Source organism: Micromonospora sp. NPDC004551 (assembly GCF_040609975.1).
In the GTDB taxonomy this organism is placed as follows: Bacteria; Actinomycetota; Actinomycetes; order Mycobacteriales; family Micromonosporaceae; genus Micromonospora.
Map to the genome: position 1 here is coordinate 1 of NZ_JBEXLM010000015.1, position 55,360 is coordinate 55,360.

The following is a 55,360-nucleotide window of genomic DNA, read 5'->3' on the forward strand; positions in this document are numbered from 1 at the left end:
TTCTGGTTTTCGCGGGTGTGCCTCTCGCGTTGCTCTTGGTGCCCCCCCAGCGGTGGGCGGGCGCCGGCGCGGCCGCCCTCGCCGGCCCGCCCCCGCGTCCGTGATCGATGGCGGGGCGCGACACAGCGGCGTCCCGCCCGGTGGTGCCGGCGGCCACCGGGCGCGGAGCGGCGACCCACCGGCCGGGGGCGGTTGTAACGGTCGGCCACCCCACCCTGGTTACTTGTGTGTTTCGGCCACATAGCCCGTGCGTGACGTCACTTCTAGCGTGAGCCGACAACTGACACTTCCCCCTGTCCCCACCTGGAGTCGCAATGACGATCCGGCACACGCGACGGGTGTTCCTTTCCGCCGCCACGGTGATGGCGGCCGCGCTCGCGGCCACGGCCTGTGGCAGCCCGCAGGACACCGCCTCCGGCGGCGGCGACGCCGCACCGGTCAAGGTCGGCCTCGTGTATTCCCAGTCCGGCCCGCTGGCCAGCTACGGCAAGCAGTACATCGAGGGCTTCAAGGCCGGCCTCGACTTCGCCACCAAGGGAACCGGCAAGGTCGGCGACCGGAAGATCGAGGTGACCGAGGTCGACGACGCGGGCGACCCCGCGAAGGCGGTCTCCGCGGCCAAGGACCTCATCGGCAAGGGCACGAAGATCATCGCCGGCTCCACCTCGTCCGGCGTGGCCCTCCAGGTCGCCCCCATCGCGGCGCAGAACAAGGTGCTGTTCATCTCCGGTCCGGCCGCCACCGACGCGGTGACCGGCGCGAACAAGTACACGTTCCGCTCCGGCCGGCAGTCGTACCAGGACGTGGTGACCGCCAAGTCGTTCATCGGCGACGCCGCCGGCAAGAAGGTGGTCGTCTTCGCCCAGGACGGCGCCTTCGGTGACGCGAACGAGGCCGCCGTCAAGGCCGTCATCGGCGGCGCCGGCGCCACCGTGAGCAGCGTCCGGGCCCCCGCCAGCGCGACCGAGTTCACCCCGTTCGCCAGCCAGATCAAGGCCGCCAAGCCGGACCTGCTCTTCGTCGCCTGGGCCGGCACCACCGCCCCGGCCATGTGGCAGACCCTCGACCAGCAGGGCGTGCTCGCCTCCACCACGGTCGTCACCGGCCTGGACATCCGCGCCTCCTGGCCCACCTTCGGCGCGGCCGGCAGCAAGATCTCCTTCCTGTCGCACTACTTCGACGGGGCCAGCGACACCGAGGCCGCCAAGGCCGCCAAGGCGAAGATCCCGGGCGGCACGCTCGACCTGTTCCACCCGGACGGCTTCGCCGCCGCCCAGATGGTCGTCCGCGCCGTGCAGGAGGGCGGCGACGACGTGGACAAGATGGTCAAGGCGCTGGAGGGCTGGCAGTTCGACGGCGTGAAGGGCAAGATGACCATCCGCGCCGAGGACCACGCGCTGCTCCAGCCGATGTACCAGGCGAAGCTCTCCGGCAGCGGCACCGCCTTCACGGCGACCGCGCAGAAGACCCTGACCGGTGACGAGTCCGCGCCGCCGGTCGCGCAGATGAAGGGCTGACCAAGTGCTCGCCACCCGCGGTCTGACCTGGCGGATCGGTGAGGTCGCCATCGTCGACTCCGTCTACCTCGACCTCGCGCCCGGGGAGTTCCTCGGCGTGATCGGGCCCAACGGCGCCGGCAAGACCTCCCTGTTCAACCTGATCACCGGCCTGCGCCGGCCCACCGAGGGGCGGATCCTGCTGGACGGGGCGGACGTCACCGACCTGCCCCCGCACCGGCGGGCGCGCCTCGGGCTGGGGCGTACCTTCCAGGCGTCCTCGGTCTTCGGGTCGCTGACGGTGCGGGAGAACGTCCGGCTCGCCGTACAGGCGCACCGGGGTGGCTCGATGAAGCTGTGGCGGCGGGCGGCGGCCGACCGGGAGGTGGCCGCCGCCGCCGACGCGGCGCTCGACCGGGTGGGCCTGGCCCACCGGGGTGCGGCGCTGGCCGGCACCCTCGCCCACGGCGAGAAGCGCAAGCTGGAGATCGCCCTGCTGCTCGCCGGCGAGCCGCGCGTCATGCTGCTCGACGAGCCGATGGCCGGGGTGAGCGCCGAGGACGTGCCCGAGCTGGTCAGCGTGATCAAGTCGCTGACCGGCGACAGCGGCCGGTCGGTGCTCATGGTGGAACACCACATGGACGTGATCCTGGAGCTGGCCGACCGCATCGCCGTGATGCACCACGGTGCGCTGCTGGCCTGCGACACCCCGGACACGGTGATGGCCAACGCCACCGTGCAGGAGGCGTACCTGGGGGAGGCGCTGTGACCGAACCAGTCCTGAGCGTCGAGAACCTGTCGGTGCGGATCGCCGGGCTGCACATCCTCCAGGGTGTGTCGTTCGAGGTGGCGCCCACCGGGGTGACCGTGCTGCTCGGCCGCAACGGCGTCGGCAAGACCACCACGCTGCGCGCGATCGTCGGGCTGACCCCGCGCAACGGCGAGGTGCGCGGCACCGTCCGGATGGGCGCGCAGAGCCTGTTGGCCCGCCCCACCCACCGGCTGGTCCGCGGCGGGCTCGGCTACGTGCCGGAGGACCGCTGCGTCTTCGCCGCACTCACCGTCGCGGAGAACCTGCGGCTGGCGGAACGGCGGGGCACGACGCCGGCGTACGACAAGGTCTATGCCCTCTTCCCGGAGCTGGACCGGCGCGGACGGCAACGGGCCGGTTCACTCTCGGGCGGGCAGCAGCAGATGCTCGCGATCGGCCGGGTGCTGCTCAACGACAACCGGCTGCTGCTGGTCGACGAGCCGACCAAGGGGTTGGCGCCGAAGGTGGTGACCGAGGTGGCCGAGGTGCTGGAACGGGTCGCGGAATCCGTGCCGGTGCTGCTGGTCGAGCAGAACCTGGCCGTGGTCCGGCGGCTGGCGCGCGACGCCGTGGTGCTCTCCGCCGGCCGGGTCGCCTGGACCGGCAACGCGCAGGACCTGCTGCTGGAGACCGCGCTGACCAAGTCGCTGCTGGGCGTGGGTTCCGGGGAGGTGCACGCGTGAGCACGGTGATCCTGTTGACGCTGACCGGGCTGGGCCTGGCGGCGCTCTACTTCCTCGTCGCTTCCGGCCTCTCCCTGGTCTTCGGCCTGGCCGACGTGCTCAACTTCGCGCACGGCCTCTTCCTGGGCGTCGGGGCGTACGCGACCTGGTGGGCGGCGGGCAACCTGCCCGGGGCGGGCTCCGACGGACTCGGGTTCGTGGTGGCCGTCGCCTTCGGCGTGCTCGCCGGGTCGGCCGTGGCGGTGCTGGTCGAGCTGGTGCTGATCCGGCCGCTCTACTCCCGCACCATCGAGCAGGTGCTGGTCACCGTCGGCCTGTCGCTGGCCGGGGTGGCGCTGCTCCAGGCCACCTGGGGGGCTGACGCGCGGCCGTTCCCGCGCCCCTCGTGGACCCGGGACGTGACCTCGGTCCTCGGCGCCCAGGTGCCGAACGCCGGGCTCCTGCTGATCGTCGCGGCCGCGGTGGTGCTCGGCGCGCTGCTCGCGTTCCTGCGGTTCACCCGGTACGGCCTGATCATCCGGGCCGGCGTGGAGAACCGGGAGATGGTGACCGCGCTCGGCATCGACGTGCGCAAGGCGTTCACCCTGGTCTTCGCGATCGGCGGGGCGGCCGCCGCGCTGGCGGGCGCCCTCGGCTCGGTCTACTTCGGCACCGTCTCGCCCGGCCAGGGTGGCTCGCTCCTGATCTTCGCGTTCATCGTGGTGGTGATCGGCGGCATGGGCTCGGTGGTCGGGTCCGCGTACGCGGCGGTCGCGGTGGGGCTGCTGCAACAGTTCGTCAACTACTACGGCACGTCCGGGCTGGGTGACCTCTGCGTGGTCGGCCTGCTCGCCGTGGTGCTGCTGCTGCGTCCGCAGGGCCTGGCCGGAAAGGTGGCTCACGCATGACCGAGGTCAAGAGTCCCGAGGTGCCCGCGCCGCCCGCGGCGGTGCCCGACGAGCTGACCCCCGGCCGCTCCCGCTGGCACGGCCTGCGTCCGTACGTGCCGCTGGTCGCCCTGGTCGTGGCGGCGGTCCTGCCCTACTCCACGGTCAACCTGCCGGGCGTCTTCGAGGGGCCGCTCAACTCTCCGGGCACCCTGCAACTGCTCGCCATCTGCCTGGTCTTCGGCGGCCTGGCGGCCGGTTACGACCTGCTCTTCGGGCGGACCGGGATGCTCTCCTTCGGGCACGCCCTCTACTTCGCCGCCGGCGTCTACGGCACCGACGTGCTGGTCACCCGGGCCGGGCTGCCGCTCTGGCAGGCCGCGCTGCTGACCGTCACGGGCGGGACGATCCTCGCCGCGCTGCTCGGCGCCGTGGCGCTGCGCACGGTCGGCATCGCGTTCGCCATGGTGACGCTCGCCTTCGCCCAGGTCGGGGCGATCCTCGTGGCCCGGGACTTCGGCGGGCTGACCGGCGGCGAGGAGGGCCTGCCGCTGGACGTCTCCGGGCTGCCGGACGCGCTGGTCGGGGTCACCAACACGGTGAACCTCTACTGGCTGGCGCTGGCGTACCTGGCCCTGGTGGTCCTCGTGGTGCACCGGGTGAGCGGCTCGCCGACCGGGCGGGTGCTGGCCGGGCTGCGCGACGACGAGCGACGGATCGGCGTGCTCGGGCTCGACCCGTACCGGTTCAAGCTGGTCGCGTTCACCCTGGCCGGCGGCCTGGCCACGGCCGGCGGTGCGGTCTACTGCCTGATCGTCGGCGGCGCCAGCCCACACGTCACGTCGTCGGAGCTGACGCTGTCGCTGCTGGTCATGGTGGTCCTCGGCGGCCCCGGCACCCGTTGGGGCCCGGTGCTCGGCGGCATCCTCTACATGTACCTGGACCACCGCCTCACGGCCTTCGGCACCAGCGACGCGGTGAACAGCCTCCCGGCGTTCCTCAGCCACCCGCTGAGCCAGCCCCTGTTCGTCCTGGGCACGGTGTTCATCCTGGCGGTGTACTTCTTCCCCGGCGGCCTGGCCAGCCTCCGCACCCGCCTGACCCCCGTCCTGACAGCCCTCCGCCGCCGCTGACCCTCCGCGGCCTTCAGCCTCCCCGCCCGACCTCCGCGTTGATCAAGAAGTTCGCGTCGGGAACCCGCCGTAGGATGACGCAAACTTCTTGATCAACTGGGGAGGGGTCATGGGGGAGCGCGGGCTTGCCGTTGTCAGTGGGGGTGGGACCGGGATCGGGGCCGCGGTGGCCTCCGGGCTCGTTTCTGACGGGTTCGACGTGCTGATCGTGGGGCGGCGCGGGGATGTGCTGCGGGGTGCCGCCGAGCGGATCTCCGCCGAGTGCGGGCGGGTGGGCGCTGTTACCGCGGTCGCTGCTGACCTGACCGATCCGGTGCAGGTCTCGGCGGTGGTCGAGGCGGTCGGGGAGCGGACCGTCGACGCGGTCGTCAACAACGCAGGTGGTTACCTGGGCGGACCGACCGACACCCTATGCGACGTGGCGGCCTGGTGGCGGGCCAACCTGGACGCCAACGTACTCACCGCGGTGCTGCTCACCGAGGCGCTGCTGCCCGCCCTGCGCCGCCCAGGCGGCCGGGTGGTGCTGCTCAGTTCGATCGCCGCCCAGCGGGGCGGTGCCGGGCCGTACTCGGCGGCGAAGGCCGCGCTGCACGGCTGGGCGTACGACCTGGCCGCCCAGCTCGGTTCGGAACAGATCACGGTCAACGTGGTCAGCCCCGGCTACGTCGCCGAGACCGAGTTCTTCGGCGACCGGATGACGCCGGAGGGGCACGCCAAGCGGGTGGCCGCCACCCTGGTCGGCCGGGCCGGCGTGCCGGACGACATCGCGGCGGCCGTCCGCTACCTGGTCGGCCCGTCCGCCGGCTACGTCACCGGGCAGGTGCTCGGCGTCAACGGCGGCTCCGTCCTCGGCCGCTGAACGACACGTGAGGAGGGGCGGCGGCCCCCCGTGTGGCCGCCGCCCCTCCTGCGCGTCGTGGCTCAGCCGTTCAGCAGCTCGTACGCCGACGCGGGCGCCTTCTGCACCTGGTCGCCGCTCGGCGCCGTGAGCTTCGGCGCCTTGCCGAAGTCGTAGTAGCGGGTGACCAGCTTCATGGCCTTCTGCTTGCCGGCGGCCGGGATCTCCAGCGTCAGCGTGGTGAGGTTGCCGTCCGGGCCGACCACCGCGGTGAACGGCACCTTCTTCGCCGCCTCACCGAGCGCGGTCACGTCGATCCCGTCGAAGGCGCTCTGCACGTCGGCGTTGGCGGTCAGGTCGGCGACGCCGGTGTACGTCCCGCTGCCCTCGTCCTCCACCGTGTCTGCGGTCCGGATGATCGCAGCGGTGTTCGCCGGATCGGCGTTCTGGTAGACCGGCGCCTCCGACTCGTCGTCGAGCTTCGTCCGGTCCAGCGCCATCCAGCGCTTCGGCAGCTTCATCGCGTCGTGCAGGCCCGGCATGCCGGTCAGCTTGACCCGCATCCAGAGGTCCTCGTCGATCACCCGGAACGTCATGGCCATGGTGAACTCGGGGTCGTCGTTCTTCTGGGTGATCCCCAGGTCCATGGCGTGCGCGGCCGGGTCCACCACGCCGACGAACGTGTCGGTGCCGTCCAGCGTGGAGAACCGGAAGGCCGGGTCCTTGTCGTTCGGCACGGCGGCCAGCAGCACCGCCTTCGGGTCGGCCGACGGGGCCGCGGTGGGTTCGGATCCGGCGCTCCCGCCCGCGCCGCACCCCGCGGACAGGACGGTGGTGGCCAGCACGGCGGTCGCGAGGGCCGCGACCCGCCGGAACGTCACGGCGGTGCCGGTACGCTGCGTCATCTCGTTTGACTCACTTTCCCAGGTGACTGTTGCACCCGGGACTCTGTCGGCCGCCACGGCCGTCCCGCTGCCGTTATGCTGCCGTCCGACTGCCGTGGGCCGCCGCGGCCGGCGGCCGGGGGCACAGGAGCGGAAACTCGCATGTCAGAGGCGTTGCGCTTCGAGATTCTCGGCCCGCAACGGGCCTGGTACGCGGGGCGCCCGCTCGACCTGGGGCCCGGTAAGCAACGTGCCGTGCTGGCCGTGCTGCTGCTCGCCGCGGGCCGTCCCGTGCCGACCGGGCAGATCGTCGACGCGGTCTGGCCCGAGGAACCCCCGGCGAACGGCCCGAACGTGGTGCAGAAGTACGTGGCCGGGCTGCGCCGGGTGCTCGAGCCCGACCGGTCGCCGCGTACGCCCGCGCAGGTGCTCACCCTCACCGACGCCGGGTACCTGCTGCGGGTGCCGCCCGAGGCGGTGGACGCGGTCCGCTTCGAGCGGGAGGTGCGGCGGGCCCGGCAGTGGCACGCGGCGGGGCGTACCGAGGACGCGCTGACCGAGGTGACCGCCGCCCTGGAGCGGTGGCAGGGGGAGCCGTTCACCGGGTTCGCCGGCCCGTACTTCGACGCGGCCCGGCACCGGCTCGTGGAGCTGCGGGCCGTCGCCCTGGAGACGCGTACCGAGCTGGAGCTGGCCAGCGGCCGGCACGGCGAGCTGGTCGGCCGGCTGGTCGAGCTGGTGGCCGAGTTCCCGGTCCGGGAGCGGCTGCGCCACCAGCTCATGCTGACGCTGCACCGCAGCGGCCGGCAGGCCGAGGCGCTGGCCGCCTACCGGGACTTCGCCGACCTGCTCCGCGAGGAGTACGGCATCGAGCCCGGCGAGCCGCTCCAGGACCTGCACCAGCGCATCCTCCGCGCCGACCCGACCCTGCTCCCGCCCGCGCCGCCCGCGCCGGCGGCCGTGCCTGCGCCTGGAGCGGGCGGCATCCCCGACGACACGGGCCTGCCGGACGGGTCGGCGTCCACCGCGCCGGAAGCGTTCGCCGTCCGGTCAACCCCCGCCCGGCCGCCGAGCGCCACCGGACCGGTCACCACTGCCGCCGCCACCTCGGCCCCCGCTCCAGCACCCGTCCCGGACGCCACCGGCTCGGCCGCTGCGTCCGCGCCGACCCCACCGACCCCGCCGGGCTGGGGCGCCGGGCCGGTCGAGTCGGCGGTCCCGGTCCCGCACGCCCTTCTGGTAGCCATGAACCAGCCGGCCGAGGCAGCGGCCGAACGCCGGCCGCCCGGGTGGGTCCGGCTCGCCGCAACGGTCGCCGGCACCGGCGCCGCGCTGCTGTCGTTCGGCTCGCTCACCTGGGCCGTTGTGCTCGGGTACGCGCTGTGGCGGCGGAGCTGGCGGCTCGCGCTGGCCGGCGTCGGCTACTTCCTGCTCGTCCTCAGCGTCTTCGTCATCGCGGTCAGCGCTCCGGAGAACGAGGAGCCGACCGACGGTGAGGCGCTGTACTTCATCGTGGCGCTGGGCATCTGCTGGCTGCTCGGCGCCGTACACGTGGTGCTGCTCAACCCCACGCTCTGGGCCGCCATCGGCGGCCTGTTCTGGACCGGCCGGCAGCGCACCGACGAGCAGCGGCGGCTGCGCCGGGAGCAGGCCCGCTACCTGCTGCACCACTACCCGGCCGCCCGGATCGACCTGCGCATCGGCCGCCCGGACCTGCTTCGCGGTTACGACGACGGCGGCCTTGTCGACGTCAACGCGGTGCCCGACCCGGTGCTGGCGACGCTGCCCGGGCTGGCCGTCGACCAGCGCCGCCAGATCGCGGTCGACCGCTGGCTGCGCGGCCCGTACGGCTCGCTGGAGGAGCTGGCCGCGCGGTGCCACCTGCCGCCCGCGGCGACCGAACCGCTCCGGGACGTGCTGCTCTTCCTGCCCCCCGAACGGCCGCCCGCCCGGCCGTCGTGAGTCGGCCCCGCCCCGGGTCGCCTGGTAGAAATGCCGGATGGGTCAGGATCGGATGGCCGTCCGGGAGCGCGCCGAGGCGGTGCTGCGGCGGCTGGCGGGTGAGCACGCCCGGCTCCGCGAGGACCAGTGGCGGGCCATCGAGGCGCTGGTGGTCGACCGGCGGCGGGTGCTCTGCGTGCAGCGCACCGGCTGGGGCAAGTCGGCCGTCTACTTCGTGGCGACCGCGCTGCTCCGCGAGGGTGGCGACCACGGTCCCACGGTGATCGTCTCGCCGTTGCTGGCACTCATGCGCAACCAGGTCGAGTCGGCGGCGCGGGCCGGCATCCGGGCCCGCACCATCAACTCGGCGAACCTGGACGAGTGGGACGAGATCACCGCCGAGATCCACGCCGGGGCGGTGGACGTGCTGCTGATCAGCCCGGAACGCCTCAACAACCCCGACTTCCGGGACGGGGTGCTGCCCAAGCTTGCCGCCACCACCGGGCTGCTCGTGGTCGACGAGGCGCACTGCGTCTCCGACTGGGGGCACGACTTCCGTCCCGACTACCGCCGGCTGCGCACCTTCCTCGCCAACCTGCCCGAGCGGACCCCGGTGCTCGCCACGACGGCCACCGCCAACGCCCGGGTCACCCAGGACGTGGCGGAGCAGCTGGGCGACGCTCTGGTGCTGCGCGGCACCCTCGACCGGGAGTCGCTGCGGCTCGGCGTACTGGATCTGCCCAGCCCGGCGCACCGGCTGGCCTGGCTCGCCGACCACCTGGACCGGCTCCCCGGCTCGGGGATCATCTACACGCTGACGGTGGCGGCGGCCGGCGAGACCGCCGAGTTCCTGCGCGCCCGGGGCTGGTCGGTGGCCGCCTACACGGGGCAGGCCGAGGACGCCGACCGGCGGGCCGCCGAGCAGGACCTGCTGGACAACAAGATCAAGGCGCTGGTGGCCACCAGCGCGCTCGGCATGGGCTTCGACAAGCCGGACCTCGGCTTCGTGGTGCACCTGGGCGCGCCGCCCTCGCCGATCGCCTACTACCAGCAGGTCGGCCGGGCCGGCCGGGCCGTCGAGCACGCCGAGGTGCTGCTGCTCCCTGGCGTCGAGGACGCGGCGATCTGGCGGTACTTCGCCTCGCTCGCCTTCCCGCCCGAGGAACAGGTCCGGGCCGTGCTCGCCGCCCTGTCCACCGACCGGCCGATCTCCACCCAGGCCCTCGAACCGGTGGTCGACCTGCGCCGGGCCCGCCTGGAGCTGATGCTCAAGGTGCTCGACGTGGACGGCGCCGTCCGCCGGGTGCGCGGTGGCTGGCTCGCCACCGGCGAGCCCTGGGTCTACGACGAGGCCCGGTTGCGCCGCGTCGCCCAGGCGCGCACCGCCGAGCAGCAGGCCATGCGGGAGTACGCGGCCACGCCCGGCTGCCGGATGCGCTACCTGCGGGAGTGCCTGGACGACGCCGGGGCGGGGGACTGCGGCCGGTGCGACAACTGCGCCGCCCCGCTGTTCGGCCCGGAGGTCTCCGACGCCGCGCTCACGGCCGCGCAGACGTTCCTGGGCCGCCCCGGCGTGGCGGTGCCGCCGAAGAAGCTCTGGCCGACCGGGCTGGAGGCGGTCGGCGTACCCCTGAAGGGGCGCATCCCCCCGGCGGAGCAGGCGCTGCCCGGGCGGGCCGTGGGCCGCCTGTCCGACCTGGGCTGGGGCGGGCGGCTGCGCGGCCTGGTCGGGCCGGACGCGGCGGACGGCCCCGTCCCCGACGACGTGGCGGCGGCGGTGGTCGAGGTGCTGAAGGCGTGGGCGCACGGCGACGACCCGTGGCCGCGCCGTCCGGTCGGCGTGGTCGCGGTCGGCTCCCGCACCCGGCCGCTGCTGGTCGGCTCGCTCGCCGAGCGGATCGCCGCGGTGGGCCGGCTGCCACTGCTCGGCCGGGTCGTCCCGACCGGCCCGTCCGGCGCGGGCGGGCCGCGCGGCAACAGCGCCCAGCGGGTACGCGCGCTGCACGACGCCTTCGCGGTGCCCGCCGACCTGGCCGACGCGCTGCCCGGGCTGGACGGGCCCGTGCTGCTCGTCGACGACCTGGTCGACTCGGGCTGGACCATGAGCATGGTGGCCCGGCTCCTGCGCCGGGCCGGCGCGCCCGACGTGCTGCCGCTGGCCCTCGCGGTGGCCGGTTGAACCGTCGCTCCCCGGGGACGGAAAGTTCCCGGCCTGCCCCGAATGCGAGCGTCGCCACCGTCGGTGGACCGTCGGCGGGCCGGCCCCCGACCGGCGGTACCGTGGGCGCATGACCGAGCAGCGATCCGCCGTCCAGACGTACAGCGTCACCGGGATGACCTGCGAACACTGCGTCCGGGCGGTCACCGAGGAGCTGTCCGCCCTGCCGGGCGTCGAGGAGGTCCGCATCGACCTCACCGCCGGCACGGCCACGGTCACCAGTGCCGCCCCGCTGCCCGTCGAGTCCGTCCGCGCCGCCGTCGACGAGGCGGGCTACGAGCTGGCCTCCGGCGTTGGCTGAGTCACCGTCCCTCGCCGGCACCGACGCGCCGCTGCCCGGCCCGGACCTCCCCGGGTCCGGGCTGGAGGCGTCGCCGCCCGACGTGGTGAAGTCCCACGCCGGCCGGCCGGGCCCTGCCGCCGGCACCGGCGTGCCCGCCACGAGCGGGCCCGTCGAGGTGGACCGGGCGACGCTGCGGCTCGCTCTCACCGTGGGTGGGCTGGTGCTGGCCGTGCTGCTCGGCTTCGGCCTCGGCAGGCTGAACCCGCCGCCGAACCCGGCCCGCACCGGTGCCGCGGCGGTGGCCGCGGGCCACACCCACGCCCCCGGCACCGGGGCGCACTCGCACGGCGGGGCCACCGTCACCCAGGGCGGCGACGCCGAGGCCGCCGGCCTGTCGATCAGCTCGGCCGGCTACACGCTCGCCCCGTCGACCGTGGAGTTCACCTCCGGCCGGGCCGGTGAGCTGCGATTCCAGATCAAGGACGAGCGGCGGCGGGCGGTCACCCGGTTCGCCGTCGTGCACGACAAGCCCATGCACCTCATCGTGGTGCGCCGGGACCTCACCGGTTTCCAGCACCTGCACCCGACCATGGCCGCCGACGGCACCTGGTCGGTGCCGCTGACCCTGGCCGAGCCGGGCGCCTGGCGGATGTACGCGGACTTCACCGCCGTCGCCGACGACGGCCGGCAGACCGCCGTGATCCTCGGCGCCGACCTGACCGCGCCGGGCGGGTACGCGCCCCGGCCGCTGCCCGCTCCGGCCACCTCGGCCGCGGTCGACGGGTTCACCGTCGGCTACGCGGGCACCCCGGCGGTGGGCCAGTCGGTGCCGCTGCGGTTCACGGTCACCGGAGCCGACGGCGCGGCCGCGCCGCTGGAGCCCTACCTCGGCGCGTACGGCCACCTGGTCGCGCTCCGCGAGGGCGACCTCGGCTACCTGCATGTGCACCCCGAGCCGTTGCGGGACGGCGACGCGGTGACCTTCTGGCTGACCGCGCCGGGGCCGGGCCGCTACCGGATGTTCCTGGACTTCCAGGTCGGCGGCGTGGTGCGCACGGCCGCGTTCAGCGTGACCGTGGCCTGATCGGCCGGTCAGCCGGCCCGGCGCACCGGGCGGCGGGCCAGGTAGCGCAGCAGGTCGCGGATGTGGTGCTTCTCCTCGGCGGGCACGTTCGGGTCGGCCAGCCGCTCCAGGATCACCCGGACGTCGGCCTCCACCGGGCCGTCCTCGGCGCCGCGCCGGCGGGGCACCGCGCCGGCGTCGGGCAGGCCCAGCGCGCGGAACGCGGCGGCCACCGGCAGGTCGAGGGCGGCGCAGAAGCCACGCACCTTGGCCAGTTCGGGGTAGTCCTGCCAGTCGCCGGCGAGCCAGCGGAACACCGTGGACCGGCCCACGCCGGTGTGCGTGGCGAGGTCGGTCACCGTCCAGCCACGCTCCTCACGGGCGTCATCGATCGCACGTCGCACGAAGCGCGCGAAGGCCATCTGCGGCGATACCTCTGCGGAGCCCATCCCCGGGGTCTGTCCCTTTCCGCCGGAGCACCCGACTCTGGGCACCGAGCCTAGTACGCCCGCTGGGATTAGTAACTGACTGATCGGTCGGAAGGTCCCGTGGGCGGGACCGCCGAGAGGGCATCGACAGTTGTGATGCGTCAACTAAACTCGACGGACCCCCTGAGCAGGAAATCGAAGGAGCAGCATGGCCGAGCCGGACCGTCCCGTGCCCCACCGCCCGGGCGCGATCAGCCTCTTCTTCGTGGTCAAGGCCGGCGTCTTCGCTCTCGGCTTCTGGATCTGGCTCCTGGTGCTGGCGGTGCTCGGCGGTCCGGCGACCGGGGTGCACCTGATCGCCGCGACCGGGGCGGTCACCACCACGCTGGTCGGCGTCGTCCTGGGCGCCCGGATGGCGCTCCAGCGCAACGCGGCCGTCCGGCACGCCGAGCTGAAGCGGCTGCTGGTCGACATCTCGTGGAACGCGTTCGCCGCCGCCGGCAACGCCGACGAGCCGGCGAAGGTGGTGCCGTTCCCGACCACGTCGCCGGAGTCCGACCGGTCCACCAACCGGAGGCCCGGAGAGCGGGCGTCCGCGTTCGAGCGGGGGGAGCGCAACCGGGGCGACCGCCGCCGCTAGGGGCGGTCGGCGAGAAGCGTCTCCAGCCGGGGCGTGACGCTCCACCGGTCGACCAGCTCGCGATATTCGGCGCGCTGGTCGTCGGTCGGCCCGCTACCGGTGCGCCGGGCCCGGATCAGCAGGTTGCGGGGTGTGTGCCGGGAGTCGACGAACTCCACCACCTCGGCGCGGTAGCCGTGCAGCCGGAGCAGGCCGGCGCGCAGCGCGTCGGTCAGCACGTCGGCGAACCGCTCGCGCAGGATGCCCTGCCGGGTGAGCAGCTCGTACGGCTGCGGCGCGGGCCGGGCCCGGAGCTGGGTGGCCAGATCGTGGTGGCAGCAGGGCGCGGCGAGCACCCAGCGGGCCTCCCAGCGCACCGCGCGGGCCAGCGCCTCGTCGGTCGCCGTGTCGCAGGCGTGCAGCGCCAGCACCAGGTCCGGGGCCGGCTCCACCTGCGCGTCGGCGATGGTGCCGGCCACGAAGCTCACCCGGTCGGCCCAGCCCAGCCGCTCGGCCAGCTCGGTGTTGCGCCGGCGCTGGTCCTCCCGGACGTCGACCCCGACCAGGGTCACGTCCAGCCCTCGCTGCGTCAGGTAGCGGTGCGCCGCGAAGGTCAGGTAGGCGTTGCCGCAGCCCAGGTCCACCACGCGCAGCGGCCCGGTGAGGTCGTCGGGCAGGGTGGCCGCCAGCGCCCGGAGGAACGCGTCCACCTGGCGGCGCTTCGCCGCCGAGCCGCCGATCTCGGCGAAGATCGGGTCGCCCGGGTCGAGCAGCCAGTCCTTGGCCCGGTCGTGGCCGCCCGGCTCCGGCGCCGGCCGGCTCGCCGCCGCCCGGTGCACCTGCGCCTCGCCCGACTTGGTCACCCGGAGCTGGAGCGTGCTGTCGGCGGTCTCCACGTGCCAGTTGCCGAAGGGCTCGGCCAGCAGCGCGTCGACCGCGCCGTCGGCCTCCGCGCCCGGGGCCACGTTCCGGGTGTATGGCCGGGCCCCGTCGGAGGTGGCGATCTGGAGCCGGGGGCCGCCCTTGAGGGTGACCGGGCGCAGCTCGGCGCGGACCACCGAGGGACGCTGCCCGCGGCGACGGCCGGCGGCGACCGCCCGGGTCAGGGCGGGGTCGAGCAGCAGCGCCCGCACCTCGCTCAGCGCGGCGTCCAGCGGTTCCGGCATGGCTTCCTCTTCCTCGACGGCTCGGCCCGGCGGCCGGGGTGGAACGGGGACGTCCCCCGCACCGGTCAACCGGTGCGGGGGACGTCGGATGTCTCGCGGGTCAGTCGGCGGTCGCCTCGGCCGGCGTGCCGGTGCCCCCGCCGCCACGGCGGCGCCGGCGGCGGCGCGGCTTGGCGGCCGACTCGCCCTCGGCGGCCGCGGCGACCGGCTCGGCACCACCCTCGTTGGAGATCACCGCGGTGGGCTCGCCGGCGACCGTCTCGCCGGCCCGGCGGCGCCGGCGGCGGCGCGGGCTGCGGGTGCCCTCCTCGGCGGACGCCTCGCTGGGCGCCGCCTCACCGGCGGCGTCGCCGTCGCCGCGACCCCGGCGGCGCTCCCGGCCCCGGCCGTCACCGCGTCGCGAGCCGCGCTCGCCGCGCTCGCCGCGCCGCGCCCGGCCGCCGCCCAGGTCCTCCTCGGCCTCTGCCGACAGGCCGGCGCGGGTGCGCTCGGCGGTCGGCAGGGTGCCGCTGACGTCCCGGGAGATGGCCAGGTCGGTGTAGAGGTGCGCGGAGGTGTGGTAGGTCTCCGGCGGCTCGGGCATGTCGAGCCCGAGGGTCTTGTCGATGATCCGCCACCGGGGCATGTCGTCCCAGTCGACGAAGGTCACCGCGACACCGGATGCCCCGGCGCGGCCGGTGCGGCCGATCCGGTGGGTGTAGGTGTCCTGGTCCTCGGGGCAGTCGTAGTTGATGACGTGGGTGACGCCGGTGACGTCGAGGCCGCGCGCCGCCACATCGGTGGCGACCAGGATGTCGATCTTGCCGGCGCGGAACGCCCGCAGCGCCCGCTCCCGCGCGCCCTGACCCAGGTCGCCGTGGACGGCGGCGACCGCGAAACCGCGGAAGTCCAGGTCCTCGGCCACCCGGTCGGCGGCCCGCTTGGTGCGGGTGAAGATCATGGTCAGTCCGCGGCCCTCGGCCTGGAGGATGCGCGCCACGATCTCGACCTTGTTCATCGAGTGGGTGCGGTAGACCAGCTGCTGGGTCTGCGGCGACGGGCCGGTCTCGGCGGTGTGCCCGGCGTGGATGGTCACCGGACGGCGCAGGAAGCGCCGGGACAGCGCGACGATCGGGTCCGGCATGGTCGCCGAGAAGAGCATGGTCTGCCGGTCCTCCGGCAGCATCGCCAGGATCTTCTCGACGTCGTCCAGGAAGCCCAGGTCGAGCATGCGGTCGGCCTCGTCGAGCACCAGCGCGTGCACCCGGTCGAGCCGGAGGTGCTTCTGCTTGGCCAGGTCGAGCAGGCGGCCGGGGGTGCCGACCAGGATCTCGACGCCCTTGCGCAGCGCGTCGATCTGCGGCTCGTAGGCGACACCGCCGTAGATCGGCAGCACGCGGACGCCCCGGGTGCGACCCGCGGCGTCCAGGTCCTTGGCGACCTGGAGGCCCAGCTCGCGGGTGGGGACGACGACCAGCGCCTGCGGCACGCCGTCGCTGCCCTCGGAGGGCGCGAAGACGCGCTCCAGCAGCGGGATGCCGAAGCCGAGGGTCTTGCCGGTGCCGGTCGGCGCCTGGCCGATCAGGTCGACGCCGCGCAGCCCGATCGGCAGCGCGTATTCCTGGATGGCGAAGGCGCGGGTGATGCCGGCGGCGGCCAGGGCCTCGACGGTCTCCTGGCGGGCGCCGAGCTCGGCGAAAGTGGGAGCCTCCGGACGGACCGGAGCGGTGGGGGCCAGTTCCTGGCCTTGAATCTGCTCGCTCATATGGATTTGGGGGTGCCCTCTCGTGGTGCGCCCCGTCATGTCCTCAGGGCGCGAACGGTATGGCGCGGGCCACACGGTCGGGGGCGGTGACGCCGAGCCGGACCGGGCCGCACGCGCGCCGGGGACCGGTGCTGATCAGCTGAGCTGACCGAATCGGTGCCCACGGCAACTGTCTTATCTTACCTGAACCGGATCGAGGCGGTCCTGATTCCGATGGCCGGGGCATGCGCGGGGGCGACGAGTGTGACCTGGGTCACTTGATCGAGGTCATTGCGCGCGGGCGGTAGCCTGCGCTCGTGTCCGCCCCCGACCCCGCGCTCGTCGATCTGCTCGGCCTCGTCGCCTACGGCGAGCTGCTGGCCTTCGACCGGCTGGCCGCCGACGCCCGCCTTGCCCCCGACCTGCGCCGACGGGCCGCGCTGAGCGAGATGGCCGCCGCCGAGATCGCCCACTACCGGTGGATCGCCGACCGGCTCACCGCGCTCGGCGTCACGCCCGACCGGGCGATGGCCCCCTACGTCGCGGCGTTGCAGGCGTACCACGACTCGACCGAGCCGAAGGACTGGCTGGAAGCGGTGACCAAGGCGTACGTGGGCGACGCCATCAGCGACGACTTCCTGCGGGGGATCGCGGACGGCCTCGACGGGCCGGACCGGCGACTGATCCTCGACGTGCTGCACGACTCCCGGTACGCCGAGTTCGCCGCCGACGAGATCCGGGCCGCCATCGAGGCCGACCCCCGGGTGGCCAACCGGCTCTCCATGTGGGCCCGGCGCCTGGTCGGCGAGGCGCTCTCCCAGGCCGGACGGGTCGCCGCCGCCGACCGGGGCGCGCTCACCGCGCTGATCTCCCGGGAGGGCGTGGACGTGCCGGCGCTGTTCCGCCGGCTGACCGAGGCGCACACCGCGCGGATGACCGCCGCGGGCCTGAACAACTGACGCCGGGCACCGCCGTGACGGGCTTCCCCGCCACGGCGGGCCGGCAAGGGATGACGGCCCGCGACGGCGGGCCGACCCGGATGACAGCCCGCGAGAGCGGGCCAGCCCGGGATGACAGCCCGCGACGGCGGGCCGGCCGGGATCAGCGGACGGTGAACCCGACCGCGCGGGGCGAGGCCTCCGCGATCTCGACGTAGGCGACCTTCGAGACCGGCACGATGACCCGCCGGCCCTTCTCGTCGGTCAGGGAGAGGGTGCCCTCACCCTTGGCGACGGCGTCGGTCACGATCTGCTCGATCTCGGCCGGCGACTGCGCGCTCTCCAGGACCAGCTCCCGCGGCGCGTACTGCACGCCGATCTTGACCTCCACTGTGCCTCCTCAACTGGGGCGAAAAAGCCACCGTGGGAAGGCTATCCGATCTGGCGGCCCGATGTTCAGGCTGACTCACCTTGCAGCGGGAAGCTGGCGATGCCCCGCCAGGACAGGGCCGCGACCAGCGCCTCGGCCTCCGCCTTGGGCACCTGGCGGCCGCCGGCCAGCCAGAACTGGGCGGCGGTCTCGGCGGCGCCGACGAGACCCGAGGCGAGCAGCTCGGCGTGGGCCCGGCTCACGCCGGTGTCCGAGATGATCGTGTCGGTGATCGCGGCGATGCAGCCCTGCTCGACCCGCTCCACCCGCTGCCGCACGGCCGGGTCGTTGCGCAGGTCCGACTCGAAGACGAGCCGGAACGCCTCGCTCTCGTGGTCGACGAAGTCGAAGTACGCGCGCACCGAGGCGCCGACCCGCTCCTTGTTGTCGTTGGTGCCGCGCATCGCGTCGTGCACCTTCGCCACGATGGCGTCGCAGTGCGTGTCCAGGAGCGCCAGGTAGAGCTCCATCTTGCCGGGGAAGTGCTGGTAGAGCACGGGCTTGGAGACTCCCGCCCGCTCGGCGATGTCGTCCATCGCGGCGGCGTGGTAGCCCTGCGCGACGAACACCTCCTGGGCGGCCGCGAGCAGCTGCTTGCGGCGCGCCGAGCGGGGCAGTCGGGTGGGCCGGCCGGCGGTCTGCGCACCGTTCCCCACAGCGGTCATGGGAACCTCCGAGTTTCTCTGTACGAGCCGGCACTTATCACCCGAACCGTTCCGGGTCCGTGAACCCGTCGCGGAATTGGCCCGCCGCTGTAACTTATCGCCACTGTCACCACACGGTAGCCTCAGCGGGGGCGACCAAGGAGCGCGCGGTGAGTGAATCAGGGCAACCCGGAGCCGCCACCCCGGGAGAGCACGGCGACGGCACGGGTCAGCAGGACGACCTGGCCCACGCCGGCAGCGGGTGGGCGCCCCCGGCGACCGGCTGGGCCCGGCAGGCGCCGGCGCCCGGCGGCTGGCCCCGCGCCGACCTCACCAGCGGCTGGGGCGCCTCGTCCCCCCGGCACGGCGACCTGCCGGCCCCGCTGCCCGGCCTGACCGCCGAGGAGCCGCCGGGCCGGGTCAACGGCCGCCACGTCAACGGCGTGCACACCGGGGAGGAACCGCCCGTGACCCGCCAGGCGCCGGTGAGCGCCCCGCCCGCGGACGAGCCGCGCCGGGAGACCGGCGGCGACCGGCTCATCGTGCCGGCCCAGCGCCCGGCCCCGGCGGTCGAGCAGCCGGCCGCCGAGGCGGATCCCAACCGGTCCCGGCACGCCTCCGACGACCCGCCGGCGGGGCGCGCCGCGCGCTGGGCGGAGAGCGGCCCGACGTCCGCGCCGCCGGCCCTCCAGGTGCCGCCGGTCGGCGCCGCCGCCTCCGGCTTCGAGGTGCCCCCCGGCTTCCATGCCCCGACCGCCGAGCGGTCCGAACCAACGTCGCTTTCCCGAGGCTGGGCCGACCGCCTGCCGCCGGAGGAGCCGCCGGCCGAGGCCACACCGTCGCCGGGCCGTCCCGACCGTCTCCCGCCGGAACAGTTCCCGGCCGAGGCGCCGCCCTACGCGGGCCGTTCCGACCGCTTCCCGCCGGAACAGCCGCCGGCCGCGGCGCCGTCGCTCTCCCGGGGCTGGGCCGACCCGCCCACCTCGGCCCCGCCCGCCGGCCCGGACGCCGGTGCCGCGGGCGAGCACCGGCCGGCCGCCGAGCCGCCGCGCGCGGTGGCCGACGACCGGGGCGCCGGGCCGGCCGAGGAACCGGCGTGGCCCGGCCCGGCCTGGAACCGCCCGAGCTGGGGCGGGGGCTGGGCGCCGCCCTGGGCGCGCGAGGACGAGCCGACCGGCCCCCGGGCCGGCGAGGAGGAGCTCGCCGGCCGCCGCGCCGCCCGTGAGGACGAGCCGGTCGCCCGCCGGGCTGCCCGCGACGAGGAGCCCGGCGCCCGCCGGGTGGCTCGCGACGACGAGCCGGTCGCCCGCCGGGCCGCCGGCCGCGAGGAGTGGGCGCCCGAGCCGACCCGGCCCTACGAGCCCGCCCGGGTCGAGCCGCCCGCCGGCTACGAACCACCCCGGCCGGAGCCGGTCCGCCCCTACGAACCGGTCCGGGCCGAGTCGCCCGAGGGCTACGAGGCGCCGCGCACCGAGGCGTCCCGGCCGTACGAGGCGCCCGAATCCCGTCCGGCACCCGAGCCGGCCGCCCGGGAGGCCCCCGAGCGGCCGAGCTGGGCCGGGCCGCCCGTGCCGGTGACCCCGTTCAGCGCGCCCCCGCACACCACCCCGACCAGCGCGCCACCGGTGCCCCGTGAGGCGCCCACCGGCTACCCGCCCGCGCCGGCCGTCCACGCTGCCGGTGAGCGGGAGGGCACGCCGTACCGGCTGTCGGGCGGGGCGGAGCGGCCGCCCGCCCCCGCCGACCGCCTCCCCGCGCCCACCCCGACGAGCGCGCCCCCCTACGCCGCCCGCCGGTCCGCCCCGGAACCGCCGCCGGCCGCCGAGGCGGTCGCCGGCGACCCCACGCCGGTGCTGCCGCAGCGTGTCCCTGCCGAGCCGGATGTGCCCGTCGTGCCGGAGCCGCCCGCCGTGGAACCGTCCGCCGAGACCCCGGAACTCGCCCGCATCGCCACCCACCTGCGCCGCGATGACGAACCCGCGCCGCTGCGCGAGCGGCCGGAGGGCTTCGACGTCAACGCCATCCTCGACGCCGTCCGGGAGGTGGCCGGCGTCCGCGACGCGGCGCTGCGCCGCACCCCGGCCGGGGCGCACAGCCTCCGGCTGGACCTCGCCGACGGCGCGGACCCGGCCGAGGTGAGCCGGATGGTGGCCCGCCTGCTCCAGGAGCGGATGGGGCTGGCCGCCGCCCCGCAGAACCTGCCCGGCGCGCCGGCGGCCCCGCCGCCCCCGGTCCGCCGCCGGTCGGCCCAGCCGCGCGCCGACCGCCCCGCCGAGCCCCGCCCCGCCGAGGACCGGCCCGCACCGGCGCGATCCGGCGTCCGTCCGGCGGAGGACCCGTCCCGTCCGGCCTGGTCCGCCCCGCAGGCCCCGGTGGCGGAGGATCCTGGCGGCCCACGCTCCGAACCGGCGGAGGAACCGCGGTCCCGGGCGGTCGAGGGGCTGGCCGGTTCGCCGTCCCACCCGGTCGAGGGTGTCGCCGGCCCGCCGTCCCGGGGGGCCGAAGGGCTGACCGGCCCGCAGTTCCGCGCGGCCGAGGAACCGGCCGCCCCGCGGCCCGGCCCGAACCGCCCGGCCGAGAACCGGTCCGGGGAGGGCCGGTTCGCCGCGCCCGAGGCGCGCGCCGGCCGGCTCACCGAGGCGCCGGTCGAGAGCGGCGACGGCGAGCCGCCGCGCCGCCGCCGGCCGGCCAGCACCCACCGGGGCCGGGCCGCGGTGGAGGAGTCGTCGCTGGCCGCGGCCCCGGCCGGCACGGCCACCGGCAGCCCGGCCACGCTCGGCACCTCGTACTCCGGCGGGCAGATGAGCACGACGGAGACCGCGCCGTCGCGACCGCTGGACACCGGCGGCCTGCCGGGTCCCCGGGTGGTGATCGACCACGTCCAGGTGAGCACCTTCGGCCTGGACGCCACCGTGGAGGTCCGCCTGATCGCCGGTGACCGGACGGCGGAGGGCCACTCCACCGGGCCGGCCGTCGACGGTTACGTGCTGCGGCTCTGCGCGGTGGCCGCGGCCGCCGCGGTGGACGAACTGCTCGGCCGGGCCGCGCCGGCCGGCGAGCGGGGGCGGTGCTTCGTCGAGCACGCCGCCGTGGTGCCGTTCGGAAACTGCGAGGTGGCGACCGTGGTGGTGCTGCTGGTGTGCGACGGCTGGGTGGAACAGCTCGCCGGGTCGGCCCTGGTCGCCGGGGATCCCCGGCAGGCCGTGGTGCGGGCCACGCTGGCCGCGGTGAACCGCCGCCTGGAGGCGCTGCTCGCCTGAGCCGGTGTCGGGGCCCGCTGCCGCGGGAAGACTGAAGTCATGAAGCCCGCCACCCTCTGGCCGGATGATCTCCTGCCCGCGCACCACGTCCCGCCGCCCTGGCCCGGCCGGCAGGTCCGGCTCGACGGCACGGTCACGTACGTGCGGGACACGCCGGCCACCGCTCCCGGCGCCGAGCCGGCGCTCTACGTGCACGGCCTCGGCGGCTCGTCACAGAACTGGACGGATCTGGCGGGCCTGCTCGCCGACCGGCTCGACGGCCAGGCGATCGACCTGCCCGGCTTCGGGCGCAGCGAACCCGGCCGGCGCTACACGGTGCCGGCCTTCGCCGATCGGGTGGTCCGCTGGATCGAGCACAGCGGCCGGGGGCCGGTGCACCTGTTCGGCAACTCGCTCGGCGGCGCGATCTCGGTACGGGTGGCGGCGCTGCGGCCGGACCTGGTCCGGACGCTGACCCTGATCTCCCCGGCCCTGCCGTTCCTGGACTTCCGGCGCTCGTTGCAGGGGCGGATGCTGCCCCTGCTGGCGATCCCCCGGGGCGAGCGCCTGGCCGCCTGGCGGCTGGCCCAGCTCGCACCCGAGGTCATGGCCCAGCAGGTGATGGAGGCGTGCATCGCCGATCTCACCCGGATCAGCGACCAGCGCCGGCAGGAGGCGATCGAGGAGATCCGGATCCGCTACGAGGCGGTTCACTACGCCGCCGCATACGTCCGCACCTTCCGTGGTCTGGTCTCCAGCTTCCTGCGGTCGTACCTGCCGGGGTCCGGCTCGCTGTGGCGGCTGACGGGGACGGTGCGGGTGCCGACGCTCGTGGTGGGCGGGCGGCAGGACCGCCTGGTCGACGTGCGGGTGGCGCCGCAGGCCGCCCGGGTGATCCCGGACAGCCGCCTGCTGCTGCTCGACGGTGTCGGTCACGTGGCCCAGCTGGAGGTGCCCCGCACGGTGGCGCGGGCCGTGCTGGCACTGCTCGCCGAGGCGTCCCCCGTCGGGGCGCCGCCGGGCGGCGAGTGGACGGACACGCAGGCCAGAGCATTGATCACCGAAACGGGGGAGAGCGGCCTGCGCCGGGACATGGCAGGCTGAGCCGGATGCCCACCTCTGCCCGTCCGCGTGCCGCGCGGCCCACCGCCCCGCCCGCCGGCCGCTGGCGTTCCGCCGTCGTGGTCGGTGCCTTCCTCGTCGCCGCCGCGGTCGGCATCGGGGTGGCGCTGCAACACCCGTCGGTCGGGGCCGAGGCGCTGGTCAGTGCCGACTCGGCCGCCGAATCGCCCCTGCCCACGGGCGGCCCGCCGCCGTCGAGCGCGCCGCCGCCGTCGTCGCCGTCACCGTCGGCGCCGCCCAACCCGGTGCCGAGCACGCCGGTGCTGCAACTGCCCGGCCCGGTGCCCGCGCACGGCCGGGGGAGCTTCGGCTACGACGACCGGGCCGGCGGGGTGCTGGGCCGGGCCGGGGTGCTGCGCCGGTTCCGGGTGGCGGTGGAGAACGGCTCCGGTGAGGACGTGCACGCCTTCGGTGACGCCGTGCAACGAGCGCTGGCCGGGCCGGGGAGCTGGGTGGACAGCGGCCAGTTGCGGTTGCAGCGGGTGGGCGCCGGCAGCCGGTCCGACTTCACGATCTACCTGGCCACCCGGGACACCGCGGGGCGGCTCTGCCGTGCCGGGGGGATCGACATCCGGGTGGGCGGTGTGCCGTACACGTCCTGCCGGGTGACCGGCAAGGTGGTGATCAACCTGGACCGGTGGCGGACCTCGGCACCCCACCTGGTCGCCGCGAAGCTCCCGCTGGACACCTACCGGCTCTACGTCGTCAACCACGAGGTCGGTCACCAGCTGGGACATCATCACGAGGCCTGCCCCGGGAAGGGCCGGGCGGCCCCGGTCATGCAGCAGCAGACGCTCTTCCTGAACGGCTGCCGGCCGAACCCGTGGCCGTACGTGGGCGGGAAGCGGTACACCGGTCCGTCGGTGTGAACGACCTGATCCTGGCAATGAGAAGTATTTCGCGGGATAAGTGGTGGATGTGGGCTAATCGCCCGAATTGACATGGCACGCTGAGGGCATGACGTCGTCGTCCCCTTACGACCCGCCTGCCGACCCCGGCCCGCCCCGGCTCGACTTCGACCGTCCGCCGGCCCACCCCGGCACCGCACCACCGGTCAACCCCGCCCGGCGCCGGATGCGGCGTCGCCGGCGGCGCACGGTCCTGCTCCTGGCGGTGCTGCTCGTCGCGGGCGCCGGCGCGGCCGGGGTGACCCGGCTGGCCGGTCCGGACGGTCCGGTGCACCTGTCCGCCCGGCATCCGCTGTCCGCCGACCCGTCCCTGGCCAACGGCGCCGCCGTCGGGCCCCGCAGCGAGCCGGGCGGCTACCCCACCGCGGGCCCCGGCAGCTTCGCCGCTGCCGACGGCCGCTCGCCGGTACACGGCCACGACGGCCCGCTGCGCCGCTACCGGGTCGAGGTCGAGCAGGACGCCGGTCAGGACGTCGACGAGTTCGCCGCCACCGTGGACGCGGTACTGGGCGACGCCCGGAGCTGGATCGCCTCGGGTGAGCTGCGGGTGCAGCGGGTGCCCGAGGCGGCGGCCGCCGACTTCACCGTCTACCTGGCCACCCCCGCCACCTCCGAGCGGATGTGCGCCGAGGGCGGGCTCAGCACCGAGCGCTACACCTCGTGCCGGCTGCCCGGCCGGGTCGTCATCAACCTGGCCCGCTGGATGGAGGCGGTGCCCGACTACGGCGCCCCGCTGGAGGTCTACCGGACCTACGTGATCAACCACGAGGTCGGGCACGAGTTCGGCGAGCTGCACCAGGCCTGCCCCGGGCCCGGCGCGCCGGCGCCGGTGATGCAGCAGCAGACGTACGGGCTGGCCGGCTGCGTGGCGAACGCCTGGCCGTACGTCGACGGGGCCCGCTACTCCGGCGAGCCCACCGACGGGCTCTGAGTTATTCCCGCTCCCGCATGTCGGGCGACGTGGCCCTCATCATGGCCGATCCCTACCGGGGCGAGCGACAATGGCGCGGTCCCACCGCCGATCCCGGGGAGTCCACCGTGTCGTTGCCCCCGCTCGTCGAGCCCGCCGCCGAGCTGACCGTAGACGAGATCCGTCGCTACTCCCGCCACCTGATCATTCCCGACGTCGGCGTCGAGGGTCAGAAGCGGCTGAAGAACGCCCGGGTGCTCTGCGTGGGCGCCGGTGGCCTCGGCTCGCCGGCCCTCATGTATCTCGCCGCCGCCGGTGTCGGCACCCTCGGCATCATCGACTTCGACACCGTCGACGAGTCCAACCTCCAGCGCCAGATCATCCACGGCGTCTCCGACGTCGGCCGGTCCAAGGCCGAGTCCGCCGCCGCCTCGATCCGCGAGATCAACCCGCTGGTCAACGTGGAGATCCACAACACCGCGCTGGACCGGGACAACGTCCGGGAGATCTTCTCCGGCTACGACCTGATCGTCGACGGCACCGACAACTTCGCCACCCGCTACATGGTCAACGACGCGGCGGTGCTGCTCGGCAAGCCGTACGTCTGGGGTTCGATCTACCGGTTCGACGGCCAGGCGTCGGTGTTCTGGGCCGAGCACGGTCCCTGCTACCGCTGCCTCTATCCGGAGCCGCCGCCGCCCGGCATGGTCCCGTCCTGCGCCGAGGGCGGCGTGCTCGGCGTGCTCTGCGCGTCCATCGGGTCGATCCAGGTCAACGAGGCCATCAAGCTGCTCGCCGGCATCGGCGAGCCGCTGGTCGGCCGGCTGATGGTCTACGACGCCCTGGAGATGAGCTACCGCAAGATCAAGGTTCGGAAGGACCCGAACTGCGTGCTCTGCGGCGAGAACCCGACGGTCACCGACCTGCTGGAGGACTACGAGGACTTCTGCGGCGCGGTCTCCGACGAGGCGCAGGAGGCGGTGGTCGACTCGACCATCACCGCGCTGGAGCTGAAGGAGTGGCAGGACGCCGGCAAGGACATCTTCCTGGTCGACGTCCGTGAGCCGGCCGAGTACGAGATCGTCCGGATCCCCGGCGCCACCCTCATCCCCAAGGGCGAGATCATCTCGGGCGAGGCGCTGGCGAAGCTCCCGCAGGACAAGCAGATCGTGCTGCACTGCAAGTCCGGCGTCCGCTCCGCCGAGGCGCTCGCCGCGCTCAAGGCCGCCGGCTTCCGGGACGCCGTGCACGTCCAGGGCGGCGTGCTCTCCTGGATCAAGCAGATCGACCCGGCGCTGCCGGCCTACTGAGGTCGCTGTCGAAGGGCCCTCCCGGGTGTGCCGGGAGGGCCCTTCGCGTACCGCCGGTGGGCCGGGCCACCCCTGGCCGAGCTACCGAGGCGTAACCACGTTTGCGCCGGTAGCGTGACTGTCGTGGTGGATCTGGACGCGGCGATCGGCTTCGTCGTGGCGCACGGCGACGCGGTGGACCGCGCCCGCCTCTCCCGGCTGCGCACTGGCGCCCCGGTGCCGCCCGAGCTGCTCGACGCGGCCGAATCCGGGCAGGCGTCCGGCGGTGGCTGGCCGGCCGTGCTCGACGGCGAGGTCGCCTCGGTCGACGCGACCTGTTACCGCCTGGCCGAGCTGGACGACCTCGGTGCGCTGGGTCGCCCCGCCGCCCGGCACGCCCTGGACTGGCTGGCCGCCCGCCAGCTCCCCGACGGCGGCTGGGACGAGGACCCGTCGCTGGCCGGGTTCGCCCCCGAGTGGGCCACGCCGGGTGACCCGGAGGCCCGGCTCTTCCTGACCGCCAACGCCGGGTTCTGGCTCACCGTGGCCGGGCTGGACGCCCGCGCCGCCGGCCCGCTCGACCACCGGGTCGGCGGGGCGTACGCCGGTGTGGTCCAGGCGGCGGCCCAGGCGCTCGCCGCGCAGCTCGCGCCGGACGGCAGCTGGCCGTCCTTCCTGCCGGCCGGCTGGCTGGCCGCAGCCGTGCTGCACCGCCAGCAGATGTACTACGAGTCCGCCCGGATCCAGGCCGTCCTGGCCGAACGCATCCCGCAGATGTCCCCGGCCGACGTGGCCTGGCTCGCCGCGACGCTGCGCCGGGTCGACGTGGGCGAGGAGCAGTGGCTGCTGGTCTCGGCGCGGCGGCGGCTGGCCGAGACCCAGCGCAGCGACGGCGGCTGGGACAGCGACGACGGCCACCAGTTCGACGTGCACACCACGCTGCGGGCGATCCGGGCCTGCCGTCCGACCACTCCCGAGGCCCCGGTCTCCGGTGCGCCGTTCGTGTCGCCGCCGGTGCCGGCCCCGCGCCCGGCGCCCCCGGGCGAGCTGGTCCTGCCGCCCGTCGTCCCGTTGCCGAGGCCGGCCCCGCCGTCCGCGCCGCCACCGGAGTCGGCGCCGCCCGAGCCGGCCGCGCCCACCGCCTGAGCGGCCGCGCGGCCGGGCCGCTCAGCGCAGGTGGCCGTCGCCGGTGACCACGTACTTGGTGCTGGTCAGCTCGGGCAGCCCCATCGGGCCGCGGGCGTGCAGCTTCTGCGTGGAGATGCCGATCTCGGCGCCGAAGCCGAACTCGCCTCCGTCGGTGAAGCGGGTGGAGGCGTTCACCATCACGGCCGCCGCGTCCACCCGGGCCACGAACTCGCGGGCCGCCGGCTGGGAGTCGGTGACGATCGCCTCGGTGTGGCCGGTGCCGTGCCGCCGGATGTGCGCGACCGCCGCGTCCAGCGAGTCGACCACGGCCACCGAGATGTCGGCGGAGAGGTATTCGGTGTCGAAGTCCTCCTCGGTGGCCGGCACCACGGCGTCGGAGTAGCCGGCCACCCGGGCGTCGCCGTGCACGGTCACCCCGGCCTCGGCGAGGGCGGCCAGCACGGCCGGCAGGAAGGCGTCCGCGACGGCCGCGTGCACCAGCAGGGACTCGGCCGTGTTGCAGGTGGACAGCCGCTGCGTCTTGGAGTTCAGCGTGACCGCCACGGCCTTCGCCAGGTCGGCGGCGGCGTCCACGTAGACGTGGCAGTTGCCCACCCCGGTCTCGATCACCGGCACGGTCGACTCCTCGACCACGGTCCGGATGAGCGACGCCCCGCCGCGCGGGATCAGCACGTCGACCAGGCCCCGGGCGCGCATCAGCTCCTTGACCGAGTCGCGGGTGCTGGCGTCGAGGAGCTGCACCGCGTCGGCCGGCAGGCCGGCACCGGCGACCGCGTCGCGGAGGACCGCGACCAGGGCGGCGTTGGAGTGCGCCGCCGACGAGGAGCCGCGCAGGAGCGCGGCGTTGCCGGACTTCAGGCAGATCCCGGCCGCGTCGACGGTCACGTTGGGGCGGCCCTCGTAGATGATGCCGACCACCCCGAAGGGCACCCGGACCTGGCGCAGCTCGAGCCCGTTGGGCAGGGTCGCGCCGCGCACCACCTCGCCCACCGGGTCGGGCAGCGCGGCCATCTGCCGCAGCGCGTCCGCGATGCCGGCCACCCGGCCCTCGTCGAGGGTCAGCCGGTCCAGGACGGCCGTGCTCAGCCCGGCCTCGCGCCCGGCCGCCAGGTCTGCCGCGTTCGCGGTCAGGATCTCGGGGGTACGCGCCACCAGCGCGCCGGCCATCGCGTGCAGCGCGGCGTCCTTGACCGTGCGGGTGGCGACCGCGAGGGCCTCCGCCGCGCCCCGGGCCCGCCGGGCCTGCTCGACCACGCTCATGCCAGCACTCCTCACAGCAGCACGAGGTCGTCGCGGTGGACGACCTCCCGTTCGTACGCCGGGCCGAGCGCCGCGGCGAGTTCCGAGGTGGAGCGGCCGAGCAGCCCGGGCAGCTCGATCGCGTCGTAGTTGACCAGCCCACGGGCGACCGGTGCGCCCTCGGTGTCGACCAGGTCCACCGGGTCCCCGGCGGTGAACGCGCCGTCGACCGCGGTGATGCCGGCCGGGAGCAGGGACTTGCGCCGACCGACCACGGCCTGCACCGCGCCCGGATCGAGGTGCAGCCGGCCGCGCGGCGCGGTGGCGTGCGCCAGCCAGAAGAGCCGGGCCGCCGGGCGCCGGCTGCTCGGGTGGAAGAAGGTGCCGACCGGCTCGCCGGCCAGCGCCGGCGCGGCCAGCGGCGCGGCGGTGAGCACCACCGGGATGCCGAAGCCGGTGGCGATCCGGGCCGCCTCGACCTTGGTGACCATGCCCCCCGTGCCCACCCCGGCGCGCCCGGCGCCGCCGATGTCCACGCCGGCCAGGTCGCCCTCGCCGTGCACCTCGGTGATCCGGGTGCTGCCGGCGCGGGCCGGGTCGCCGGTCCAGAGCGCGTCCACGTCCGACAGCAGGACTAGCAGGTCGGCGTCGACCAGGGCGGCGACCAGCGCGGCGAGCCGGTCGTTGTCGCCGAAGCGGATCTCCTCGGTGGCCACCGTGTCGTTCTCGTTGACGATCGGCACGGCCCGCAGGTCGAGCAGCTTGCGCAGCGTCCGGTACGCGTTGCGGTAGTGCGCCCGCCGGGTCACGTCGTCGACGGTGAGCAGCACCTGCCCGACGGTCAGCCGGTGCCGGGCGAAGGCCGCCGTGTAGCGGCCGATGAGCAGGCCCTGCCCGACGCTGGCGGCGGCCTGCTGGGTGGCCAGGTCGCGGGGGCGCCGGCGCAGCCCGAGCGGGGCCAGGCCGGCGGCGATCGCGCCGGAGGAGACCAGCACGACCTCGCGCCCGGCGGTGGCCAGCGCACCGAGCGTGTCGACCAGCGCGTCGACCCGGGTGTCGTCCAGGCCGCCCGCCGGGGTGGTCAGCGAGGACGAGCCGATCTTGACGACGATCCGGCGGGCCGAGGTGACTGCTTCGCGCACCGGACCATTCTGCGCGCTGCGGTCCACCGCACCTCGGCGCGTTCCCATATCGTGGCAGCCCGTGACACCTGACGAGTACATCGAGGCGGTGCTGGACCTGGTCGAGCGGATCCCGCCCGGCCGCGTGATGTCGTACGGGGCGGTGGCCGACGCCCTCGCCGACCGGTCGGGGCGGGCCTCGGCCCGGCTCGTCGGCTCGATCATGGCGCGACACGGTGGCGGGGTGCCGTGGCACCGGGTGGTGAACTCGGCCGGTCGGCTGCCGCCGGGGCACGAGGTGGAGGCGCGGGCCCGGCTGCGCGCCGAGGGCTGCCCGTTGCGCCCCGCCGGGGTGGACATGGCGGCGGCCGCCTGGTCGCCCGACGAGGGGATGTGACCGCTGACATAACGTGAGTAGCATTCGGCTCCATGACGGAAACGGGCGGGAGCCTGCCTCGCCGGGTGCACGCCCGATACGCGCTGGGGTCCCTGGTCACCGGCGCTTTCGGGACGGTGCCCGGGCTGCTCCTGCTGCCGTACCTCACCGACACGCTGGGCGTCGCGGCCGGAGTGGCCGCCCTGCTGGTGCTCCTGCCCAAGGCGTGGGACGTGCTGGTCAACCCGGTCGCCGGGCGGATCTCCGACCGGACCCGGTCCCGTTGGGGCGCGCGCCGGCCCTGGCTGCTCGGCGGCGGGCTGGCCCTGGCCGTGCTCTTCGCCGCCATCTTCGCGGCGCCGTTCGGTGCCGGCCCGGCCGCCGGGACGTACGTGGCCGTGGCGTTCCTGGCCACCGCTACCGCGTTCGCCTTCTTCCAGGTGCCCTACGTGGCCATGCCCGCCGAGCTGACCGGCGATCCGGCGGAACGTACCCGGCTCATGAGCTGGCGGATCGCGGTGCTGGCGCTGGCCATCCTGGTCTCCGGCGCGGTGGCCCCGGCCGTGGTGACCGCCGGCGGCGACGGCGTGCCCGGGCACCGCTGGATGGGCCTGTTCGTGGCGGTGCTGATCGTGGTCGGCACGGTCGGCGTGTTCCTCGGCACCCGCTCCGCGCCCAGCGGCACGGTGGGGGAGAGCGAGCCCAGCCTGCGCGCCCAGCTCACGGTCGCCGGCCGGAACCGGCCGTTCCGGGTGCTGCTGATCTGCTTCGTGATCCAGTCCGCCGGTGTGGCCACCGTGCTGGCCGGGGTCAAGTACTTCGCCGACCAGGTGCTCCGCGCGCCGGACAGCGGGCCGACCCTGCTCTTCGCCTGCTTCGTCGGCCCGGCGCTGCTGGTCATGCCGCTGTGGACCCGCGCCGGGGCCCGGCTGGGCAAGCGCGGCGCCCTGGTGGCCGCGTCCCTGCTCTTCGCGGCCGGCGCGCTGGCCCTGGTCGCCGCCCCCGCGCTCCCGGCCGTCGGGGTCTACGCCGTGGTCGCGCTGATCGGCGTCGGCTACGCCGGCCAGCAGGTCTTCGCGCTGGCCATGCTGCCGGACTGCATCGCCTACGACACCGCGCGCACCGGCCGACGGCAGGCCGGGGTGTTCACCGGGCTGTGGACCGCCGGGGAGACCTTCGGCCTGGCCCTCGGCCCCGGCATCTACGGCCTGGTCCTCCAGCTCTCCGGCTACGTCTCCTCGTCCACCGGCTCCGCGGCCGCCCAGTCCGCCACCGCCCGGCTGGGCGTGCTGCTCGGCTTCACGGTCCTGCCGGCCCTGCTGGTCGCCGCTCCGATCGCGCTGCTACGCGGCTACACCCTGACCGCGGCCCACCTGAGCCCCACCCCCGCCCCCAGCTCCGGCGATCGTGGAGTTGTGGTCGCGGACGACAGTCGCTGAACGCCACAGAAAGGGCACCACAGGTCCATGATCGACGAAACGACGGGGGCGCTGCCTCTCCACGGGGTGCCGGCCGCGCGGGTGCTCGACGAGGTCCGAGCTCTGCGGGCGGCCGACCGCCCGACGCACGGCGGGCGGCTGTTCGCCTACGTCTACGACCCCGGCGTGACCGGGCTGGACGAGCTGGCACAGGCCGCCCATGCCGGGAGCGCCCACGTCAACGGCCTCGACCCGACCGCCTTCCCGTCCCTGCTGGCCATGGAGAACGCGCTGGTCGGGGCGGCCGCCCGGCTGCTCGGCGGCGGCCCCGGCACGTCCGCGCCGGACGTGGTCGGCAGCGTCACCAGCGGTGGCACCGAGTCGCTGATGCTGGCCGTCAAGGCGGCCCGGGACGCCCGGCCCGACCTCGCCGAGCCGCGCATCGTCGTGCCGGTCAGCGGGCACGCCGCCTTCGCCAAGGCGGCCCACTACCTGCGGGTGGCCCTCGACCCGGTGCCCGTGGACCCGGTGACCCTGCGCCCGGCCGTCGCCGACGTGGCCGCCGCGATCCGGCCCGAGACCGTGCTGGTGGTCGCCTCCGCCCCGTCGTACGCACACGGCGTGGTCGATCCGGTGGCGGAGATCGCGGCCGTGGCGGCGGCGGCCGGCGTGCGCTGCCACGTGGACGCCTGCTTCGGCGGCTGGACGCTGCCCTGGCTGCGCCGGCTCGGCGCGCCGGTGCCCCCGTTCGACTTCGCCGTACCCGGGGTCACCTCGATCTCGGTCGACCTGCACAAGTACGCGTACGCACCGAAGGGCGTGTCGGTGCTGCTGCACCGGGATCCGGCGCTGCGGTCGCCGCAGTTCTTCGCGTACGCGGACTGGCCCGGCTACACGATGGTCAACCCCGTGATCGCCTCGACCCGGTCGGGCGGGCCGATCGCCGCCGCGTACGCGACCCTGCGGCACCTCGGCGAGGACGGCTACCTGCGGCTGGCCGCCCTGACCCGGGACGCGGTCACCGGGCTGGCCGACGCGGTCCGCGCGGTCGACGGGCTGCGGCTGCTGGCCGAGCCGGAGTCGACAGTGGTCTGCTTCACCTCCGACGACCCGGGGCTGGACCTGTTCGTGCTGGTGGACGAGCTGACCGCCCGGGGCTGGCACACCCAGCCGCAGCTCGCGTACGCCGGCCTGCCGGCCAGCGTGCACCTCACGGTGACCGCGGCGGTGGCCCCACGGGTGGCCGAATTCGGCCCGGCGCTCGCCGAGGCGGTGGCGGCGGCCCGGGCGGCCGGGCCGGTCGTGCTCCCCCCGGAGCTGCTGGCGCTCGCCGGCAGCCTCACCCCGGAGGCGCTCACCCCCGACCTGATCGCCGGGCTGGCCGCCGGCCTGGGGCTCGGCGCCGGGCCGGCGGACCGGATGGCGGCCGTGAACACCCTGCTCCAGGCGGCCCCGCTCCGGCTGCGGGAGCGCCTGCTGGTGGAGTTCGTCGGGTTGCTCCAGCGTCCGACCTGGTGAGGCAGGTTGGGCCGATCAGCCGGAAAGGTCGGGCGTTTCGGGGCCGGAGCGGCACACCGGTCACTGGCTAGCATCCGGGTACATCGATGACACGGGGAGTATCCGGATGATGATCAACGCGTTACCAGGGGCCCGCCGGGCCGTGGCCGCCCTCACCGTCGGCGCGCTGCTCGGCCTCGCGCCCGCCGCCCCCGCACCCGCCGCGCCGGCCGGCCCGGCCGGCCCGGACCGGTCCACCGACGTCTCCGTCCCCGACCCCGGGTGGACGCCGGACCCGGTCGCCGAGGGCGTGCCGCGCCCGCCGTCGCGGGACGTCGGCAAGGTCAAGGAGCAGCAGCGGCGGGAGCGGTCGGCGGGCGCGACCGCCGCCGACGTCGTCGCCGGGTACGCCCGCGACGGCCACCTGCCGAAGAGCCTGCCCCTGGCGGCCCAGCCCACCAACACCGAACCCGCCCCGCTGGCGGACCCCGGCCTGCACGACGCCCAGGGCGTCCGGATGTTCAGCTTCCTCGGCAAGGTCTGGGACCATCCCGTCGCCCAGGCCCAGTGGGGCCTGCGCAACCTGGCCGCCTACCGGATCAACCGGGACCAGCGGTTCCTCGACCGGGCGATCGCGAACGCCCAGCGCAACCTGGACCGCCGGGTCGAGTCCCGGGGGGCGTGGTTCTACCCCTACGACTTCGACCTGACCCGGTGCGCCGGCCGGCCGGTGCTCCGCGCGCCCTGGTACAGCGGGATGGCGCAGGGGCAGTTGCTCAGTCTCTTCGTCGGCCTCGCCGAACTCACCGGCGACGCGAAGTGGCGGACGGCGGCGGACAACACGTTCCTGAGCCTGACCCTCCCGGTCAGCGCCACGGCGCCCTGGGGCAGTTGGGTGGACCCGAACGGGTACCTCTGGCTGGAGGAGTACCCGGTGACCTTCGGCACCACCGGCGAGCGGGTCCTCAACGGACACATCTTCGCCCTGTACGGCGTCTACGACTACTGGCGCCTCACCGGCGACGACCGGGCCGTGGCCGTCTTCGACGGGGCGGCCAGCACCGTCCGGCGTTACGTGCCGACCCACTTCCGGGTCACCCGGTGGGCGAGCAACTACTCGATGGGGTGCGCCCAGCCGCACCTCAAGTACCACCAGGTCCACACGGCGCAGAACCTGAAGCTCTACGAGATGACCTGGTCGGCCACCTTCGCCACGTACGCCTACCTGCTCCGCTCGGACTACCCGGCGCCTCTGGTGAACGGCACGGTCTCGTTCTCGGCCGGCACCCACGTCGGCTACAAGTTCTCCAGCACCGGGGCGATCACCGGTCAGAAGACGCTGAAACTGACCCGGGCCTCCGGCGCCCTCGCCGACCAGCGGACCCGGGTCCTGGGCCGCGGCATCTACTACCGGATCACCAACGGCGGGCTCGCCGGCTACCTGGTGCCCGAGGCGTACGGGCAGCGCATCCTGCTCGGCAAGGCGGTCGAGCACAGGTACCAGCCCACCCGGACCCTGTCGTTCCAGCCCGGCACCTACACCGGCTACGCGTACGACAGCAAGGGCGCCGTCACCGGCTCCAAGAAGCTCACCTTCTCGTCGGCGTCCATCGCGCCGCTCGGCGCGACCGCGTGGGTGAACGGCCGGCTCAGCTACCAGGTCACCGCCGGGGCGTACCTCGGCTACTGGCTGCCGCACGCCACCGGGCTCGCCTTCACCTGACCGGGGCACGCATCCGAGGCCCGTCCGGAGTCGCCGGACGGGCCTCGGCCGGTCCAGGGTCAGCCGACCGCGGTGACCGTGAACGACGCGGTGTTGTCGGCCGGGGAGATGTCCTCGACCGGCGCGCAGTAGCAGTAGTTCGCGGCCGCCGTGTAGGAGGCGGTGCCCAGCGCGCCGGCCGGGGTGCCGGCGGGAGCGGTCAGCACGACGTCGAAGGTGCGCTGCTCACCCGGCATGAACCGGGTGCCCGGGACGCTGAACCAGTCCCCGCCGCTGGGCATGTCCTGCGGCTCGGTGTGGTCGACGACCACGCCCGCCGGGAGGGCGGCGGTCAGGTCGACGCCGAACGACGGCGCGTCGTTGCCGTACCGGACGGTGACCGGCATCCGGCCCTGGAGGCTGCCGTCGGCCTGCCGGTTCAGGCTGACCGCGCCGGCGGTGACGGACAGGTCGCTTCGGGTCGCCTGCACGTACGGCTGCGGCTTCTTGAGGCTGCCGTTGGTGGACTGGAACAGCGTGGTGAAGCCGACGGTGTCCGACATCTCGCTGCTGCCGTTGGACATCACGCCGAACTCGCCGCCGGTGGCGGACATGGCGTACTTCCGGGGCGTGGTCCAGACGTGGAAACCCAGCCGCCAGGTCTGCGTCTCGCCGGGCTGGATCGCCACGCTGGCGCAGCTGTGCTGCATCCGGTTCTCCACCAGCCCCAGGATCACGCAGCCGAAGCCGGGGTCGACGGTCGTGAACGAGCCGCCGGCCGGCTCCGTGAGGAACACCGAGGGGTAGTCCCCGGTCGTCCCGTTGTTGGTGACCGTCGCGGTCAGTGTGCCCTCGTACCCCTGCGAGGTGGGGTTGAGAACCAGGGTCTGTGCGGTGACGGACAGCGGGCCGGTGGCCGCGGCCGGAGCGGCGGCGGCCGGCGTGGCGGCCGCGGTGACCGCGACCGCGGCGCCGAGCAGGCCGGCGGCGATCCGGCGTCCGGCGGACAGGGTGATGGGCATGGTCGTTCCTTCCCCGTGGTCGGTGCCGCCGTTCCCGGCGGCATCGACCGGCACCATATCGACCGACGTGCCCGGGCGGGGGCCCGAACGGACGAAACGGGCCCGGCGCCACCGCGCCGGGCCCGTCGTCGCCGGTCAGCTCGCGTCGACCGCGGTCACCGCGAAGGAGGTGCTGTTGTCGGCCGGGTCCACGTCCTGCGGGTCGGCCGCCTGCCAGAAGTAGCTCCCGGCCACGGTGAACGTGCCGGTGCCCAGCTCACCGGCCGGCGTGCCGGCGGGCGCGCTGAGGATCACGTCGAAGGTCCGCTCCTCGCCCGGCAGGAACCGGCCGCCCGGCACGGTGAACCAGTTCGGGAAACTCGGTTCGTCCTGCGGCTCGATGTGGTGGACCTGCACCTCGGACGGCAATGCGGCCTCGACGTAGAGCGCGAAGGTCGGGGCATCGTTGCCGTAGCGCACGGTGACCGGCATCCGCCCGAGCAGGCTGCCGTCCGGCTGCCGGTTGAGCGTCACCGCGCCGCCCCGGATGCTCAGGTCGGTCTCGGTGGCCTGCACGTACGGGCGCGGGTTGCGCAGGCTGCCCGTGGTGGAGCGGAAGAGGGTGGTGAAGCCGGTGGCGTCGGCGGCCCGGGCGGCGCCGTCCGGCACCACCTCGATCCGCCCGCCGTCGGCGATCAGGGCGTGGTCGCGGACGGTGGTCCAGACGTGGAAGCCGAGCCGGAAGGTGGCGCTCCGCCCGGCCTCGATCCGGTCGCCCAGGCAGCTGATGACCAGCCGGTTCTCCACGAGCCGCTCGTAGAGGCAGGCCCCGCCGGGCTCGATGGTGGCGAACGAGGCGCCGGCCGGCTCGGTGATCACCAGGTTCACCGACGTCGCGGTCGGCTTGCGGTTGGTGACGGTGGCGGTGAGGGTCCCCTCGTACCCCTGGTCGGTCGGCTCCAGGACGAGCCGCTGGGCCGTGACGCGGATGCCCCCGGTGGTCCCGGCCGGTGCGGCGGTGGCCGGCGCGGCCAAGGTGAGCAGGGCGGCGGCCCCACCGAGCAGCGCGGTGGCGAGCCGTGTCGTACGTGTGGTCATGCTGGTCCTCCCGTGAGTCCCCGTTGCTGGAGGGCGGCGCTTCCGCCCGTCCGATGCTGGTGACACGTCCATATGGGACGGCCGGTTGCGCGCTGCGCTGTCGCCAACCCGACGCGGCCCGCTAGCCGGCCGTGCGCAGCTCGACCTGGTTGTCCTCGGACTTCAGGTCGTTCCACCACCGCTCCTGCGGGTCGTAGTGGATGACCCGCAGGGTCGGCGGCTCGTCGACATCTGGCGGGTCGTAGCGGAACGTGAAGGTGTATGTCTTCCGCTTCCCCGCCGGCAGACCGTCCAGGACGCAGGCGTCCGGCCCGTCCGCCCGCACGGTCCGGCACCGGCTCAGGTCCCCGCCTGCCGGCTCGCCGATGGTGTAGAAATCGGAGAAGCCGAGCAGGGGCACGTCCACCGGTCCCTTGTTCACCACCGTGACGGTCACCGTGGCGGTGCGGTCGCCCTTCGTGTCCGCCGGGCCGATGACGAGGTCGCCGGCCGTCAGGGTGAGGTCGGTCAGCCGGGGGTCCACGCCGAACCTCGTCGGCCCGGCCGTCTGGGTGAACCGCTCGCCGGTCCAGGCGTACGTCCGCCACTGCCGCTGCGGCGACCACTCAGCGGCGCCGCAACACGGCTGGATGTCGGCCACCCGTACCCGGATTGTCCCGTCGGCACGCACCGAGAACTCGGTGATGTCCCCGAGTTCGTCGTACGTGCCGACGACCGGGCCGATCGTGGTGATCCGGCCGGCGGCGTCCCGATTGAAGGCCACCACCTGCTTCACCAGCGCCTCGCCGGACCGACAGCCGACCAGGGCGACCGTCTCGACGGCCCGGTCGCCGTCCAGGTCGCCGTAGCCCGGTTCGCCCAGCAGCGCCGGCGCCGGGTCCCTGGTGGTCCCCGCCCCGGGACCGAGTCGCACCTTCGCCGTCGTGCAGGTCTTCGGAACGTAGTACGACCAGGCCGGCAGGTCGATCCGGGCGGCGAGCAGCTGGGACCGGGTGATCCGGCCGTCCGGCGTGGGCCGGGTCGGGCTGGCCGTGCTCGGCGACGGCGTCGGTGAGAGCGAGGGCGGGGACGGCGAGGCGGACGTGTCCGATGGCGTCGGGGAGACGGTCTGCGCCGGCCCGGGCGGCGGCTCGGATCGGTGCAGGGCGGCGTTCGCGCCCACCGGGATCGCCACGGCGAGCACCGCGGCCGCCGCGGTGACCACCGCGGTACGCCGGCGCCGGCGGCGGACGGTCTCCCGTACCGCCGTCGTCCCGGCCGGGTGCACCGCTGGCGCGTACGCCTCGCGGAACGCGGCGAACTCGCCGCTGACCAGGATGTCGTCGAACTCACTCATGGTGGTTCACCTCGTTCGTGGTGGTGAGCTGGGCCGCCAGTGCGGCCCGGCCCCGGTGCAGCCAGGACTTGACCGTGCCCTCCGGCACCCCCTCCTGCTCCGCGATCTGCACGACGCTGAGATCGGCCAGGTAGTGCAGCACCACGGCGCGGCGCTGGACGGTGGGCAACTGGGCCAGCGCGGCGGTCAGCGCCACCCGGTCCGGCCCCGGACCCGGCACGTGCTCCTCGCGCTGCCGGTGCAGCCAGGACTGGGCCGTCCGCAGCCGCCGCCAGCGGCTGGTGGCCAGGTTCCAGGCGACCCGGCGTACCCAGGCCACCGGGTCGTCGTAGCGGGACACCCGCGACCAGCGGGCGAAGGCCCGGCAGAAGGCCTCCTGCACCAGGTCCTGCGCCTGCGACAGGTCGCCGCAGTACGCGGCGAGCTGGAGCGTCAGGGACCGGAAATGCGCATGGTAGAGCCCGTCGAAATCAACCGCCTCGCGTCCGGCCGGGCGTCCCGGCCCCTCCGCTGTCCCCTCGGGCGGCGGCTCACCGAGCCGCGGCTCCCTCGTCACCGTCATCTGATCCTCCCCGTGCGCGTGCCGCCGGCGCGGTCACGCCCGTCACACGCCCTGACGCCGCCGCAGGTTGCGCCGGTTGCCCTCGCGGGCGCTGTGGTTGACTGTCAACTCGGAGACAGGCGAGGGAGGCCCGAGGTGCAGTTGCCGGCCGTGCTGGGCGAGCCGATCCGGTTCGTGCTGAACTGGGGCCGCCGCTACTCGCTCTGGGTGTTCAACTTCGGGCTGGCCTGCTGCGCCATCGAGTTCATCGCCACCAGCATGGGCCGGCACGACTTCATGCGGCTCGGCGTGATCCCGTTCGCCCACGGCCCCCGCCAGGCCGACCTCATGGTGGTGTCCGGCACGGTCACCGACAAGATGGCCCCGGCGGTCAAGCGGCTCTACGACCAGATGCCCGAGCCGAAGTACGTGATCTCGTTCGGCGCCTGCTCCAACTGCGGCGGGCCCTACTGGGACTCCTACTCGGTCACGAAGGGCGTCGACCAGCTCATCCCCGTCGACGTCTACGTGCCCGGCTGCCCGCCCCGCCCGGAGGCGCTGCTGCACGGCATCCTCCGCCTCCAGGAGAAGATCGCCGCCGAGGAGGCCGGGATCGGCGGCGTGCCGCGCCCGGACCGGCTCGCCCCGCCGGTCGACGCGGGGCCCGCCGAGAACGCCCCCCGGCCGGTGGAATCCCTCACCGCGCCGCCGGTCCGTCCCCCGGTCGGCTGAGCCGCGAGGTGGCGGAGCGGGGCTAGCCTGCGCATCATGACCCACTCCGCGGACAAGCGTTCCGCCTTCATCGTCGACGTGCTCACCGAGGAGTTCGGCGCGTCGATGGCGATCGACCCGGCGGCGTTCCGCCGCAAGTTCCGCAAGATGGCCGCCTCCCCGTTCGCCTTCTACCGGGGCAGCGCCTCGCTCTTCTACGCCGACCAGCGCGGCGACTTCGCCAGCGACCGGTTCCTCGACGACCGGACCAGCCGGGTGTGGATCCACGGCGACCTGCACGCCGAGAACTTCGGCACCTACATGAACGCCTCCGGGCAGCTCGTGTTCAACGTCAACGACTTCGACGAGGCGTACGTCGGGCCGTTCTCGTGGGACCTGAAGCGCTTCGCCGCCAGCGTGGCCCTGCTCGGCTACGCCAAGGCGCTCTCCGACCGGGTGATCGGTGAGCTGGTGGCCGGCTTCGCCCGGTCGTACCTGGCCGAGCTGCGGGCCATCGCGGCCGGCGGGGACGACGCGATCGGCTCGATCACGCTGGAGAACGCCGACGGCGTGCTGCGCCGGGTGCTCCAGCAGGCCCGGCTGAACACCCGGGTCGACCTGCTCGCCACGCAGACCACGATCGACAACTACGAGCGCCGGTTCTCCCTGGGTGACGGGGTCTACGAGATCGACGACGCGACCCGGGAGCAGGTCTGCGCCGCGTTCCAGGACTACCTGGGCACGCTGCCGACGGCGACCGCCCGGCTCCGGCCGGTCGCCACGAACATCAAGGACGTCGTGCTGCGCAAGGGGGTGGGCATCGGGTCCGCCGGGCTGCCCTCGTACAACCTGCTGCTGGAGGGGCACACCCAGGCGCTGGAGAACGACGTCGTCATCTACATGAAGCAGGCGCAGGTACCGGCGGTGGCACGGCACATCGACGACGAGCGGGTCCGCTCGTACTTCCGGCACCAGGGGCACCGGACCGCCGAGTCGCAGCGGGCGTTGCAGGCGCACGCCGACCCGTGGCTGGGCTTCACCGAGCTGGGCGGGGCCGGCCAGCTCGTCGCCGAGGTCTCCCCGTACGCGGCCGACCTCGACTGGGCCGACGTCAACGAGCCCGAGGATCTCGCCGGGGTGCTCACCGACCTGGGCCGGGCGGTGGCCCGGATGCACTCGGTCGCCGACGACGAGTCCAGCCACGACCTGGTGGACTACTCCACCGAGGAGTCGATCGTCGCGGTGGTGGACGGCGACCCGGAGGGCTTCGTCGCCTACCTCATCGACTTCGCGCACACCTACGGCATCCGGGCCCGCGAGGATCACCAGCTCTTCGTGGACCTGTTCCGCAACGGCCGGCTCCCCGGCATCTGAGGCTCCGGGGCGGCGGAGCCCGCGCTCCGGTGCCCCGCCTCACCGCTCGAAGTCGAGCACCACCTTGATGTCCTCGCCCGTCGAGTCGTACGCGTCGGCGTACGAGGAGACCGGCACCCGGCGGGTGATCAGCGAGTTGAGCCAGGACTGGTCGGCACGGGCGAGGGCCTCGGCCGCCAGCTCCCAGTGTCGCCGGTTGGCGTTCACCGAGCCGAAGACCACGTTGTTCTCCAGCACCAGCTCCCGGTTGAGCGCCCCCGCGTCGAAGTCGATGGTCCGGCCGCCGCTGGACACCCCGGTGAGGCAGACGATGCCGTTGGTCCCGGCCTTGATCATCGCGTCCATCACCACCACCGGGGCGCCGGTGCACTCCACCACCACGTCCGGCGCGAAGTCCAGCTCCGCCACCGTCGAGGTGTGGTAGGTCGCGCCGAGCGAGCGGACCAGCTCCGGTTTCGGACCGGTCTTGTTCCGGTCCAGGACGTGCACCGACAGCCCGCGCTGGATGCCCAGCAGGGCGGCCAGCAGCCCGATCGGCCCGGCCCCGGTGACCAGCACGCTCTGCGGCTGCCACACCGCCCGGCTGCCGATCCGTTCGATGTGGTCCCACGCCTTCGCCACCACACTGGTCGGCTCCAGCAGCATCCCGACCGGGGCGAGCGCGGGGTCCAGGCCGACGGCGAACCTCGGCTGCACCCGCCAGCGATCCCGGGCGAAGCCGGGCAGCCCCTTGATCCCGTGCTCGGTGTACCGGCCGTTGCGGCACATGTCCCACTCGCCGACGGCGCAGTTCGGGCAGGGCACCGGGTCGGGGTGCCGGACGATCCCGGCCACCAGGTCGCCGGGTTGGAGGGTGCCCGTCGGGTCCTCCAGCACCCGGCCGAGCGCCTCGTGCCCGAGCACCAGCCGTTCCTGGCCGGGCGGGGCCTCGCCGTAGTCGCCGGCGATGATCTCCTGGTCGGTCCCGCAGATGCCGACCGCGACGGCCTGGACCAGGATCGCGCCCTCCTCCGCGGCCGGCTCGGGCCAGTCCTCGTCGAGGCGCAGCGAGTCGCGTACCCCGGTAGCCACAGTGACAGCGCGCACGATGTTCATCCTTCCCCGCCGGAGGCCGCCGTGCCCGGCAAAGCGGCGGATCGGACCCGGGGGAGCGTGGACGGCCCGACACGGCTTCCGCCCACCGGCCCTAGGATCAGCGGCATGACTCCGGAAGAGGTCGGCCGCCGAGTGGTCGCGCTGCTCGCGCCCGTCGCGGCCACCACAACGGTCTCCGGCGGTCAGGGGTACGCCCGCGCCACCGTCGACGTATCCCCGGCGAGCTGGCGTGACGCGGTGCGCGCGGCGCGCGACGACGCCGAGCTGGCCTGCGACTTCTTCGACTGGCTGTCGGCGGTCGACGAGCTGGCCGAGGGCTTCGACGTGGTGGCTCACCTCTGGTCGGTCCGGCACCGGCACGGGCTGCTGCTGCGCACGCGGGTGCCCCGCGAGACGCCGGTCGTGGCGTCCGTGGTCGACGTCTTCCCCGGCGCGGCCTGGCACGAGCGCGAGACCCACGAGATGTTCGGCATCGGCTTCGACGGGCACGGCGAGCTTCAGCCGCTGCTGCTGCCGCCGGAGTTCGAGGGCCACCCGCTGCGCAAGGAGTTCGTGCTCGCCTCCCGGGCCGCCAAGCCGTGGCCGGGCGCCAAGGAACCCGGCGAGTCGGAGGCGGGCGGCGGCCGGCGGCCGATCCGGCCCCCGGGCGTGCCGGCGCCGGGCGAGTGGGGGACGACGCCCACGCCGGCCGGTGCGGCGGGGGTGGGCGAGGGCCCCCGCGGGGGTACGCCGGCCCGCCCCGCCCGGGAACGCCCCGCGCGCCCCGCCCCCGGGGAGCGGCCCGCCCGTCCGGCCCGGCCGCGCCCGGGCGCCGACGCCGAGGAGGGGGAGGGCTGATGCCGGCCTGGTTGGAGCTGGTCCTCCGGGTGGTGGGCGTGCTGGTCGCCTTCCTCACCCTGCCGCTGATCGTGGGCCAGGCCGAGCACAAGGTGATGGCCCACATGCAGGGCCGGCTCGGCCCGATGTACGCGGGCGGCTTCCACGGCTGGGCCCAGCTGGTCGCCGACGGCGTCAAGTTCGTGCAGAAGGAGGACGTCACCCCGCGCGAGGCGGACCGGCCGGTGTTCCGGCTGGCCCCGGCCGTGGCCCTGGTGCCCTACCTGCTCGCCCTGCTGGTCATCCCGCTGGGGCCGGGCGACCTGGTCGGGCAGCCGCTGGACATCGGGCTGTTCTTCGTGCTGGCCGTGGTCGGCATCGGAGTGCTGGCGGTCCTCATGTCGGCCTGGGCCTCGGCCAACAAGTACAGCCTGCTCGGCGGGCTGCGCGGGGCGGCCCAGCTGCTCGGCTACGAGCTGCCGCTGGTGCTGGCCGCCGCCTCGGTGGCGATGGCGGCCGGCACGCTCAGCCTGCCCGGCATCGTCGAGGCGTGGCACCCCTGGTGGCTGCTCTGGCAGGCGCCGGCCATGGTGATCTTCTTCGTGGCGGGGCTGGCCGAGATCCGCCGGCCCCCGTTCGACATGCCGGTGGCCGACTCCGAGCTGGTCTTCGGCTACATGACCGAATACACCGGCCTGCGCTTCGCGTTCTTCCTGCTCGCCGAGTACGTCGGCATCGTGGTGATCGCCGCGCTGACCACGGTGCTCTTCCTCGGCGGGTGGCAGGGACCGTTCGCGGACGCCCAGCTCGGCTGGCTGTGGACCCTGCTCAAGGTGTTCGCCGTGGCGTTCGTGATCATCTGGCTCCGGGTGAGCTATCCGAGGTTGCGCGAGGACCAGCTCCAGCGCCTGTGCTGGCTGGTGCTCGTGCCGCTGGCCCTGGCCCAGCTGGTGCTGACCGCCGCCGTCCGCCTGGCCATGTGAGGACGGGCGCGCCCCCGCGGGTTCAGTCGACGTCGCGTAGCGGGGTGTGGGCCGGGTCGACGCGCTCGTCCGGCGGCGCCGGCAGCGGCGGCGTGCCGTCGCCGAACGGCCGGCCGCCGAGCTGCTCCCGCCCGTGCGGCGTGAGCCAGTTCGCCAGGTCCGGGCCGAGCGGCACCACCCCGGTCGGGTTGATGTCCCGGTGCACCTCGTAGTAGTGCCGCTTGATGTGGTCGAAGTCGACGGTGTCGCCGAAGCCCGGGGTCTGGAACAGGTCCCGCGCGTACGCCCACAGCACCGGCATCTCGGCGAGCTTCTGCCGGTTGCACTTGAAGTGGCCGTGGTAGACCGGGTCGAAGCGGACCAGCGTGGTGAACAGCCGGACGTCCGCCTCGGTGATCGTGTCGCCGACCAGGTAGCGCTGCCCGGTCAGCCGCTCGGTCAGCCAGTCCAGCCGGTCGAAGAGCCGGTGGTACGCCCGCTCGTACGCCTCCTGGCTGCCGGCGAAGCCGCACCGGTAGACGCCGTTGTTGACGTCCGCGAAGACCACCGCGTTGACCTCGTCGATCTCCCCGCGCAACCGCTCCGGGTAGAGCTCCGGCGCGCCCTTGCGGTGGTGGGCGCTCCACTGGGTCGACAGGTCCAGGCTCATCTGCGCGTAGTCGTTGGTGACCACCTGACCGGTCGGCACGTCCACCATCGCCGGCACCGTGATGCCCCGCTCGTAGCCGGGGAAGCGCGCGAAGTAGGCGTCGGCCAGCCGCTCGATGCCGAGCACCGGGTCCCGGCCGCCCGGGTCGAGGTCGAAGGTCCAGCTCCGCTTGTCGTGGGTGGGGCCGGCCACCGCCATCGAGATGGCGCCCTCCAGCCCGAGCAGCCGCCGGACGATGATCAGCCGGTTGGCCCACGGGCAGGCCCGGCTGACCGCGAGCCGGTAGCGGCCCGGCTCCACCGGCCAGCCGCTCGACCCGTCCGCGGTGATCCGGGTGGCGATGTAACGCTGGTCCCGGGTGAACTCGCCGCCGGGCTCGACGTACTTGCCGCCGGTCCGGTCGAGGATCTCGTCGCCGTTGCCGCCCACGCCGCCTCCCGAGGATGTTCGGTTCCGGTCCCATCATCGTCGCTCCGACGGCCCACGGCAGGCCGAGTCGGTACGACCGGGGCTAGGCTGCCGCGATGACCGATGTGGAGGCGGCGGCCCGGCGTCTCGTCGCCGACGTGTGGAACGCCGGCCGCGAGGAGAGCGCGTACGACCTGATCGCCGAGGACTGCCCGGGGCTGGGCGGCACCGGGCCGGAGGCCACGCTGGCCTGGCACCGCGACCGGCGGGCGTCCTTCCCCGACCTGCGCTACAAGGTCGTCGAGGTGGTGGCCGCCGGCAGCCGGGTGGCGGTGCGCTGGCGGGCCGCCGGCACCCAGGCCGGGCAGTTCGGCCCGGTGCCGCCGACCGGCCGGGTGGTCAGCTACTCGGGGGCGAGCTTCCTGCGCTTCGACGAGGCCGGCCGGATCGCCGACGTGTGGAGCGTCAACGAGCTGTTCCAGATCCTCCAGCAACTCGGCGTCGAGATGCTCCCACCGCTGCCGGCCGCCGGCGCGTGACCGCGGCGGCGGGCGAACCGCCGGGTGGTGGTCGCGCGCGCCGGGGGCACAGGGCAGGATGGGCGGCATGAGCGAGCGCAGCGGCGTGCCCGGCGAGGGGTTGGTGAAGGGCCTGGCGGTCACGCTGAAGACGATGACCCGCCGCTCGACCACGCAGCAGTACCCGGACGTGGCCCCCGAGCTGCCGCCCCGCTCCCGTGGCGTGATCGCGCTGCTGGAGGAGAACTGCACGGTCTGCATGCTCTGCGCCCGTGAGTGCCCGGACTGGTGCATCTACATCGACTCGCACAAGGAGGAGGTGGCGGTGCCCGGCGCCGCCCGCCCCCGCCAGCGCAACGTGCTCGACAAGTTCGACATCGACTTCTCGCTCTGCATGTACTGCGGCATCTGCATCGAGGTCTGCCCGTTCGACGCGCTCTACTGGTCGCCGGAGTTCGAATACGCCGAGTACGACATCAAGGACCTCCTGCACGACAAGGACCACCTCGGCGAGTGGATGGCGACCGTGCCGCCGCCGCCGGCCCACGACCCGCACGGCGACCCCTCGAAGGAGGAGACCACCGCCGCCCGCAAGGCCGCCGCCCCCGCCGCCCGCCCGGCCCCGGCCCGCCCACAGCCCGGCGCCGACCAGGGCGGAGGCACGCCGTCATGACGGGTGCCGACGTGCTGCTGCTGGCCCTCGGCGCGGTGGCGGTGGGCGCGGGCGCGCTGGTGGTGGGCACCCGGCACCTGGTCCGGGCCGGCCTCTGGCTGGTGGTCTGCCTGGGCGCGCTGGCCGGCGACTACCTGGTGCTGAGCGCCGAGCTGGTGGCCTGGGTGCAGGTGCTCATCTACGTCGGCGCGGTCGTGGTGCTGCTGCTGTTCGCGGTGATGCTCACCCGGGCACCGATCGGCCCCTCCGACGACCTCGACCGGCCCGGCTGGCCGGCCGCGCTGATCGGCGCCGGCAGCGGACTGGGACTGGCCGTGCTGCTGGTCGACGCGTTCCGCTGGTCCCGGGTGGACCTGCCCGCCGCGGGCACCGCCGAACGCCTCGGCGAGCAGGTCTTCCGCTCCTGGGTGCTGCCCTTCGAGGTGCTCTCGGTGCTGCTGCTCGCCGCCCTGGTCGGCGCCATCGTGCTGTCCCGCCCCGACATCGGCCGCCCGGGCGCGACCCAGGCCGCCGGCCCGGCCCGCCCGGTCGAGCCGGCCCGCCCGGTCGTCGCCGCCGACGAGGGCGGGCGCGCGTGAGGCCCGTCATCCCGTACGTCACCGCCGCGCTGCTGTTCGGCCTCGGCGTCTACGGCGTGCTGCGCCGCCGCAACGCCGTCCTCGTGCTGATGGCCGTCGAGCTGATGCTCAACGCGGTCAACCTGATCCTGATCACCGCCGACACCACGGTCCGGGCCGCCCTGCCGCACTCCGGCCAGGTCTTCGCGCTCTTCGTGATCGTGCTCGCCGCCGCCGAGATCGGCGTCGGGCTCGCCATCGTGCTCCAGCTCTACCGGCTGCGGGCCAGCGTCACGGTGGACGACGTGCCGCTCACGGAGGCGCCCGCCGGGGCCGCCGCCGACCGGGGCGAGGGGGAGAAGTGACCGGACTGCTCGCGGTGGCGCTGCCCGGCGTACCCCTGATCGCCGGCCTGCTCGGGCTGCTGCTCCCGCCGTCGCCGCGCGGGGCGGCCACCGGGGAGGACCCGGCCCGGCGGGCGGCGATCGCGCTCGGCGTGGTCGGCGCGACGCTCGCGCTGCTGGCGGCGGTGGCGCTGCTGCTCCGCGTGGACGGGCCGGTCGAGGCGGCCACCGACTGGGTCGACCTGGGCGGGCTCCGGGTCACCCTCGGCTGGCGGCTGGACGGTGTGGCCGTGCTGGTCGCCGTGGCGGTGGCCGCGGTGGCGCTGGCCGTGCAGGTCTACTCCATCGGCTACCTGCGGCGCGGCCCGCACGACGACGTCGAGGTCGACCACCGCTACCCGCCCTACGCCGCCCAGATCAGCCTGTTCACCGCCGCGATGCTGACCGTGGTCGTCTCCGGCGACCTGATCCTGCTGCTGGTCGGCTGGGAGGTGATGGGCATCTGCTCCTACCTGCTCATCGCCCACGACCGGCGGCTGCCCGAGGCGCCCGCCGCCGCCATGAAGGCGTTCCTGGTCACCCGGGTGGGTGACGTCGGCTTCCTGCTGGGCATCGCGCTGCTCGGCGTCGGCGCGGGCAGCTTCCGGATCGCCGACGTGCTGGCCCACGACTACGGCAGTGGCACGCTCACCGCGGCCTGCCTGCTGCTGCTCGCCGGTGTGGCCGGCAAGAGCGCGCAGTTCCCGCTGCACACCTGGCTGCCGGACGCGATGGCCGGCCCCACCCCGATCTCCGCCCTGATCCACGCGGCCACCATGGTCGCGGCCGGGGTCTACGCGGTGGCCCGGCTCTTCCCGCTCTTCGCGCAGGCTCCGGCCGCCCTCGCCGTGCTCGGGGTCATGGCGGCGGTCACCCTGCTGCTCGGCGCGTTCGCGGCCACCGCACAGGACGACATCAAGCGGGTGCTGGCCTGGTCGACGGTCTCCCAGATCGGCTACATGACCGGCGCGCTCGCCGTCGGCGCCCCCGCGGCGGCCCTGTTCCACCTGCTCACCCACGCCGCCTTCAAGGCGCTGCTGTTCCTCGCGGCCGGCGTGGTCATCCACGCCGTGGGCACCACGCTGATGTCCCGGATGGGCGGCCTGCGCACCGCCATGCCGGTGACCTTCTGGTGCATGCTGATCGGCCTCGGCGCGCTGGCCGGGGTGCCACCGCTGTCCGGCTTCTGGAGCAAGGACGGCGTGCTGGCCGCCGCGCAGGCCGCCGCGCTGGACGGCGCGGGCCCGGCCCCCGCCTGGGTGGGCTGGCTGGTCTGGCTCGCCGGGCTGCTCGGCGTCGCGGTGACCGCCTGGTACGCGACCCGCCTGCTGCTGCGCACCTTCCTCGGCGCGACCCGGACCCCGCTGGCTGACCCCCACGACCCGCCGGCGGTGCTGCGCTGGCCGGTGCTGCTGCTCGCGGTGCCCGCCGCGCTGCTCGGCCTCGCCGCCTTCGCGCCGTGGTTCGCCGACCGGCTGCGGGTGCCGGCCGACGCGTCCGGCGAGGCCGTCGAGCTGGTCCACCTCGCGCCGAACCTGGTCCTGCCGTTCCTCCTGCTGCTCGTGGGCGCGGGCGTCGCCTGGGCCGGCTGGCGCCGCGACCCGGCCGCCGACCCGGCGCGCTTCCTGGGTCCGCTGCGGCCGGTCTTCGCCCGGGCGTTCCGGCTCGACGACGTGCAGCACGCCCTCGTCGTACGCCCGGCCACCGCCCTGGCCCGGGTCGTGCGCACCGGGGACGAGCTGGGGGTGGACGGCCTCGTGGAGGGCAGCGGCCGGGCCGCGGTCGAGCTGGGCGGCGGGCTGGCCGCGCTGCACCGGGCCGCGCTGCCCCGCGCCGCGGCCGGGGTGCTGGCCGGCGCGCTGCTGATCGGCCTCGCGGTCGCCCTGATCGGAGTGACCTCATGACGTTCGGGCAGTTCCTGCTGGTCGCGGTCCTCGCGGTGCCCGTGCTGGGCGCCGTCGTGACCGCCGCCGTACCCGGTGACCGGGCCGGCCGGGTGGTCGGCACGGCCGCCGCCGCGCTGACCCTGCTCGCCACCCTGCCGCTGGTCGGCGGCGACCACGGCTGGTTCGGCTACGGCCCCCGGCCGGCCGTGCAGCCCTGGCACCGGCTCGACGCGTCCTGGGTGCCCGGCCTCGACCTGCGCTTCCACCTCGGGGTGGACGGCATCTCGTGGCCGCTGGTGGTGCTCACCGCGCTGCTCACCCTGCTCTGCTGCGCCTACACGCTCTGGCGGGTGCCGGCCGGCGGCGGCAGCGGGCGGGCGCTGGTGGCGCTGCTGCTGGTCGTCGAGGTGGGCATCCTGGGCACCTTCCTCGCCCTCGACCTGGTGCTGTTCTTCCTGTTCTTCGAGGTCGTCCTGCTGCCCATGTACGCGATCATCGCGGGCTGGGGCGGCGACGACCGGCGCCGGGCGGCCCGCAAGTTCGCCCTCTACACGCTCTTCGGCTCGGTGCTGCTGCTGGTCGGCGTCTACGTGGTGGTCGCCGCGGCGGGCACCGCCGACCTGGTGACGCTGACCGGCGGCACCGGGCTGTCGCGGGGCACCCAGCTCGCCGCGTTCACGCTGCTGGCGCTGGCCTTCGCGGTGAAGAGCCCGCTCTGGCCGCTGCACTCCTGGCTGCCCGACGCGCACACCCAGGCGCCCACCGTGGGCAGCGTGATCCTGGCCGGGGTGCTGCTCAAGATGGGCACGTACGGGCTGATCCGGGTGGCCGTCGGGGTGGCTCCCGAGGGCGCCCGCTGGGCCGCCCCGGTGCTCGGTGTGCTCGCCGTCGCGGCGATCCTGATCGGTGGCCTGGTCTGCCTCGCGCAGACCGAGCTGAAGCGGCTGATCGCCTACTCCAGCGTCGGGCACATGGGCTTCGTGCTGCTCGGGGTCGCCACGCTCACCGCCACCGGCCTCCAGGCCGCGCTGATCGGCAACATCGCGCACGGCGTGATCACCGGGCTGCTGTTCTTCCTGGCCGGGGCCGTCAAGGACCGCACCCGCACCGGATCGCTGGCCGAACTGTCCGGGCTGCGGGAGACCGCGCCCCGGCTGGCCGGGCTGCTCGGTTTCGCGGCGGTCGCCTCGCTCGGGCTGCCCGGGCTGGCCGGCTTCTGGGGCGAGGCGTTCGCCGTGGTGGCCGCCGTGCGGCGGGGCGGTGGGCTGTGGACCACCCTCGCGGTGCTCGCGGCGCTGGGCGGGGCGTTGACCGCCGCGTACTTCCTCCGGCTGCTGCGCCGGGTCACCCACGGGCGGCCCAGCCCGGCGGTGGCCCCGATCGCGCCGGGCCTGGCCGGCGCGGAGCTGACCGCCTGGGCGCCGCTCGTGCTGCTCGCCCTCGCCGTCGGCCTGGCGCCGGCACTGGTCCTGTCCTACGCGTCCGGTCCGGTGGGTGCCCTGGTGGGAGTCCTCAAATGAGTGTCGTGCAGAGCGTGGACAACGTGGCGCTGCTGCCGGCCTACCTGGCCGCCGGCACGGCCGTGCTGGTGCTCCTGGTCGACCTGCTGGCAGCCCGGGCCGCCGCCACGATGACCGTGGCCGCCCTCGGCACGGCGGGCACCGCGCTCGGCGCGGCGCTGGTCGGCGCGGCCGGCGAACGCCGTACCTTCTGCGCCGGCCCGGACTGCTCCTGGCTCTGGACCGGGCGGGCCGCGCTGGTCGCGGTGGTCATCGCCCTGCTCACCCTCGGCGTGCTGGCGCTCTCCGGCCCGCTGCTGCGCGCCGGCCGGGTCCCGGTGGGGGAATACTGCTTCCTGCTCGCCTGCGCGATGACCGGCGGCGTCGTGCTCGGCGCGGCCGGCGACCTGATCACCCTGGTCGTGGCACTGGAGACGCTCACCCTGCCGCTCTACGTGCTGGTGGGGCTGCGCCGGGGCAGCCTGGCCGGTGCCGAGGCGGCGGTGACCTTCTTCGTGGTCAGCGTGGTGGCCACCACGGTCACCCTGCTCGGTGCGGCGCTGCTCTACGCGGTGACCGGCAGCCTCCACCTCGACCGGCTCGGTGCGGCCTTCGCCGCCGACCGGGAGAGCCTGCTCGACCTGCCGCTGACCACGGTCGCCGTGGCGCTGGTGGTGGCCGGGCTGGCCTTCAAGGTCGCCGCGGTGCCGTTCCACGCCTGGGCGCCGGCCACCTACGACGGCGCGCCGCTGCCCGTGGCCGCCTACCTGTCGACCGCCTCGAAGCTGGGTGGCGTGGTGGCCCTGCTCGCCGTGGTCCAGCGGGCGCTGCCGGCCACCGTGACCGGCCCGGTGCTGGCCCTGCTGGCGGTGCTCACCATGACCGTGGGCAACCTGGTGGCGCTGCGCCAGCGGCGTACGGTCCGGCTGCTCGCCTGGTCCTCGGTGGCCCAGGCCGGCTACATCCTCGCCCCGCTGGGTGCGCTCGCGCTGGCCGCCGGGCGCACCAGCGACGCCCGTGCGACCGCCTACGCCGCGGCCGTCGCGTACGCCGTCTTCTTCGTGCTGCTGGAACTGGCCGCGTTCGCCGCGGTGGTGGCCCTGCGGCCGGCGGACGGCGACGGCGGCACCCTGGCCGACCTGCGCGGCGCGGCCCGCCGGCACCCGTGGGTGGGAGGCGCGTTCGCGCTCGCGCTCATCGGGCTGGCCGGGCTGCCGCCCGGCCTGGCCGGCCTGTTCGCCAAGGTCACCGTGGTCCGCGCGTTGCTGGCCGGGCACGCCGGCTGGCTGGCCCTCGTGGTGGCGCTGAACGCGGTGCTCGGCCTGGCCTACTACCTGCGCCTGGCCGCCACCCTCTACGCCGAGCCCGGCGGTGTGGCGGTCCGGCCGGCCCGGATCGTGGTGGTCGCGCTCGGGGTCGCCACCGCACTGGCCGTGGTGCTCGGCTTCGCCCCGCAGCTGGTGCTCGACGTGGCGGCCCGCTGACGGTTTCGTCCCCCGGTGGGAAGCTGGCACAGCCCGCTCACAGGATTCCCCAGCCAACTTTCAGCCATGAGCAGGATGGTTGGCGGGTACCGGTGTTGTTGAACCGGTCAGCGGGCTCCGCGCGGGCCCGCGCACCGAAGGAGCGATCGTGCATCACAACCGTTTCAAGACCGCAGCGTTGCTCGGCCTGTTGACCGCGCTGATCCTCGCGGTCGGCTACTGGTTCGGCGGTAGCGGCGGTCTCGTCTTCGCCGTCGTCGTCTCGTTGGTGATGAACGGCGTGACCTACTTCTACTCCGACAAGCTCGCGCTGCGCTCGATGCGGGCGCAACCGGTCAGCGAGGCACAGTTCCCCGAGCTGTACCGGATGGTGCGGGAGCTCTCCACCCAGGCGGGCAAGCCCATGCCCCGGCTCTACGTGAGCCCCACGGCGCAGCCCAACGCGTTCGCCACCGGGCGTAACCCGGAGCACGCCGCGGTCTGCGTGACCCAGGGGATCGTCGAGATCCTCGACTACCGGGAGCTGCGGGGCGTCATCGGCCACGAGCTGTCGCACGTCTACAACCGGGACATCCTGATCTCCAGCGTGGCGGCCGGCCTGGCCGGCATCATCACCGCGCTGGCCAACATCGCCTGGTTCATCCCGCTGGGCTCGTCCGACGACGAGGACGCCCCGAACCCGGCGGTGCTGCTGCTCACCCTGATCCTCGGCCCGATCGCGGCCACCCTGATCCAGCTGGCGATCAGCCGCAGCCGGGAGTTCCAGGCCGACCAGTCCGGCGCCGAGCTGAGCCGGGACCCGCTGGCCCTGGCCAGTGCCCTCCGCAAGATCCACGCAGGTACGCAGGCCCGCCCGCTGCCGGCGCAGGGCCAGCTCACCAGCACGGCACACCTGATGATCGACAACCCGTTCAAGCGGGGCGGCGGCATCGCCGCGATGTTCGCCACCCACCCGCCCATGGAGCAGCGGGTGGCCCGGCTGGAGCAGCTGGCCCGCAATTCCGGGCCGGTGCAGTTCCAGCGCTGACCCGCACCGACCACCTCCGCCCGCGTCCACCCGGACGCGGGCGGACGTGCTTCAGGCGGTGGCCTCGGGCAACCGGTCGGGCCGGGCGAGGAGCACGACCCCGAGCAGCAGCACCCCGGCGACGAGGTAGGCGGTGGCCGGACCGAACAGCTCGGCGGCGGTGCCGAGCAGGAAGATCCCGCAGCCGGAGACCACGATGTTCCCCGCGACGATGGTCGCCTCCACCTGGCCCATCCGCTCCCTGGGCGCCAGCCTGGCGAAGGTGGCCTGCGCCCCGATCAGCCAGCCGCCACCCGCGCCGATCAGCGCGTTGGCCACCGCCAGCACCCAGGCCGGGGCGTGGGCCGCGACGAGCACCCCGGCCAGCAGCAACGCGCCGCCCAGCGCGGCGGCCGCCGCCATCTGACCGGCCACCCGCGCCAGCCAGGTCCGCCGCCCCACCGCCAGTACGAAGACCGCGCCGCCGAGGGGCGAAGCGGCCAGCACGAGCGGGCGCCACGCGCCGCCGGCCAGGTCCGGAGCCAGGGTCTCCGGCAACGCCCCGGAGAGCACCGTGCCCAGGGTGAGCAGAGCGACGCCGCGCAGCACCGGGTGGCCGGCGATGGCGCGGATGCCGGCGGTGGCCGGCGGGCGGGCCTTCCGGCGCTCGCCGTGGCCCACCGGAAGCCCGGCCAGGACGACGGCGGCCAGCAGGAACGACACCAGGTCGACCAGGAGCGCCACCCGGGGGCCGAGCGCCACGGTCACGCCGGCCCCGGCGAGCAGACCGGTCACCTGGCCGAGCTGGTTCGCGAAGGCGGAGAGGCCGAACAGCGGCAGTCGCAGGGGGCCGTCCACCGCCTCGGCGACGATCGCCACGTTCACACTCGAGTACGCGGCCCGGACCGCGCCCAGGAGGCCGGCCGCGACGATCGCCGGCAGCGGCCGGGGCGCGGCGGTCGGTACCGCGATCAGGACCGCTCCGGCCAGCGACAGCCCGACCAGCATGGTGCGCCGTGCCGGCACGTCCAGCCACCCGCTGAACACGGTCGCGACCAGCAGGGCGGGCAGCGTCCGGGCGGCGTACACGGCGGCCGGGCCGAGCACCGACTGCGTCTGGTCGTACGCGAGCAGCAGCAGGGCGGCCAGCCCGACGAAGTCGCCCAGCTCGGAGACGCCACGGGCGATGACGAGCCGGGAGGCGACCGGGTGGCGGAACAGGTCTCGGTAGCCGGGCGGGGGCGCGAGCCGTTCCTCGGTGCCGGTCATCAGTCCTCCGCACAACGATGGGTGGAGTCTGCGAACGCATGGACCTGATTCGATCAGCAACCTACCGTCTGGCCGCCGGCGCGGCTGCCCCGTCCGGCCGCCCCGTGTGAGGGAGCCGACCATCACTGCGGCGACCTGTGGCGTTAGGGTCGGAAGGGTATTCACCCGTTACCTCACCGCACCGGAGGTGCACCCTTGGCCGCACTGCGCCAGTACCTGGGCGTCTGGCGGATTCCCGGCGCCCCGATGCTGCTGATCCTCGGCATCATCGGCCGGCTCGGGATCGGCATGACCCCGCTGGCGCTGCTGCTGGTGGTCGCGGAGGTCACCGACCGCTACTCGCTCGCCGCCGTCGCCGGCGGCATCTACGCGCTCTCCGGCGCCGCGCTCAGCCCGATCGCCGGGCGCGTCGCCGACCGGGTCGGCCCCACCCCGGTGCTGCTGGCCACCGCCGTGGCCCACCCGCTCGCCCTCTTCGGGCTCCTCGGCGCCAGCCGGTCCGGCTCCGGCAGCCTCGCCCTGATCTACCTGGCCGCGGGCGTCGCGGGCGCCACGTACCCGCCGCTCACCGCCGCCATCCGGGGCGCCTGGAACGACCTCACCGCCCCCGCCACCGGTCGGGCCCACCTGCGCAACACCGCGCTCGCCGCCGAGACCTCCCTCTTCGAGGTCGTGTTCGTGCTCGGCCCGCTGCTGGTGGCCGGCTTCGTCCTGGTCGCCGACGCCGCCGCCGCGCTGGTCGGCGCCGCCGTGGTCACCCTGGTCGGCACCACCGCCGTCGCGCTCGGCCGGGTCATGCGCGGCTGGCGGCCGCACCCCCGCGAGCACCACGCGAAGGGCCTCGGCCCGCTGCGGGTCGGTGGCTTCCCGGCTCTGCTCCTCTGCGTCGCGAGCCTGGGCATCGCCTTCGGCGCCGCCGGGGTGATCGTCCCGGCCTTCGCCGGGAACGCCACCGCCGACGACCCGGAAAGCCTCGCCGGCGTGCTGCTCGCCGTCTGGGGCATCGGCAGCGCCTTCGGCGGGTTCTGGTTCGGGGTACGCAAGCCCGCCGCCAACATGACCCGCCAGTTCGCCTGGCTGCTCGGCGCGGTCGCCGCCAGCTTCGCCGTCTTCGCCGTGATGCCCGGCCCGGCCGCGCTCGGCGTCGCGCTGGTGCTGGGCGGCGCCACCATCGCCCCCGCGCTGACCCTGGAGAACACCCTGGTCGGCCGGATCGCCCCGGCCGGCATGCTGAACGAGGCGTACACCTGGGTGGTCACCATGTCGGTGGCGGCGAGCGCCGCCGGGGGAGCGGTGGCCGGGCTCATCGTCGACCACGCCGGAGGCGTGCCCTGGGCCTTCCTGTTCGCGGGTGCGGCGGTCGCCGTCGGGGCCGCGGTCGCCGCGCCGCGAGGCGGGCCGATCGCCCGCGCCGAAGCCACCGCGGTACGCGCCGAGCAGTCCCTCGTCGCCTGACCGCTCACCGCCCGGCGGGCAGCACCACCCGCTCCACGCCGGGCAGACCCGCCACGGCGGCCTGGATCGGCGCGGGGTCCTCGCCGACCGCCAGCAGGATCGAGGCGACGAACCGCCCGTCACGGTCCGGCCGCAGCGACACCGGCTGGCCACCGCAGCGCAGACCCGCCTCACCGCGCGCCACCCCGATCCGGTAGTTCGCCTCCTGCATCTGTTGCGCCGAGGCACCGACCCGGAAGACGACATCGACCCGCGCCGGCGCCCCCGCGTCCGGGAGGCACCGCCCGGTCGCGGACGGAGTCGCGCTCGCGGTGGTGCCCGACGCCGCCGGTGTCACGGGACGGGTCAGGCCCGGCACCGTCGCCGCGCCGCCCGCCACCACCACCGCCGCAGCCCCGGCCAGCACCGCGGCCCGCCGGCGACTGCGCGCCCGGCCGCGGGCCCGGACCGCGGCCGGCGGGGCCAACCGCAGCCCGGCAACGTC

At 74.8% G+C, this 55,360-nt stretch carries 50 protein-coding genes and 1 pseudogene (1 of these 51 cut by a window edge); 35 read left to right on the plus strand and 16 right to left on the minus strand.

Annotated features, from left to right (window positions below):
• The first annotated feature begins 314 nt into the window (after positions 1 to 314).
• The 6 genes from ABZW14_RS18710 to ABZW14_RS18735 all read left to right on the plus strand — a co-directional run bounded on the left by ABZW14_RS18710 (position 315) and on the right by ABZW14_RS18735 (position 5,848).
• Positions 315 to 1,517: a substrate-binding domain-containing protein gene (locus ABZW14_RS18710; protein WP_355347727.1), complete on the plus strand. Its 1,203-nt coding sequence runs from the start codon at positions 315 to 317 to the stop codon at positions 1,515 to 1,517.
• 4 nt (positions 1,518 to 1,521) lie between these two features.
• Complete coding sequence (locus ABZW14_RS18715) at positions 1,522 to 2,265, plus strand: ABC transporter ATP-binding protein (protein WP_355347730.1); 744 nt, start codon at positions 1,522 to 1,524, stop codon at positions 2,263 to 2,265.
• Positions 2,262 to 2,990: an ABC transporter ATP-binding protein gene (locus ABZW14_RS18720; protein WP_355347733.1), complete on the plus strand. Its 729-nt coding sequence runs from the start codon at positions 2,262 to 2,264 to the stop codon at positions 2,988 to 2,990. Before ABZW14_RS18715 ends, ABZW14_RS18720 begins: the two co-directional genes overlap by 4 nt.
• Positions 2,987 to 3,877: a branched-chain amino acid ABC transporter permease gene (locus ABZW14_RS18725; protein WP_355347736.1), complete on the plus strand. Its 891-nt coding sequence runs from the start codon at positions 2,987 to 2,989 to the stop codon at positions 3,875 to 3,877. Before ABZW14_RS18720 ends, ABZW14_RS18725 begins: the two co-directional genes overlap by 4 nt.
• Positions 3,874 to 4,989, plus strand: coding sequence for a branched-chain amino acid ABC transporter permease (locus ABZW14_RS18730; protein WP_355347739.1), 1,116 nt, complete (start codon positions 3,874 to 3,876; stop codon positions 4,987 to 4,989). The genes ABZW14_RS18725 and ABZW14_RS18730 overlap by 4 nt, the downstream gene beginning before the upstream one ends.
• 109 nt (positions 4,990 to 5,098) lie before the next feature.
• The gene (locus ABZW14_RS18735; protein WP_355347742.1) at positions 5,099 to 5,848 is read left to right on the plus strand and encodes an SDR family oxidoreductase; all 750 of its coding nucleotides are present in this window, start codon (positions 5,099 to 5,101) and stop codon (positions 5,846 to 5,848) included.
• A 62-nt stretch (positions 5,849 to 5,910) separates the two neighbouring features.
• Here the strand turns inward: ABZW14_RS18735 and ABZW14_RS18740 are convergent, their stop codons facing one another.
• The gene (locus ABZW14_RS18740; RefSeq protein ID WP_355347745.1) at positions 5,911 to 6,732 is read right to left on the minus strand and encodes a hypothetical protein; all 822 of its coding nucleotides are present in this window, start codon (positions 6,730 to 6,732) and stop codon (positions 5,911 to 5,913) included.
• 141 nt (positions 6,733 to 6,873) lie between these two features.
• Here ABZW14_RS18740 and ABZW14_RS18745 point away from each other — a divergent pair, with 141 nt between their 5' ends.
• The 4 genes from ABZW14_RS18745 to ABZW14_RS18760 all read left to right on the plus strand — a co-directional run bounded on the left by ABZW14_RS18745 (position 6,874) and on the right by ABZW14_RS18760 (position 12,237).
• Positions 6,874 to 8,673 carry an AfsR/SARP family transcriptional regulator gene (locus ABZW14_RS18745; protein ID WP_355347748.1) on the plus strand — a complete coding sequence of 600 codons (1,800 nt, stop codon included), beginning with the start codon at positions 6,874 to 6,876 and terminating at the stop codon, positions 8,671 to 8,673.
• A 37-nt stretch (positions 8,674 to 8,710) separates the two neighbouring features.
• Entirely contained in the window at positions 8,711 to 10,831 is a 2,121-nt protein-coding gene (locus tag ABZW14_RS18750) for a RecQ family ATP-dependent DNA helicase (protein WP_355347751.1), read from the plus strand.
• A gap of 109 nt (positions 10,832 to 10,940) precedes the next feature.
• Entirely contained in the window at positions 10,941 to 11,171 is a 231-nt protein-coding gene (locus ABZW14_RS18755) for a heavy metal-associated domain-containing protein (protein WP_355347754.1), read from the plus strand.
• A gap of 130 nt (positions 11,172 to 11,301) precedes the next feature.
• Complete coding sequence (locus ABZW14_RS18760) at positions 11,302 to 12,237, plus strand: hypothetical protein (protein ID WP_355348112.1); 936 nt, start codon at positions 11,302 to 11,304, stop codon at positions 12,235 to 12,237.
• An 8-nt stretch (positions 12,238 to 12,245) separates the two neighbouring features.
• Here ABZW14_RS18760 and ABZW14_RS18765 read toward each other — a convergent pair whose 3' ends face one another.
• Positions 12,246 to 12,665: a helix-turn-helix transcriptional regulator gene (locus tag ABZW14_RS18765; RefSeq protein ID WP_151465319.1), complete on the minus strand. Its 420-nt coding sequence runs from the start codon at positions 12,663 to 12,665 to the stop codon at positions 12,246 to 12,248.
• Positions 12,666 to 12,852: 187 nt separating this feature from the next.
• Here ABZW14_RS18765 and ABZW14_RS18770 point away from each other — a divergent pair, with 187 nt between their 5' ends.
• Positions 12,853 to 13,284: a hypothetical protein gene (locus ABZW14_RS18770; RefSeq protein ID WP_355347758.1), complete on the plus strand. Its 432-nt coding sequence runs from the start codon at positions 12,853 to 12,855 to the stop codon at positions 13,282 to 13,284.
• Here ABZW14_RS18770 and ABZW14_RS18775 read toward each other — a convergent pair.
• The gene (locus tag ABZW14_RS18775) at positions 13,281 to 14,429 is read right to left on the minus strand and encodes an SAM-dependent methyltransferase (protein ID WP_355347761.1); all 1,149 of its coding nucleotides are present in this window, start codon (positions 14,427 to 14,429) and stop codon (positions 13,281 to 13,283) included. The two genes, ABZW14_RS18770 and ABZW14_RS18775, sit on opposite strands and share 4 nt — an antisense overlap.
• A gap of 100 nt (positions 14,430 to 14,529) precedes the next feature.
• On the minus strand, positions 14,530 to 16,173 hold the full coding sequence (locus ABZW14_RS18780; RefSeq protein WP_355347764.1) for a DEAD/DEAH box helicase: 1,644 nt from the start codon (positions 16,171 to 16,173) through the stop codon (positions 14,530 to 14,532).
• A 296-nt stretch (positions 16,174 to 16,469) separates the two neighbouring features.
• Here ABZW14_RS18780 and ABZW14_RS18785 point away from each other — a divergent pair, with 296 nt between their 5' ends.
• Complete coding sequence (locus ABZW14_RS18785) at positions 16,470 to 17,111, plus strand: ferritin-like fold-containing protein (protein WP_355347767.1); 642 nt, start codon at positions 16,470 to 16,472, stop codon at positions 17,109 to 17,111.
• A 142-nt stretch (positions 17,112 to 17,253) separates the two neighbouring features.
• On the opposite strand, the gene ABZW14_RS18790 is transcribed toward ABZW14_RS18785, so the two are convergent.
• Positions 17,254 to 17,481 (minus strand): DUF3107 domain-containing protein, encoded by a 228-nt coding sequence (locus ABZW14_RS18790; protein ID WP_091262888.1) that lies wholly within the window; start codon positions 17,479 to 17,481, stop codon positions 17,254 to 17,256.
• Positions 17,482 to 17,546: 65 nt separating this feature from the next.
• Positions 17,547 to 18,185: a TetR/AcrR family transcriptional regulator gene (locus tag ABZW14_RS18795; protein ID WP_074472473.1), complete on the minus strand. Its 639-nt coding sequence runs from the start codon at positions 18,183 to 18,185 to the stop codon at positions 17,547 to 17,549.
• A 149-nt stretch (positions 18,186 to 18,334) separates the two neighbouring features.
• Between ABZW14_RS18795 and ABZW14_RS18800 the strand changes: the two genes are divergently transcribed.
• The 6 genes and pseudogenes from ABZW14_RS18800 to ABZW14_RS18825 form a co-directional block, all read left to right on the plus strand.
• On the plus strand, positions 18,335 to 21,424 hold the full coding sequence (locus tag ABZW14_RS18800; RefSeq protein WP_355347770.1) for a hypothetical protein: 3,090 nt from the start codon (positions 18,335 to 18,337) through the stop codon (positions 21,422 to 21,424).
• 39 nt (positions 21,425 to 21,463) lie between these two features.
• A complete protein-coding gene (locus ABZW14_RS18805; protein WP_355347773.1) occupies positions 21,464 to 22,507 on the plus strand; it encodes an alpha/beta hydrolase in 1,044 nt (347 codons plus the stop codon).
• A 5-nt stretch (positions 22,508 to 22,512) separates the two neighbouring features.
• A complete protein-coding gene (locus tag ABZW14_RS18810; RefSeq protein ID WP_355347776.1) occupies positions 22,513 to 23,394 on the plus strand; it encodes a DUF3152 domain-containing protein in 882 nt (293 codons plus the stop codon).
• Positions 23,395 to 23,482: 88 nt separating this feature from the next.
• Entirely contained in the window at positions 23,483 to 24,364 is an 882-nt protein-coding gene (locus tag ABZW14_RS18815; protein WP_355347779.1) for a DUF3152 domain-containing protein, read from the plus strand.
• A 41-nt stretch (positions 24,365 to 24,405) separates the two neighbouring features.
• Positions 24,406 to 25,653 (plus strand): adenylyltransferase/sulfurtransferase MoeZ, encoded by a 1,248-nt coding sequence (gene moeZ, locus ABZW14_RS18820; RefSeq protein ID WP_355348115.1) that lies wholly within the window; start codon positions 24,406 to 24,408, stop codon positions 25,651 to 25,653.
• A 72-nt stretch (positions 25,654 to 25,725) separates the two neighbouring features.
• Positions 25,726 to 26,595, plus strand: a pseudogene (locus ABZW14_RS18825) (hypothetical protein); the annotation flags it as partial.
• Positions 26,596 to 26,799: 204 nt separating this feature from the next.
• On the opposite strand, the gene ABZW14_RS18830 reads toward ABZW14_RS18825, so the two are convergent.
• Complete coding sequence (locus ABZW14_RS18830; protein ID WP_355347782.1) at positions 26,800 to 28,041, minus strand: glutamate-5-semialdehyde dehydrogenase; 1,242 nt, start codon at positions 28,039 to 28,041, stop codon at positions 26,800 to 26,802.
• Between the two features lie 11 nt (positions 28,042 to 28,052).
• Positions 28,053 to 29,210, minus strand: coding sequence for a glutamate 5-kinase (gene proB, locus ABZW14_RS18835; RefSeq protein WP_355347785.1), 1,158 nt, complete (start codon positions 29,208 to 29,210; stop codon positions 28,053 to 28,055).
• Between the two features lie 13 nt (positions 29,211 to 29,223).
• Between proB and ABZW14_RS18840 the strand changes: the two genes are divergently transcribed.
• The 4 genes from ABZW14_RS18840 (at position 29,224) to ABZW14_RS18855 (ending at position 34,155) form a co-directional block, all read left to right on the plus strand.
• The gene (locus ABZW14_RS18840; RefSeq protein WP_355347788.1) at positions 29,224 to 29,538 is read left to right on the plus strand and encodes an MGMT family protein; all 315 of its coding nucleotides are present in this window, start codon (positions 29,224 to 29,226) and stop codon (positions 29,536 to 29,538) included.
• A gap of 32 nt (positions 29,539 to 29,570) precedes the next feature.
• Positions 29,571 to 30,956, plus strand: a complete 1,386-nt coding sequence (locus ABZW14_RS18845) for an MFS transporter (protein ID WP_355347791.1) — start codon at positions 29,571 to 29,573, stop codon at positions 30,954 to 30,956.
• 27 nt (positions 30,957 to 30,983) lie between these two features.
• Complete coding sequence (locus tag ABZW14_RS18850) at positions 30,984 to 32,453, plus strand: aminotransferase class V-fold PLP-dependent enzyme (protein ID WP_355347794.1); 1,470 nt, start codon at positions 30,984 to 30,986, stop codon at positions 32,451 to 32,453.
• A 106-nt stretch (positions 32,454 to 32,559) separates the two neighbouring features.
• Positions 32,560 to 34,155 (plus strand): D-glucuronyl C5-epimerase family protein, encoded by a 1,596-nt coding sequence (locus tag ABZW14_RS18855; RefSeq protein WP_355347797.1) that lies wholly within the window; start codon positions 32,560 to 32,562, stop codon positions 34,153 to 34,155.
• A 59-nt stretch (positions 34,156 to 34,214) separates the two neighbouring features.
• On the opposite strand, the gene ABZW14_RS18860 is transcribed toward ABZW14_RS18855, so the two are convergent.
• The 4 genes from ABZW14_RS18860 to ABZW14_RS18875 form a co-directional block, all read right to left on the minus strand.
• Positions 34,215 to 35,156, minus strand: a complete 942-nt coding sequence (locus ABZW14_RS18860; RefSeq protein ID WP_355347800.1) for a hypothetical protein — start codon at positions 35,154 to 35,156, stop codon at positions 34,215 to 34,217.
• 135 nt (positions 35,157 to 35,291) lie between these two features.
• Entirely contained in the window at positions 35,292 to 36,233 is a 942-nt protein-coding gene (locus ABZW14_RS18865) for a hypothetical protein (protein WP_355347803.1), read from the minus strand.
• 121 nt (positions 36,234 to 36,354) lie between these two features.
• Positions 36,355 to 37,569: a hypothetical protein gene (locus tag ABZW14_RS18870; RefSeq protein WP_355347806.1), complete on the minus strand. Its 1,215-nt coding sequence runs from the start codon at positions 37,567 to 37,569 to the stop codon at positions 36,355 to 36,357.
• Entirely contained in the window at positions 37,562 to 38,131 is a 570-nt protein-coding gene (locus ABZW14_RS18875) for a SigE family RNA polymerase sigma factor (RefSeq protein ID WP_355347809.1), read from the minus strand. The genes ABZW14_RS18870 and ABZW14_RS18875 overlap by 8 nt, the downstream gene beginning before the upstream one ends.
• A 135-nt stretch (positions 38,132 to 38,266) precedes the next feature.
• Between ABZW14_RS18875 and ABZW14_RS18880 the strand changes: the two genes are divergently transcribed.
• Both ABZW14_RS18880 and ABZW14_RS18885 read left to right on the plus strand, forming a co-directional pair.
• Entirely contained in the window at positions 38,267 to 38,842 is a 576-nt protein-coding gene (locus ABZW14_RS18880) for an NADH-quinone oxidoreductase subunit B family protein (protein WP_355347812.1), read from the plus strand.
• A gap of 36 nt (positions 38,843 to 38,878) precedes the next feature.
• Positions 38,879 to 40,195 (plus strand): DUF2252 domain-containing protein, encoded by a 1,317-nt coding sequence (locus ABZW14_RS18885; protein ID WP_355347815.1) that lies wholly within the window; start codon positions 38,879 to 38,881, stop codon positions 40,193 to 40,195.
• A gap of 39 nt (positions 40,196 to 40,234) precedes the next feature.
• Here the strand turns inward: ABZW14_RS18885 and ABZW14_RS18890 are convergent, their stop codons facing one another.
• Complete coding sequence (locus ABZW14_RS18890) at positions 40,235 to 41,281, minus strand: glucose 1-dehydrogenase (RefSeq protein WP_355347817.1); 1,047 nt, start codon at positions 41,279 to 41,281, stop codon at positions 40,235 to 40,237.
• Positions 41,282 to 41,395: 114 nt separating this feature from the next.
• Here ABZW14_RS18890 and ABZW14_RS18895 point away from each other — a divergent pair, with 114 nt between their 5' ends.
• Together ABZW14_RS18895 and nuoH are read left to right on the plus strand one after the other, a co-directional pair.
• Positions 41,396 to 42,127 carry an NADH-quinone oxidoreductase subunit C gene (locus tag ABZW14_RS18895; protein WP_355347820.1) on the plus strand — a complete coding sequence of 244 codons (732 nt, stop codon included), beginning with the start codon at positions 41,396 to 41,398 and terminating at the stop codon, positions 42,125 to 42,127.
• Complete coding sequence (gene nuoH, locus ABZW14_RS18900; RefSeq protein WP_355347822.1) at positions 42,127 to 43,089, plus strand: NADH-quinone oxidoreductase subunit NuoH; 963 nt, start codon at positions 42,127 to 42,129, stop codon at positions 43,087 to 43,089. Before ABZW14_RS18895 ends, nuoH begins: the two co-directional genes overlap by 1 nt.
• Positions 43,090 to 43,111: 22 nt before the next feature.
• Here nuoH and ABZW14_RS18905 read toward each other — a convergent pair whose 3' ends face one another.
• Positions 43,112 to 44,167, minus strand: a complete 1,056-nt coding sequence (locus ABZW14_RS18905; RefSeq protein ID WP_355347825.1) for a glutathione S-transferase C-terminal domain-containing protein — start codon at positions 44,165 to 44,167, stop codon at positions 43,112 to 43,114.
• A gap of 95 nt (positions 44,168 to 44,262) precedes the next feature.
• Between ABZW14_RS18905 and ABZW14_RS18910 the strand changes: the two genes are divergently transcribed.
• The 8 genes from ABZW14_RS18910 (at position 44,263) to htpX (ending at position 52,173) form a co-directional block, all read left to right on the plus strand.
• Entirely contained in the window at positions 44,263 to 44,685 is a 423-nt protein-coding gene (locus ABZW14_RS18910) for an ester cyclase (protein ID WP_355347828.1), read from the plus strand.
• 58 nt (positions 44,686 to 44,743) lie between these two features.
• Positions 44,744 to 45,337: an NADH-quinone oxidoreductase subunit I gene (locus ABZW14_RS18915; RefSeq protein ID WP_355347831.1), complete on the plus strand. Its 594-nt coding sequence runs from the start codon at positions 44,744 to 44,746 to the stop codon at positions 45,335 to 45,337.
• The gene (locus ABZW14_RS18920; protein WP_355347834.1) at positions 45,334 to 45,915 is read left to right on the plus strand and encodes an NADH-quinone oxidoreductase subunit J; all 582 of its coding nucleotides are present in this window, start codon (positions 45,334 to 45,336) and stop codon (positions 45,913 to 45,915) included. The genes ABZW14_RS18915 and ABZW14_RS18920 overlap by 4 nt, the downstream gene beginning before the upstream one ends.
• Complete coding sequence (gene nuoK / locus ABZW14_RS18925; protein ID WP_355347837.1) at positions 45,912 to 46,259, plus strand: NADH-quinone oxidoreductase subunit NuoK; 348 nt, start codon at positions 45,912 to 45,914, stop codon at positions 46,257 to 46,259. Before ABZW14_RS18920 ends, nuoK begins: the two co-directional genes overlap by 4 nt.
• Positions 46,256 to 48,181, plus strand: coding sequence for an NADH-quinone oxidoreductase subunit L (locus ABZW14_RS18930; RefSeq protein ID WP_355347840.1), 1,926 nt, complete (start codon positions 46,256 to 46,258; stop codon positions 48,179 to 48,181). Before nuoK ends, ABZW14_RS18930 begins: the two co-directional genes overlap by 4 nt.
• Complete coding sequence (locus ABZW14_RS18935; protein WP_355347843.1) at positions 48,178 to 49,683, plus strand: NADH-quinone oxidoreductase subunit M; 1,506 nt, start codon at positions 48,178 to 48,180, stop codon at positions 49,681 to 49,683. Before ABZW14_RS18930 ends, ABZW14_RS18935 begins: the two co-directional genes overlap by 4 nt.
• Entirely contained in the window at positions 49,680 to 51,146 is a 1,467-nt protein-coding gene (locus ABZW14_RS18940) for a proton-conducting transporter membrane subunit (RefSeq protein ID WP_355347846.1), read from the plus strand. The genes ABZW14_RS18935 and ABZW14_RS18940 overlap by 4 nt, the downstream gene beginning before the upstream one ends.
• A 148-nt stretch (positions 51,147 to 51,294) precedes the next feature.
• Positions 51,295 to 52,173 carry a zinc metalloprotease HtpX gene (htpX, locus tag ABZW14_RS18945; protein ID WP_355347849.1) on the plus strand — a complete coding sequence of 293 codons (879 nt, stop codon included), beginning with the start codon at positions 51,295 to 51,297 and terminating at the stop codon, positions 52,171 to 52,173.
• Positions 52,174 to 52,224: 51 nt separating this feature from the next.
• Here the strand turns inward: htpX and ABZW14_RS18950 are convergent, their stop codons facing one another.
• Positions 52,225 to 53,421 carry an MFS transporter gene (locus ABZW14_RS18950; protein ID WP_355347852.1) on the minus strand — a complete coding sequence of 399 codons (1,197 nt, stop codon included), beginning with the start codon at positions 53,419 to 53,421 and terminating at the stop codon, positions 52,225 to 52,227.
• Between the two features lie 195 nt (positions 53,422 to 53,616).
• Here ABZW14_RS18950 and ABZW14_RS18955 point away from each other — a divergent pair, with 195 nt between their 5' ends.
• A complete protein-coding gene (locus ABZW14_RS18955) occupies positions 53,617 to 54,876 on the plus strand; it encodes an MFS transporter (RefSeq protein WP_355347855.1) in 1,260 nt (419 codons plus the stop codon).
• A 4-nt stretch (positions 54,877 to 54,880) separates the two neighbouring features.
• Here ABZW14_RS18955 and ABZW14_RS18960 read toward each other — a convergent pair whose 3' ends face one another.
• Positions 54,881 to 55,360: the 3' portion of a hypothetical protein gene (locus tag ABZW14_RS18960; protein WP_355347858.1), read on the minus strand. It continues 42 nt past the right edge of the window; 480 of the gene's 522 nt are visible here — the last part of the coding sequence; its start codon lies off the right edge, out of view — the gene reads right to left on this strand; its stop codon occupies positions 54,881 to 54,883.

What these genes read in the sequence shown, in the direction of transcription:
- ABZW14_RS18710 (WP_355347727.1), top strand. Translation starts at nt 315, where the DNA reads ATGACGATCCGGCACACGCGACGGGTGTTCCTTTCCGCCGCCACGGTG.
- ABZW14_RS18730 (WP_355347739.1), top strand. Translation starts at nt 3,874, where the DNA reads ATGACCGAGGTCAAGAGTCCCGAGGTGCCCGCGCCGCCCGCGGCGGTG.
- ABZW14_RS18735 (WP_355347742.1), top strand. Translation starts at nt 5,099, where the DNA reads ATGGGGGAGCGCGGGCTTGCCGTTGTCAGTGGGGGTGGGACCGGGATC.
- ABZW14_RS18740 (WP_355347745.1), bottom strand. Translation starts at nt 6,732, where the DNA reads ATGACGCAGCGTACCGGCACCGCCGTGACGTTCCGGCGGGTCGCGGCC.
- ABZW14_RS18745 (WP_355347748.1), top strand. Translation starts at nt 6,874, where the DNA reads ATGTCAGAGGCGTTGCGCTTCGAGATTCTCGGCCCGCAACGGGCCTGG.
- ABZW14_RS18750 (WP_355347751.1), top strand. Translation starts at nt 8,711, where the DNA reads ATGGGTCAGGATCGGATGGCCGTCCGGGAGCGCGCCGAGGCGGTGCTG.
- ABZW14_RS18755 (WP_355347754.1), top strand. Translation starts at nt 10,941, where the DNA reads ATGACCGAGCAGCGATCCGCCGTCCAGACGTACAGCGTCACCGGGATG.
- ABZW14_RS18765 (WP_151465319.1), bottom strand. Translation starts at nt 12,665, where the DNA reads ATGGGCTCCGCAGAGGTATCGCCGCAGATGGCCTTCGCGCGCTTCGTG.
- ABZW14_RS18770 (WP_355347758.1), top strand. Translation starts at nt 12,853, where the DNA reads ATGGCCGAGCCGGACCGTCCCGTGCCCCACCGCCCGGGCGCGATCAGC.
- ABZW14_RS18775 (WP_355347761.1), bottom strand. Translation starts at nt 14,429, where the DNA reads ATGCCGGAACCGCTGGACGCCGCGCTGAGCGAGGTGCGGGCGCTGCTG.
- ABZW14_RS18780 (WP_355347764.1), bottom strand. Translation starts at nt 16,173, where the DNA reads ATGAGCGAGCAGATTCAAGGCCAGGAACTGGCCCCCACCGCTCCGGTC.
- ABZW14_RS18795 (WP_074472473.1), bottom strand. Translation starts at nt 18,185, where the DNA reads ATGACCGCTGTGGGGAACGGTGCGCAGACCGCCGGCCGGCCCACCCGA.
- ABZW14_RS18805 (WP_355347773.1), top strand. Translation starts at nt 21,464, where the DNA reads ATGAAGCCCGCCACCCTCTGGCCGGATGATCTCCTGCCCGCGCACCAC.
- ABZW14_RS18810 (WP_355347776.1), top strand. Translation starts at nt 22,513, where the DNA reads ATGCCCACCTCTGCCCGTCCGCGTGCCGCGCGGCCCACCGCCCCGCCC.
- ABZW14_RS18815 (WP_355347779.1), top strand. Translation starts at nt 23,483, where the DNA reads ATGACGTCGTCGTCCCCTTACGACCCGCCTGCCGACCCCGGCCCGCCC.
- moeZ (WP_355348115.1), top strand. Translation starts at nt 24,406, where the DNA reads ATGGCCGATCCCTACCGGGGCGAGCGACAATGGCGCGGTCCCACCGCC.
- ABZW14_RS18830 (WP_355347782.1), bottom strand. Translation starts at nt 28,041, where the DNA reads ATGAGCGTGGTCGAGCAGGCCCGGCGGGCCCGGGGCGCGGCGGAGGCC.
- proB (WP_355347785.1), bottom strand. Translation starts at nt 29,210, where the DNA reads ATGGGAACGCGCCGAGGTGCGGTGGACCGCAGCGCGCAGAATGGTCCG.
- ABZW14_RS18845 (WP_355347791.1), top strand. Translation starts at nt 29,571, where the DNA reads ATGACGGAAACGGGCGGGAGCCTGCCTCGCCGGGTGCACGCCCGATAC.
- ABZW14_RS18850 (WP_355347794.1), top strand. Translation starts at nt 30,984, where the DNA reads ATGATCGACGAAACGACGGGGGCGCTGCCTCTCCACGGGGTGCCGGCC.
- ABZW14_RS18855 (WP_355347797.1), top strand. Translation starts at nt 32,560, where the DNA reads ATGATGATCAACGCGTTACCAGGGGCCCGCCGGGCCGTGGCCGCCCTC.
- ABZW14_RS18860 (WP_355347800.1), bottom strand. Translation starts at nt 35,156, where the DNA reads ATGCCCATCACCCTGTCCGCCGGACGCCGGATCGCCGCCGGCCTGCTC.
- ABZW14_RS18865 (WP_355347803.1), bottom strand. Translation starts at nt 36,233, where the DNA reads ATGACCACACGTACGACACGGCTCGCCACCGCGCTGCTCGGTGGGGCC.
- ABZW14_RS18870 (WP_355347806.1), bottom strand. Translation starts at nt 37,569, where the DNA reads ATGAGTGAGTTCGACGACATCCTGGTCAGCGGCGAGTTCGCCGCGTTC.
- ABZW14_RS18875 (WP_355347809.1), bottom strand. Translation starts at nt 38,131, where the DNA reads ATGACGGTGACGAGGGAGCCGCGGCTCGGTGAGCCGCCGCCCGAGGGG.
- ABZW14_RS18885 (WP_355347815.1), top strand. Translation starts at nt 38,879, where the DNA reads ATGACCCACTCCGCGGACAAGCGTTCCGCCTTCATCGTCGACGTGCTC.
- ABZW14_RS18895 (WP_355347820.1), top strand. Translation starts at nt 41,396, where the DNA reads ATGACTCCGGAAGAGGTCGGCCGCCGAGTGGTCGCGCTGCTCGCGCCC.
- nuoH (WP_355347822.1), top strand. Translation starts at nt 42,127, where the DNA reads ATGCCGGCCTGGTTGGAGCTGGTCCTCCGGGTGGTGGGCGTGCTGGTC.
- ABZW14_RS18910 (WP_355347828.1), top strand. Translation starts at nt 44,263, where the DNA reads ATGACCGATGTGGAGGCGGCGGCCCGGCGTCTCGTCGCCGACGTGTGG.
- ABZW14_RS18915 (WP_355347831.1), top strand. Translation starts at nt 44,744, where the DNA reads ATGGGCGGCATGAGCGAGCGCAGCGGCGTGCCCGGCGAGGGGTTGGTG.
- ABZW14_RS18920 (WP_355347834.1), top strand. Translation starts at nt 45,334, where the DNA reads ATGACGGGTGCCGACGTGCTGCTGCTGGCCCTCGGCGCGGTGGCGGTG.
- ABZW14_RS18935 (WP_355347843.1), top strand. Translation starts at nt 48,178, where the DNA reads ATGACGTTCGGGCAGTTCCTGCTGGTCGCGGTCCTCGCGGTGCCCGTG.
- ABZW14_RS18940 (WP_355347846.1), top strand. Translation starts at nt 49,680, where the DNA reads ATGAGTGTCGTGCAGAGCGTGGACAACGTGGCGCTGCTGCCGGCCTAC.
- ABZW14_RS18950 (WP_355347852.1), bottom strand. Translation starts at nt 53,421, where the DNA reads ATGACCGGCACCGAGGAACGGCTCGCGCCCCCGCCCGGCTACCGAGAC.